Below are 56909 nucleotides of genomic sequence, written 5' to 3'. Positions count from 1 at the left end.
CGTTCCGTTGCCGTCGAAGGAGGCCCTGCGCACCGCGCTCGGCCTGCTGCGGCGGGCCCATCCGCAGGCCTTCGGCCCCTCCGATGACGAGACGCTGGCAGCCTCCCTCACGGGCGTCACCGTCACGGCGGTGGAGACCCTGTCCAAGCGCCGCGCCCATCAACGCCGGCCCATCGAGACCGCCGACCTGGTCGAGATCAAGAAGCAGATCGTGGAGCAGGAAAGCGCCGGCCTGGTCGAATTCATCGAGCCGCGCCGCACGCTCGACGATTTCGAAGGCTCGGAAGCGCTCAAGACCTGGCTGCGCCAGGACGTATCCCTGTGGCAGGCCGGCGACCTGAAGGCCCTGCCCAAGGGCTATCTCGTCTGCGGGCCGGTCGGCACCGGCAAGACCTTCCTCGTCGAATGCCTGGCGGGCGAAGCCGGCGTGCCGGTGGTGAAGCTCAAGAACTTCCGCGACCGCTGGGTCGGCTCCAGCGAGGGCAATCTCGAGAAGATCATCCGGCTGGTGCGGGCGCTCGGCCGGTGCATGGTCTTCGTCGACGAGGCCGACCAGGCGCTGGGCCGGCGCGACGCCGGCAGCGGGGACAGCGGCCTCTCGGGCCGCCTCTACGCGATGATCGCGCAGGAGATGGGCGACGCCGACACGCGCGGACGGGTGATGTGGATCCTGGCCTCCTCCCGCCCCGACCTCATCGAGATCGATCTCAAGCGCCCCGGCCGCGTCGACGTCAAGATCCCCCTCCTGCCGACGACCGCCGAGGCGGAGACGGCCTCGCTGCTCACGGCGCTGTGCCGCCGCATCGGGCTCGCGATCACCCGGGAGGATCTGCTGCGGCTCACCGGCAAGCTGCCGCTGCTGCTGACGCCGGGCGCCGCGGAGGCCATCGCGGTGAAGGCGTATCGCTTGGCGCGGACGCAGTCTCTCGGGCCGGCCGAAGCCATCGCGGCCTGCCTGGAGGGCTATCAGCCCCCCGTCCCCGAGGACGTGCTGCGCTTCCAGATGCAGCTGGCGATCCGCGAGGCGACCGACCTGGCCTTCGTGCCGCCTTCGCTACGTCACTTCGCCGACGACGGAGGCCGGAGTGCGCTGGCCTAGCTACCTATGGCGGGCCTTCAACGCCCGCCCTTTCGGCATGCCGGTGCCGCCCGCCTGGTTCGCCATCCTCGCCTCCGGCCTGCTCGGCGCCTTCATCGATCCGGCGTTCTACCTGATCGGCGGCGGGCTGACGGCGGCAGTTGCCGGGATGGTGGCCAGCAGCCCCCGCTTCCGGCGGACGGTCGATGCCGCGGATCTGCCGTCGGCGGAGGACGACCGCGATGCCGTCCTCGCCCGCCTGGACGACAAGGGCCGGGCCCGGCAGGCCGATCTGGAGGAGCAGTGCAGAGCGCTGCAGCACGTTCTCGAGAGCGCCGGCGCCGGCGGTGAGCACATCCGCGGCACCTGGCAGCTCGTGCGACTGCACCTGCAGCTTCTCGCCGCCCGCCAGGCGGCGGCCTCCGTGATCGAGACCACGACCCGGGACCAAGGGACCCGCCTCTCGCGCCAGATCGACGACATCGAGCGGCGCCTCGCCCAGCCGGAGGTCGATCACGAGCTGCGCGAGGCGCTGGAGGGCCAGGCAGCGGTGCTCAGGAACCGCCTGGCGATGCGCGGCGAGGCGGAACGCCGGCTGGAGGTGCTGGATGCCGAGCTGGAGCGCATCCGCCAGCAGATCGCGCTCATCCGCGAGCAGGCGCTGCTGGCCTCGGACGCCTCGGGGATCGCCCGATCCGTCGCAGCCTTGACCGCGTTCCTCAACGAATCGAGCCGCTGGCTGCACGACCAGCAGGAAATCTTCGCCGATCTCGACGGCATCGCCCCCGATCCGGTCGGACCGGCCGGGACGTGGCCGCATCGGCAGCAACGGACAAGCTTGCACGCAGGAGAAGGGGAATGATCGACAAAGGGCCGCATAATCGCTCCGGCGGATCGCCGCTGGGCGTGATCCTGACCCTTCTGCTCGGCCTGGCGGTCGCCGGGCTCGGCGCCTGGCTCTATCTCGGCAAGGGCGGCGGGCAAGGATCGGAAACCGGCGGCGGGCAGGCCCCGGTGGCGCAGGTCGATGCCCCTGACCCGGTCGAGCCGATCACCGGCAGCCCGGCCCTGGCCCAGCCGGCGGCCTATGTGCCGAAGAACGGCGTGGTCGAGATCGACATCAGCGAGTATGCGGGCTATGGCGGCCTGATCGTCGCCAACGGGGGGCTTGAGCCCAATCCGAACTCGTTCTTCGCCCGCCAGTACGGCTTCCAGGTGAAGCTGTCCGTCTCGGAGGAGGAGAGCTGGAGCAAGCTCAACAACGGCCGCTTCGCCGCCGCCGCGACCACCACCGACGTCCTCGCCGCGCTGGGCCGGCAGTTCGAGGTGGTCGTGCCGGCGCAGATCGCCTTCTCCCGCGGCGCCGACATGGTGGTGGTGGATCGCGGCGTCGCCTCGATCAATCAGCTCGCCGGCAGGACGCTGGCCGCCTCCCAGTTCAACGAGAGCGACTTCTTCATCCGCTATCTCGCCCGCGAGGCCGGCGTGCCGGTGCGCGTCCTCCGCGATCTCGACGCCCGGCCGGGCCCGCAGGAGATCGGCCTCGTCTATTACGAGGACGCGTTCGTCGCCTGCGACGCCTATCAGGCCGAGCTCGGCCGCAGCCAGCCCCGACTCAACGGCTGCGTCGGCTGGACGCCCCGCACCGACGAGGTGATCGAGGCGTCGCAGGGCCGTGCGAAGCTGCTCGTCTCCAACCGCAACCTGCTCGTCGTTGCCGACATCCTGACGGTCAACAAGGGGTTCGCGGACGCCAACCCGAAGATGGTGCGCGGCCTCGTCCACGGCCTGCTGGAAGGCAACCGGCAGCTGCGCGAACAGCCGGACCAGAACGTCGCCGTCGTCGCCCGCGCCTTCGGCTGGACCGAGGCGGATGCCCGGGACGAGCTGTCGCGCGTCCATCTCTCCAACCTGCCGGAGAACCTCGCCTTCTTCAAAGGCACGATCGACGCGGCCGGCTCCTTCTTCGGCATCTATCAGGCCTCGGTGCTGGCCTATGGGAGCCTGATCCGCAACCCGGTGGACGGCGAGCGCTTCGTCGACTTGACGGCGTTGCAGGGGCTCGAGAAGGACGGGACCTATGCGGGCCAGGTGGTCGCCATCGCGCCGATCCGCACCGCGACCCAGCAGCGGCTCGAGGAGAACCCGCTCCTCAGCAAGGACATCCGCTTCTTCTTCGAGCCCAACTCCGCCGCCCTGGATGGCCAGGCGAAGGAGAACGAGGGCTATCTCGACACCATCAAGTCCTTCCTGCAGGTCAGCCCCGGTTCCACCGTGCTCCTGCGCGGCCATGTCGACAACGCACGCATCCCGGAGTTCCGGCGCCAGGGCGGCGATCAGCTCGTCCAGCGCATGGCGCTGACGGCCATGGACCTGTCCAAGCAGCGGGCCGAGGCGGTGCGGGCGGCGCTGATCAAGCGCCATCCGGGGATCGACGTGAAGCGCGTGGAGATCGTGGGCCGCGGCTGGGAGGAGCCCGCGGGAGCCGACAGCGACCTGAACCGCCGGGTCGAAGTGCAATGGTTCACGATCGAATAACGTCCAGCCTGCTCCCGGCGCTCAGGCGGAGGCGCGGCGGACCAGCCGCCACGGCACGTCGAAGACCGTCGGGCCTTCGCCCTCGCGGCCGGTGACGAGGCCGATCAGATGGTCGGCGAGGCGGTCGTAGCGGGTGGTCTCGGGGCCGATCGTCGTCAGCGCCGGATGGCCGAACTCGCCCTCCTCGATGTTGCCGCAGCCGACGACCGCGATGTCGCCGGGCACGGAGAGCCCCATCGCTCCGAAGGCGTGGATGGCGGTGACGGCGGCGAGGTCGGATTCCGCGAACAGCGCCGTCGGCCGCTCCGGCAGCGACGCCAGCGCCTTGGCGTTGGCGAAGGCGGCCTTGCGCGCCTCGGCCCCGCCGACCAGCAGCTCCGGTCGCAGCGGCAGCTTCCGCGCGGCGAGGAAGCGGCGATAGGCGGCGAGCCGGCTGCCCTCCGCCGCCTTCTCGTGCTGCATATAGGCGATGCGGCGGTGACCGGCCTCGTGGAGGTGGTCGAGCGCCACCCGGACCGCCTCCGCCGTGTGCTGGCGGACGACGGAGAAACCCGCCGGCTCGACCGACGGGTGGAAGACCACCGCGGGCCGTCCCGCGGCCGCGAGACGGGCGGCGAGCTGCACCACCTCGGCTTCGGAGAGATGCTGCCAGTCGGCGATGACGCCGTCGGCCAGGCCGCTCTCGATCTCGCGCACGATCCTGTCGGTGCGGTCGGGCGTGTCGCCGGCGGCGATGATGGTGGAAAAGCCGCTCGCCGCCGCGGCGGACTGGACCTCCTGCGCGATACGATCGCTGAAGGGCACGCCGAGGCGCGGCAGCAGGAGGCAGATCCGCTCGGCCTGCCGGCGGCGGAGCTGCCGGGCCGTGCGGTTCTGGACGTAGTTGAGCTCCCTCACCGCCTCCAGGATGCGCTGGCGCGTCTCCGGGCCGACGAATCTCAGCCGCGTGCTGTCGCCGCTCAGGTAATAGGAGACGGCGGCGGTCGACACCCCGGCGCGACGGGCGACGTCGGCCATGGTCGGCGCCCTCTTCCGTTCGGAACTGCTCTCGTCCATTGCCTCGGCGGTCCGGAGCGGCTCAGCCCTCGCTCACCAGCCCTTCATGCCAATTCCTGTGCTCGACGGGAAGGATCTCGGGCGGCCTCTCGCCCGCCTCCTCCATCCGGGCGAGGAGGCGGCCCCGCAGCTCCGCCCGCGTTTCGGCATGGCCGGGCGAGGCGACGAGGTTGCGCAGCTCGTTCGGATCCTCCTCGAGATCGTAGAGCCGCGCCTCGGCGTAGAGGTCGCTGGCCGGATCGTTCCAGCCGTCCCCGCCCGGCGCCTCGACCTCGTATTTCCAGCGCCGGGTGCGCAGGGCGCGGCCGACATGGTGCTCGCTAATCTGGACGAAGATCTCCTCGCGCGGCCCCTCCCCGCCCCGGATCGCACCGAGGATCGAGCGGCCCTGCATCGTCTCCGGGACGGCGATCCCGGCCGCGTCGAGCAGGGTCGGCGGCAGGTCGATCAGGCTCACCAGCCCCTCGAAGGCGCCGACACCCGCGAAGCCGGGGCCGTGGAACAGCGTCGGCACCCGGATCGAGGCCTCGTGGCAGGAGCGCTTGTACTCGTTGTTGCGCGTCTTGAAATGGCAGCCATGGTCGGAGGTGAAGAGGATGATCGTGTCCTCCAGCAGGCCCAGGCTGTACAGCGCCTCGACCAGCCGGCCGAACGCCTCGTCGAGGCGCGCCACCATGCCGAGATAGCCGGGGAAATGCGCCTCCGTGCTGCCGCCGAGCGCCGCGAGGTCGCCGGGGACGGCGAGCTTCCGGCGGATCCGTTCCTCATAGCCGAGCGGCGCCGGGTAGTTGTCCGTCTGGTTCTGGTGGTGCGGCTCGAGAAAGGAGAGGAACAGGAAGAACGGCGCCTCCTTCGGCGCCGCGATGTAGCGGATCGCCGAGTCGGTCAGCGCGTCGACGCGATAACCGGGCAGCTTCACCGGCCGGCCGTGATTGTCGTGGACGACCGTGTCGAAAGGGCCGGAGGTGAACTCCAGGATGTTGGAGGCGAGCCAGTGGCGGTAGCCGCCGCGCTCCCCCGGCGTCACCGGCTCGGCCGAGCCGAGATGCCATTTGCCGATATAGGCGGTGTCGTAGCCGGCGGCGGCGAAGTGATGCGCCAGCGTCTTCTCGTCCTGCGGCAGCGGGATGCCGTTGCGGTAGCAGCCGGTCGCGGTCGCGTAGCGCCCGGTCTGCAGCACCGAGCGGGCGGGACCGCAGACCGGCTGGCAGGTGAAGGAGTTGGCGACGAAGGTGCCGGTCCAGGCCAGGCGGTCGAAATTGGGCGTCAGATCCAGCGGGTTGCCGTGGGCGCCGACCGTGTCCCAGCGCTGCTGATCGGTGAAGAAGACGATGACGTTCGGGCGGGTCATGGGGGCTCCGGACAGGTCATTTCATGCCCGCGAGCATGACGCTGCGGACGAAATAGCGCTGGGTGAAGAGGAACAGCAGCAGGCTGGGCACGAACAGGATCACCCCGCCCGTCGCCGTCATGTTCCACTGGGTAAAGAATTCCTGGTTGAAGAGGGTGAGCCCGGTCGTGATCGGCCGCATCTCGGTGGTGTTCACCGCCACCAGCGGCCAGAGGAACTCGTTCCACTGGAAGACGAAGGTGAGGAGCGCGAGGGTGGCCAGCGCCGGCCGCACCTGCGGCAGCACGATCCGCCAGTACACGCCGATCTCCGAGCAGCCGTCGATGCGCGCCGCGTCGATCAGCTCGCTTGGGATCGGGCGGATGAACTGGCGCATCAGGAAGATGCCGTAGGCGCTCATGGCGAAGGGCACGATCAGGCCCTGATAGGTGTTGAGCCAGCCCATCCGCGCGGTCAGCACGTAGAGCGGGATCATGCGGATGAAGAAGGGGATCATCAGCGTCGACAGCACCGCGACGAACAGGATGCGCTTCCCCGGGAAGTCCAGCTTGGCGAAGACGTAGCCGGCCAGCGGGTCGAAGACCAGGTGCAGCAGCGTGATGCCGCCGGCGATGACGACGCTGTTCAGCACGAAGCGGGCGAAGGGTGCCTTCTGCCAGATGTCGACGTAATTCGTGAGCTGCAGCGTGTCCGGAACCAGGATCGGCACGCCGCTGAAGATGTCGCTGTCGCTCTGCAGCGACAGCGACAGCATGTAGAGGAACGGAAAGATGCACAGCGCCGCCGCGAGCAGCAGCAGAAGGTAGGCGACGGCCGTCTCTCTCGATGTCATCGCGGCCCTCAATAGCTGACGTCCCGGTTGAGCAGCCGGAACTGGACGAAGGTGACCGCCAGGATCAGCAGGAACATCAGGAAAGCGAGCGCCGAGGCGTAGCCGATGTTGAGCTCGAAGAAGGCCGCCTCGAAGACGTGCAGACTGAAGAGACGCGTCGCATCCGCCGGCCCGCCCTTGGTGATCAGATAGGCCGGCGCCAGCTCCTGGAACTGGGCGATCATGCTGACGACGGCGATGAACAGCGTCGTCGGCGTCAGCAGTGGCCAGGTCACGTGCCGGAAGCGCTGGCCGGGCGTGGCGCCGTCGATCGCGGCGGCGTCGGTGAAGTCGGACGGGATCGACTGCAGCGCCGCGAGATAGATCAGCATGGCGTAGCCGACATCCTTCCAGACCGCGATGGCGATCAGCGCCGGCAGCGCGGTCGCGGGCTCGGTCAGCCAGCTCTGCGTCGGCAAACCGAGATCCGCGAGGAGGCCGTTCAGGATGCCGGTATAGGGATCGAGGATCGCCTGCCACATCAGCGCGACGATCACGAAGGAGATGATGTAGGGGAAGAAGATGATCGCCCGGAACACCGTCCGCCCGGGCAGCGGCTTGTTGAGGAGCAGCGCGAGGCCGAGGCCGATGGCGATGCTCGCGGCCGTCACCCCCACCGCGAAGACGAGGGTCACGACGATCGACTGCCGGACCCGGTCGTCCCCGAGCGCCACGGCGTAGTTGGCGAGGCCGGCGAAGCGGCTGTCGCCAATCAGCGGCTGGCCGCTGTACAGGCTGGCCCAGAATTCGAGCGCGATCGGATAGAAGAAGTAGACGGTGAAGTAGACGATCGCCGGCGACAGCAGCAGATAGGCCGCGATCGTGTGGCGCGCCCGCCGTGTCAGGCGGCGGCGCGACCGGCCGGCCGCGAGCCCGAGCGTGGCCGTGCCCCCGCTCACCGTCATCGGCCTAGTTGCCCGCCAGGATGGCGTTGGCCTCGGCCGCGAATTTCGGCATCGCCTCGGCCGCCGGCACCTGGTTGTAGACGATGTCCTCCAGCGCGCTCTGCAGCAGCTTGTCGATCCGCGCATGCTTGCCGGTGAGGCGGAGCTCGGCGGTCACGTCCTTGGCGTAGGGCAGGCATTTGGCGAAGCTGCCGATCACCGGGTCGGCCTGCACCTCCGGGTTCTCCGCCCAGGATTTGCGCGGCATGGTCATGCCGGCCTCCTTGGTGGCCGCGATCTCCGTATCGAGCGCGACCAGGCGCTTCAGCAGGTCCCAGGCCTCCTTCGGATGCTGGGCGTCCTTCGGGATCATCAGGCTGACGCCGCCGGCGAAGGTGGACTGCACCTTGTTCTTCAGCGATGGCGCGACCGCCCAGTTGAGCCGCGGGTTGCCGGAGCGGATCGGCTTCACGTCCCACGGGCCGGTGACGATCATTGCGACCCTGTTTGCGGTGAACAGCTTCTGCGGCCCCTCGTAATCCGCGCCGGCGACGGGCTTGGTCGCCGCCTTGTCCTTGTGGATCAGGTCGGCCAGGAACTGGATCGCCTCGATCGCCTCCGGGCTGTCGAGCCCGACCTTGTTCGTCTTCGGGTCGTAGTAGCGGACGCCGTTCTGCAGGAACCACGACCAGTAGTAGCCGATGCTGGGGTTGGGCGCGAAGCCGAAGCGGCCGCCGGAGCTGGTGGCCTTGGCGACGGCGCGGAACTCCTCCCAGGTCGCCGGCGGCGCGTCGAAGCCCGCCGCCTTCAGCAGGTCGACATTGTAGACCAGCGTCGCACAAGTCAGGTGGATCTGGACGCCGTAAACCTGGTCGCCGAGCTTGTTCCGCTCGACCGCATAGGGCTGCCAGTCGGCGGGAAAGCCCATCGCCTCACCATCCGCGGCGACGAAGTCGTTGAGCGGCGTGAGCAGGCCCTGCTGCCCGAATTCCTGCACCCAGCCGCCCGGCTCTGCGACCAGGTCCGGCGGGTTCTTGGCCGAGAAGTCCGCGACCAGCTTGGTGCGCATGTCCGGCCACTGGAACTTCTCCCAGCGCACCGTCCAGCCGGGGTGGTCGGTCTCGAATTTCCTGATCACGTCGGCATAGGCCTGATAGGCGTGGCCGGCGTTCCAATAGAGCGTCAGCGTCTCCGCCCCTGCCGCGGTCGCCGCCAGGGCACCCAGCCCGGCGCCGATGACGAGCGCACTCGTCCTCCACCAGCTCATCCGTCTCCTCCCCAGCCTGAGGATCCGCCTTCGTGCTCTGTGGCGGCTTTATTAATCGATTAATATGACGGAGATGGGAGCCGCGTCAAGACGCGACCGCCCGAATGGGGGCGGCCGCGCCGGGATGCTAAGGCTCGACGGTTGGAAGTCCCTGATGCGGGGAGCCGTCAAGCGGCCGCCCCGCGATCCCTCACCAGCAGACGAAGCCGCCGTCGACGATCAGGTCGATGCCGGTGCAGAAGGACGAGGCGGCGCTGGCCAGGAACACCGCCGGCCCCACCAGTTCGTCCACCGTCGCCATCCGGCCCATCGGCGTGTCGCGCTCGAAGATCTTGCGCTGCTCCGCCACCTCCGGCCGCAGGTTCATCGGCGTCAGCGTGTAGCCGGGGCTGATCGCGTTCACCCGCAGGCCGCGGTCGGCCCATTCCATCGCCAGGCTCTTGGTCAGGTGGATCACCCCGGCCTTGGAGGTGTTGTAATGCGCCTGCAGCAGCCCGCGATTGACGATCGACCCCGACATCGAGGCGATGTTGACGATCGATCCGCGGCCGCGCGGCAGCATCACCCGGGCCTCGGCCTGGGCCGAGAGGAAGACCCCGGTCAGGTTGACGTCGATGGTGCGCTGCCACTGCGCCTCCGGCAGGTCCTCCGCCGCCGTGGCATTGGCGATGCCGGCGCAGTTCACCGCGACCGACAGCGCGCCGAGTTGGGCTTCGACCGCATCCACGGCCCGCGCCAGGTCGACGGCCTGGGTCACGTCGCCGGTCAGGGTCAGCGCCCGGCGGCCCAGCGCCCGGATGCGTCCGGCGGTGTCGGCGAGGCCGGCCTCCGAGGCCGGCAGGTCGAAGCAGGCGACGTCGGCGCCGGCCTCGGCCAGGCCGACGGCGATGCGCTGGCCGATGCCGCTGCCGGCGCCGGTGACGAAGGCGATCTGATCATCGAGCCGGAAGATCTGCACGGTCGGGCGTTCCTTGGTTCAGCGGGTTGCGAGTTCCATCACAGAGACGCGGTTGGCCTGGTCGCGGTCGAGAATGCCCTGGTTGCGGCCGCGGGCCAGCACCATCACCCGGTGCGACAGGCCCAGCACCTCGTCGAGGTCGGAGCTGACGACCACCACCGCCATGCCGGTGGCGGCGAGTCCGGCGATCACGTCGTAGATCGCGGCCCGGGCGCCGACATCGATGCCGCGGGTCGGCTCGTCCAGGATGAAGACCTTGGGGTCGCGCGCGATCCATTTCGCGATCACGACCTTCTGCTGGTTGCCGCCCGACAGGTTGCCGGCGCGCTGGCCGGGCGTGCCCTTCACCCCCATCCGGGCGATGAGATCGGCGGCGAAGCCGCGCACCCGCGCGGGGCTGATCCAGCCGCCGGGGGCGATGCGGTCGAAATTGGCATAGGCGATGTTGTCGGCGATGGTGTGGTCCAGCACCACGCCCTGCAGCTTGCGGTCCTCCGGCACCAGCATGACGCCGGCGCGGATCGCATCGGACGGGCCGCGCAGGTCGACCGGCCGGCCGTCCACCGCCACCCGGCCGGACGCGACCGGATCGGCGCCGACGATGCCGCGCACCAGCTCGGTCCGTCCGGCGCCGACGATGCCGGCGATGCCGAACACCTCGCCCGCGCGCACGGTGAAGCTGATGTCGCGGAAGCCGCCATCGGCGGCGGTGAGGCCGGAGACCTCGAGCCGCGTCCGCTCCTCCGGCAAGGAGACGGTCGGGAACATCCGGTCGACGCTGCGGCCGACCATCTGCTCGACCAGCGTCTTGACCGGCACCTGCGCCGTCTCATGGGTGGCGACCAGGCGGCCGTCGCGCAGCACCGCGACGCGGTCGGCGATGCGGGCGATCTCGTCGAGGCGGTGGCTGATATAGATGAAGGAGACGCCGTCGCGCTTCAGCCGCTCGATCTGCTGGAACAGCCGCTCCGTCTCCTCGCCGCCCAGCGCCGCGGTCGGCTCGTCCAGGATCAGCAGGCGGGAGTTCAGGGTCAGGGCCTTGGCGATCTCGACCTGCTGCTGCGCCGCAACCCGCAGCTCGCGCACCAGCTTCGTCGGCGCGATGTCGAGGCCCAGGCGGTGCAGTTGCTCGCCAGCACGGCGGTTCATCTCCGCCCGGTCGATCCGGCCGCCCCTGGCCGGCAGCCGGCCGACGAAGACGTTCTCGGCGATCGTCAGGTCCGGCAGCAGCTTCATCTCCTGATGGATCAGGCCGATGCCGGCGGCGATCGCCTCCCCCGGCGAGGCCGGGGCGTAGGGCCGGCCCTGCCAGGTCATATGGCCGGTGCTGGGCGGCACCAGGCCGGAGATGACAGAGGACAGGGTCGACTTGCCGGCGCCGTTCTCGCCCAGAAGGGCCAGCACCTCGCCCGGCCGGATGTCGAGGTCGACATCCTGCAGCACGGTGATGCCGCCATAGGCCTTGCCGATGCCGCGGATGGAGAGCCCCTCGGGGCTCTCCGCCACGGCGGCGCGAACGGTCGCCGCGCCCGTCATCAGGGGTGCTTCTCGATGAAGCCGGCGACGTTGTCCTTGGTGGTCAGCGTCGCCTGCTGCAGCTGCTCGGCCGGGACTTTCTTGCCGTCCGCCAGCTCCAGCGCGGACTGCAGCGCCAGCCGGCCCATCTGCTGGGTGGTCTGGGTCATGGTCGCGTCCAGCGTGCCGGCCTGCACCGCCTTCAGCCCGGCGACGTCGCCGTCGAAGCCGAAGATCCAGGCCTTGTGGTCGAGATTGGCCACCTTCACCGCCTGGGCGGCGCCCAGCGCCAGCGCGTCGGCCCGGCCGAAGAAGACCGAGATGGTCGGGTCGCGTTGCAGCATGTCCTGGGCGATGTTGAAGCCCTCGTCCTGCATCCACATGGTGCTGGCCTGCTTGGCCACCACCTTCAGCCCCGGGCACTTCTCCAGCGCCTCGGTGAAGCCCTTGTCGCGATCCTGCTCCGGCGTGGTGCCGAGCTGGCCCTGGATGATGGCGACATTGCCCTGGCCGCCCGTCACCTTGCAGACATGCTCGCCCAGCGTCCGCGCGGCGGCGACGCTGTCGGTGGCGATGAAGGTGTCGCCCGGCGCGTCGGCCGGGTTGCGGTCGACCGCGACCACCGGGATGCCGGCGGCCTTGGCCGCCTTCACCGGGACGCTGGCGGCGGTGGCGCCGGCCGGGATGTAGATCAGCGCGTCGATCTGCTGCGTGATCAGGTCCTGGATCTGGCTGACCTGGGTGGCGGAATCGCCCTTGGCGTCGACGGTGACGACCTTGATCCCCTGTTCCTGGGCCGCGGCCTCGACCGACTGCTTGATCTGGTTGAAGAAGTCGGCCTGCAGGTTGGCGACGGCCAGGCCGATCACCTTGTCTTCGGCCCAGGCGCTGGAGCCGAGGGCGGTGCCGGCCAACAGCGCCAGCGCGGCGACGGCGAAACGGGTCTTCATGGGTCGGTCCTCTCCTGTTGCGACGGTCGTCCCGTCTTTGTGGTCCCGGTCAGCGGTTGCGCCGGCCGAGGGTGTCGAAGGTGACGGCGGCGGCGATCACGAGTCCGATCACCACCTGCTGCACGAAGGGCGAGACGCCGAGCAGGTTCAGCCCGTTGCGCAGCACGCCGATGATCAGGACGCCGACCACCGTGCCGCCGATGCTGCCGACGCCGCCGGACAAGCTGGCGCCGCCGATCACGACCGCGGCGATGGTGTCGAGCTCGTAGCCGAGGCCGGCGCTGGGCTGGGAGGAGTCGAGCCGCGCCGCCAGCGCCATGCCGGCGATGCCGGCCAGCGCCCCGGCCGCGGCATAGACCGCGATCGTCACCCGGCCGACATGGATGCCGGCGAGGCGCGCCACCTCGCGGCTGCCGCCGATGGCGTAGAGATTGCGGCCGCCGGGCCGGAAGGTCAGGTACAGCCAGCTGACCGCGACCAGCACCAGGAACAGCGCCACGGTCAGCGACAGGAAGCCGAAATGGCGGACGATGGCGAGCGAGGTGAACCAGTCGGGGTAGCCGACGATCTGGGTGCCGTCGGTCAGGATGTTGGCCAGGCCGCGCGCCACCGACATCATCGTCAGCGTGGCAATGAAGGCGGGCAGCCGCGCCAGGGTGATCAGCAGGCCCGAGGCCAGGCCGCACAGCGCGCCGGCGCCGATGCCCAGCAGCAGGGCCAGCGCCATCGGCAGCTGCATGTCGCGCGCCAGCCAGCCCATTACCATCATCGACAGCGCCAGGACCGAGCCGACCGACAGGTCGATGCCGCCGATCACGATCACCGCGGTCATGCCGATGGCGAGGATGCCCAGCACCGTGACCTGGTCGAGCACGTTGAGCGCGTTGCGGACCGACAGGAAATGGTCCGAGGCGAAGGAGAAGATCACGCACAGCAGGACCAGGCCGATCAGCGGGCCCTGGGCGCCGCTGGTCAGGCTGATCCGCGGCAGGATCGTCCTGGGGGCCGGTTGGTCGATGCGCGCTTCCATCCCTGTCGTCCTCTTGCTGTTCACGAGACGGGGCGGCTCAGCGCCCCGCCGTCTCCGGCGGCACCGCACCCGAGGCGCGCCGCACCGCCCGCCGCCAGCCATCCCGTTCGGCCCGGCGCCGGTCGGCCGGCATCGCCGGGGCGAAGCCGTGGCGCTCCCGCGGCAGCGCCGCGAGGCCGTCCCACGACCAGATCCCCGCGCCGAGCCCGGCCAGATGCGCCGCGCCGAGCGCCGATAGCTCGGCCGTGTCCGACCGCAGCACCTCGCAGCCGGCGAGATCGGCCAGCGCTTGCATCAGCACCGGGTTGCGGGTCGGGCCGCCATCGACATGCAGCGTGCGGACCTGCCCGACGCTGCGGTCGATGGCCTCGACCACGTCGGCGATCTGGTGCGGGATCGATTCCAGCGCCGCGCGGGCCACCGCGGCCCGGCCGGTGCCGAGGGTGAAGCCGGCCAGGAGGCCGACCGCGTTCAGGTCCCACCACGGCGCGCCCAGCCCGTTGAAGCCGGGCACCAGGTACACGCCGTCGCTGGAGGCATTCGCCGCTAGATCCGCCAGCTCCTGCGTCGACAGGCCCAGCAGCTCCGCCGCCCAGCGCAGCGTCGAGCCGGCGGAGCGGATATTGCCTTCGGCCGCCAGCGCCGGACCGTCTATCGACCAGGCGATGGTCAGGCACAGGCCGGGATCGAGTGCCTCGGCCCGGTCGATCAGCCCCATGACGGAGGAGCCGGTGCCCATCGTCGCCTTGATCTGGCCCGGGGCGAAGGCGCCATGGGCGAACAGCGCCGCATGGGAATCACCCAGCACCGCCGCGACTGGCACGCCATCCGGCAGCGGGTCAAGACCCCGGACGGACGGGAACGGGCCGGTCGAGGACACGACGCAGGGCAGCGCCGCCTCCGGCACGCCGAACAGCACCATCAGGTCGGGGTCCCAGGCGGCGCGGCGGACATCCAGCAGCTGGGTACGCGAGGCGTTGCCGGCCTCGGTCACCGCCTCGCCGCCGAAGCGGCTGAGCAGCCAGGCATCGACGGTGCCGAGGCAGATATCCCCGGACTTCGCCCGGACGCGGTCCGGGTCGAGCCTGTCGAGCAGCCATTTGGCCTTGGCTGCCGAAAACATCGGGTCGAGCGGCAGGCCGCTGCGCTGGCGCGCCAGCCGCTCGGCGCCCGGCGAGCGCAACGTCTCGCACAGCTCACCGGTGCGCTGGTCCTGCCAGCTGATCAGCGGCGACAGGGCCTGGCCGGTGCGGCGGTCCCACATCAGCAGGGATTCGCGCTGGGTGCTGAAGCCGACCGCGGCGACCGCCTTCGGATCCTGCCCTTCCAGGCAGGCGGCCACGGCCGTGCGGACGCTGTCCCAGATCGCCGCTGGGTCCTGCTCGACCCAGCCCGGACGGGGATGCGTCTCGCCCAAGGGGGCGGCGCCGCGCGCCACCACCGCCCCCGCGGCGTCGACCAGCAGCGCCTTGGTGGAGCTGGTGCCCTGGTCGATGGCGAGGAGGAGCGGCGCCGGCATGGGTCAGCCCACCAGTTCGCGGGCGGCGGCGGCGATGCCGGCCGGGTTCAGCCCGAAATGGTCCAGGAGGAAGGCGGCGCTGCCGGTGGGTGCGAAGCCGGTGACGCCGAGGATGCGCATCGGCACCGGATGCGCCTGCGACACGATCTCGGCCACGGCGCCGCCCAGACCGCCCTGCACCACCGCCTCCTCGACGGTGACGATGCGGCCGGTCTCGGTCGCGGCGCGCAGCAGCGGCTCGGGGTCGAGCGGCTTGAGGGTGGCGACGTTCAGCACACGGGCCTCAACCCCCTCGCCGGCCAGAAGCTCCGCGGCTTCCAGCGCCCGCGACACCATGGTCCCGGTCGCCACCAGCGTGACGTCGCCGCCGGCGCGCAGCTGCTGGGTCGCGCCCGCGCCGAACTCGGCGCCGGGCGGCGTCACCTCCGGCACCGGGAAGCGGCCGATGCGCAGGAACACCGGGCGTCCGGCGCCCGCGGCCCAGCGCACCGCCGCGCGGGTCTGGGACGGATCGGCCGGCACCATCACGGTCAGCTCCGGGATCGCCCGGGTCCAGGCCAGGTCCTCGATCGAATGGTGGGTCGGCCCCAGCTCGCCATAGGCCATGCCCGGGCTCATGCCGCACAGCACCATCGGATACTGGCTGTAGGCCGCGTCGGCCTTGATCTGTTCCAGCGCCCGGCCGGTCAGGAAGGGCGAGGCGGCGCAGACGAAGGGGATGAAGCCGCCATTGGCCAGGCCGGCGGCGACGCCGACCATGGCCTGCTCGGCGATGCCGACATTGACCAGCCGGTCGGGGAACTCGGCCGCGAAGGCCGTCAGATTGCTGGAGCCGACGGAGTCGTTGCACACGGCGACGATGCGCCGGTCGGTCCGGGCCAGCTCAGTCAGCGTCTCGGCGAAGGCCTTGCGGCAGTCGAAGGTGCCGGCCTTGGCGGCGACATCGGCGCTCATCGTGCGACCTCCGCCAGGGCCTGCTCGATCTGCGCCGGCGACGGCACCTTGTGGTGCCACTCCACGCGGTCTTCCATGAAGGACACGCCCTTCCCCTTCAGCGTGCGGGCGATGACGCAGCGCGGCCTGCCGGCCGGCGCGGCGGTGAAGGCGGCCCACAGCGCGGCGTGATCGTGGCCGTCCAGTTCGATCGCCTCCCAGCCGAAGGCGCGCCACTTGTCGGCCAGCGGCTCCAGCCGGTTGGTGTCCTCGGTGCGGGCACCCTGCTGCAGCCGGTTGCGGTCGACGATCGCCGTCAGGTTGTCGAGCCCGCGATGGCCGGCGGACATCGCGGCCTCCCAGTTGCTGCCCTCCTGCAGCTCGCCATCGCCGAGCACGACGAAGGTGCGCCAGGACGCGCCGGCCAGCCGCGCCGCGACGGCACAGCCGACGCCGATCGGCAGGCCGTGGCCGAGCGGGCCGGTGTTGGCCTCGACCCCCGGCACCTTGCGCCGGTTCGGATGGCCGTTCAGGGCGGAGAGCGGCGCCATGAAGCTGCCGAGCTGGGCCTGCGGGATGAAGCCGCGCAGCGCCAGCGTGCTGTAGAGCGCCGCGGCGCAGTGGCCCTTGCTGAGGATGAAGCGGTCGCGGTCGGGCCGCGTTGGGTTAGCGGGATCGAGGTCGAGCACGCCGAAGAACAGCGTCGCCAGGATGTCGGTCACCGACAGGTCGCCGCCGACATGGCCGAGGCCGGCCTGCCCGATCATGCGCAGTACGGAGGCGCGGATCTCCGCCGCCGCCCCGGCCAGGAGGCGCGCCCGCTCGGCCCCGTCCGTCACGGCGATGCGCGCCACGTCGGGGACCGTGTCGAGGACGAATGGGGGCTTGGGGTCGAGCACCGCTCCTCCGGTTTGAATAATTATTCATACTCAGATTTAAATTCATGCTATCGACGAGTCGAAACCGCGTCAAGCCGCTCGGCCTGACGCTCCGCCCAAAGAATGATAAGCATTCAGGATTAGGAGAAAATTCGTGGACGCGGCTGACTTGGATGTGCAGCTTCCGCTTGACCGGATGCCAGCCTGCGTCTGAATAATCAGGCCGTGATGCATAAATTTTCCAACCAGCCGAACCGGCAACCGACGATCGAGGCCGCCTGCCGATGAGCCGCATCAACGAGCTTCGCCTGATCACCCGGGTGGCGCAGATGTATTACGTCGACCGGTTGAAGCAGTCCGACATCTCGCAGCGGCTGCACATCTCGCAGGCGACGATCTCGCGCCTGCTGAAGCGGGCCGAGGAGGAATCGATCGTCCGCATCACCATCAATGCCCCGCGCGGCACTTATGTCGATCTGGAGACAGGGTTGCGCGAGCGCTTCGGCCTGACCGAGGCGATCGTCGCCGAATGCGGCGAAGACCGCGAGGAATCGATCCTGGCCGGCATCGGCGACGCCGCGGCGCATTTCCTGGAGACGACGCTGGATCAGGGCGAAGTGATCGGCATCTCGTCCTGGAGCGCGTCGCTGCTGCGCATGGTCGACGCCATCAACCCGCTGAAGCGGGTGGCGGCGGATCGGGTGGTGCAGATGCTGGGCGGCATGGGCAACCCCGCCGTTCAGGGCCACGCCACCCACCTGACCACGCGCCTGGCCCAGCTGACCGGGTCGCAGCCCCAGCTCCTCCCCGCCCCCGGCGTTGCCGGGTCGGCCTCGGCCAAGCGGGCGCTGCTGGCCGACCCCTATGTGCGGGCGACGATGGAGCAGTGGCGGCGGATCACCCTGGCGCTGGTCGGCATCGGCGCGGTCGAGCCGTCGAAGATGCTGGCCAACAGCGGCAACGTCTTCACCGGCGAAGAGCTGGAGGCGGTGGCCCGCAGCGGCGGCGTCGGCGACATCTGCCTGCGCTTCTTCGGCGCCTATGGCGCCCCGGTCCAGACCCCGCTGGACGAGCGGGTGATCTCGATGTCGCTGGACGAGATCCGCGCCGTTCCCCGAATCGTCGGCGTCGCCGGCGGCGCCCGCAAGGTGGCGGCGATCCGCGGCGCCCTTCTGGGCCGCCACATCAACATCCTGATCACCGACCGCTTCACGGCGGAGAAGCTGCTGGCCCAGTCCGACAGCGACTTCGCCCGCTGACCCCAACCAAGAGAGTTCCGGGAGAGAGCCCATGCCCCGCTTCACCGACAAGACCGTCGTCATCACCGGTGCCAGCCGCGGCATCGGCGCCGCCATCGCCCGCCGCTTCGTCGCCGAGGGCGCGTCCGTGCTGCTGGCCGCCAACGAGGCCGCCGTGGCCGAGACCGCGGCCCGGATCGCGCAGGAGGGGGGCCGCACCGCCTCCTTTGTCGCCGACGTCACCGACCCGGCCCAGGTCGCGGCCCTCTATGACGAGGCCGAGCGGCGCTTCGGCACGGTCGACATCTCGATCCAGAATGCCGGCGTCATCACCATCGCCCGGATCGAGGACATGACCGAGGCGGAATGGGACAAGGTGCTGGCGGTCAACACCAAGGGCGTGTTCCTGTGCTGCCAGGAGGCGATTCGCCGGATCCGCAAGCACGGCCGCGGCGGCCGGCTGATCAACACCGCCTCCGGCCAGGCGCGGCAGGGCTTCATCTTCACGCCGCACTACGCCGCCTCGAAATTCGGCGTGGTCGGGGTGACCCAGAGCCTGGCCAAGGAGGTGGCGAAGGAAGGCATCACCGTGAACGCCTTCTGCCCCGGCATCATCGACACCGACATGTGGGCCTACAACGACACCGCCTGGGGCAAGCTGCTGGGCGACTACAAGCCGGGCGAGCTGATGGCGGAATGGGTGCGCGGCATCCCGATGGGCCGCGCCGGCACCGGCGAGGACGTGGCCGGCCTGGTCGCCTTCCTGGCCAGCGACGACGCCGCCTACATCACCGGCCAGACCATCAATGTCGATGGCGGTCTGATCATGTCGTAGGAGAGCAGAGGAGCGGCCGGTCCGGCGGCTCGAGATCCGCCGGAAGCCCTGTCATCCGAGCCGTGTCGGTCACTGCCCGTCCTGAACGCGGACGACGTAGCGTGGATGGACATCCTCGTTCCGCAGCACCGCGAGGACGTTCCGCACCGTCTGCAGCGAGACCTCCCGACGCGCCTCCTCGGTCACCCCGCCGACATGCGGAGAGACGATCACGGTGTCGAGCCGCCACAGCGGATTGTCCGCGGCGGGCGGCTCGGGCGCGAAGGTGTCCAGCCCCGCGCCGGCAATGGCGCCGGCCTGCAGCGCCTGCACCAGGGCGGATACGTCGACCACCTCGCCTCGGGCGGTGTTGATCAGAAGCGCGGTGGGCTTCATCAGCCCCAGCTCCCGCGCCCCGATCAGGCCCCGGGTCCGGTCGGTCAGGGGACAATGCAGGCTGACCACGTCGCTCTCGCGCAGCAGCGTGTCGAGATCGGCCGCGCGCCCGACCTTGGCGCCGAAGGCTTCGTCCGGGGCGAAGGGGTCATAGGCCGTGACCTGCATGCCGACGGCATCGGCCATCCGGGCGAGGGCCTGGGCGATCAGCCCGATCCCCACCAGCCCGAGCCTGCGGCCTCGCAGCTCGTGCCCCTGATAGGCCTTCTTCTCCCAGCCGCCGCCGCGGACGAAGGCGTCCTGCCGCCGGAGGTCCTTGATCAGGGCCAGCATCAGCGCCAGCGCGTGCTCGGCGACCGAATGGGCGTTGCATCCGGTCGCGGCGAGGACCGGCAGGCCGAGGCGCCCGGCGGCCGCCACGTCGATGTCGTTGGTTCCGGCGCCGTGCTTGGCCACCACCCTGAGCCTGGGCGACGCGCGCAGCACCGCCTCGTCGATCCGGTCGACCAGGCGGACGATCACGGCATCCGCCTGATGCTCGGCGAGGGTCGTGATCATCCGCTCCCTCCCCGGATATGGCTCCGTGGCGATGGAGTTGACGCCGGCCGCGCGCAGCAGCGCCTCCGCCTCCGGCGCCACCGGCCCGCCCAGGCTGACCACCGTGAGCGTCATGCGTTCTCTCCCGCGTCGCGGATCGGTTCCACCTTGGTGAGGAGGAAGGCGTAGTTGAGGATCCCCAGCACGCCGATCGCGGCGGAGAACACGAGGGCGGCGTTGAAGGAGCCGGTGGCGGCGACGATGAAGCCGGTCACGATCGGCCCGACGATGCCGCCGAAATTCGAGACCATGTTCTGCAGCCCGGCGACCGTGGAGGTCATGTTGCGCGGCGAGACGTCGCCCGGCAGCGCCCAGACCTGCGAGGCGGCGACGGTGGTGCCGGCCTTGGCGATGCACAGCAGCAGCACGGTGACGGTCACGGAGGTGGAGAACGGCGCCGGGCCGATGCACAGCGCCATCATCAGCCCGCCGATCAGGAACAGCTTGCGGGTGGCGGTGAGCGACAGGCGCCCGCTGTGGACGATGCGGTCCGACAGCCAGCCGGCCAGGATCTCGAACACCAGCCCCGCCAGCAGCGGCAGCGAGGCGACCAGACCCATGGTCAGGAAGCCCATCCCCTGCTCCTTCACCAGATAGGTCGGCAGCCAGGTGATGAAGAAGTAGGAGATGTAGTTGATGGTGAAGAAGCCGAGGCACATCGCCCAGATGTTCCGGTAGCGCAGCAGCTGGTACCAGCGCATCGGGATCGTCTTATCGGTGCCGTGGCGCCGGGCCTGGCCGTCGCGGATGTGCCGCAGCTCCGCCGCGTTGACGCGCCCATGGGTCTCCGGTGTCTCGGCGAAGAACCACCACCAGGCGGCAGTCCAGACCAGGCCGACGGCACCGATGACAACGAAGGTCAGCCGCCAGTCGAGGATCGAGATCATCCAGGCGATCAGCGGCATCGCCACGGCGCCGCCGAATTTCGAGGCGCTGTCGAACAGGGCGGAGATCGTCGCCCGCTCCCTGTCCGGGAACCATTTCGCGGCGATGCCGGCATTGGCCGGATAGGCCCCCGCCTCGCCGGCGCCGAGCGCCACGCGCAGCCCCAGGAGAGAAGTGAAGCCGGTGGCGAGGCCGCTGGCGGAGGTCGCCAGCGACCACCAGGCGACCGCCGCCCCCAGCCCGATCTTCTGGCCGAACCGGTCGGCGAACCATCCCGCCGGGATCTGCAGCAGCGCGTAGGACCAGAAGAACGCCGACATGATGATGCCCATCATCTCGGGCGGGATGGCGAGGTCCCGCGTCAGATGCGGCGCAGCCGCCGCCAGCACCGTGCGGTCGATGTAGTTGATGGCGATGGCGAGCCACATCAGCCCGGCCACGATCCACCGCACCTTGGTCCTGCCGCGCACGGCCGCGATCGCCGCGCCGCCGTCCCGGGTCGCGCTCTCAGTCATGTCCCAGCCTTCTCTCGTCGATGGGGACGCCGCCGGCTAGCCCGCGGCCTCGACATAGGCCCTGGAGATCTCGGCGATCCGGCGATCGGCCTCCTCTCCGATCAGCACGGGGCCGCGGCTGCGGCCGACCTCCGGCATCGCGTGGCACAGCGCGCGCTTGACCATCGCCGGCGGGAAGCCCAGCGCATACAGATCCTTGCGCAGGGCGCTGAACCGGGCCTGGTGGGCCTCGGCCGCCACCAGGTCGCCACGGACGAAGGCGGCGTGAATGCCGTTGAGGGTCACCGGGCAGACATTGCCGAGGCCGGAGATGCAGCCGGCCGCGCCGTGGCGCAGCCCGTGCAGCACCAGGGAGTCGGGCCCGACCAGCACGTCGAAATCCGACCGGTCGCGGGCGATCGCCAGGAAGGCGTCGAGGCTCTCTTGCGACCCGGCGCTGTCCTTGATGCCGATGATGTTGGGATGCTCGGCCAGCGCCCGGACGGTGTCCGGCTCCAGCGTGTTCCCGGTGCGCGCCGGGATGTTGTAGAGGTAGAGCGGCACCGACAGCGCATCGGCCACGCGCCGGTAATGGTCGGTCAGCTCCGCCTGCGAGCAGGCGATGAAGGACGGCGTGATCGCCGAGACCGCCTTGACGCCCAGCCGCTCGACCCGCCGGCCGAGGGCGATGGTCTGGCCGGTGGCGATCTCGCCGATATGGGCCAGCACCGGCACCCGGCCGGCCGCTGCTTCGACGCAGGTCTCGGCCAGCCGCACCTTCTCCTCGAAGGACAGCGCATAGAACTCGCCATTGGTGCCGGCGCAGAACACGCCGTTGCCGGCCGCGGCCTGGCGGTCGACCTGGCGGCGCAGCGCCGCGAGATCGAGGGCCTCGTCCCGGTCGAACGGGGTGACGATGGCGACGAAAGGACCGGTGATCATGTTTCCTCCGTGTCTGGCGCGCCCGGCTCAGTAGGCCGCGCGATAGATCGCCAGGATGTCGTCGCGCGTCAGGTCGCGCGGATTGTTGTCGAGCAGCCGGCGGATCGCATGCGCCTCCTCCGCCATGCGCGGCAGGTCGTCCTGCGGCACGCCATAGGCCGACAGCCGCATTTCACAGCCGAGACCGGCGCACCAGCGATGGGCGGCGTCGAACACCGCGCCGGGATCGGTCGCGGCCGGCAGCCCCAGCGCGGCCAGCACGGCGGCGGTCCGCTCCGGCACCGCCGGGGCGTTGAAGGCCAGCACATGCGGGAAGATCAGGGCGTTGGCCGCGCCATGCGCCACATGGTGGCGGGTGCCCAGCGGATAGGCGACCGCATGGCCGCCGGCGGTGTTGACCGGGCCGAGGCAGAGGCCGCCGTAGAACGAGGCCAGGGCCAGGCCGGCGCGCGCCGCGCGGTCGCCGCCATCCGCGATCGCCCGCGGCAGCCAGCGGCCGACCAGCCGGGCACCTTCGAGGGCGTAGAGGTCGATCGCCGGATGCGCCTTGCGATTGGTGTAGGCCTCGACGCAATGGGCCAGGGCGTCGACGCCGGTGGCGGCGGTAACCGCGGGCGGGACGCTGATCGTCAGATCCGGGTCGATCACCGCGAGGTCGGCCAGCATGTGCAGGCTCTGCACCGCCAGCTTGCTGCGCGTCGCCGGGTCGGTGACCAGGGCGCGGGTCCCCGCCTCGCTGCCGGTGCCCGCGGTGGTCGGCACCTGGACCAGGGCCGCCCGCTTGCCGGCCACCTTCTCGACCCCGACGACATCGGCGAGGGGCTGGCCGCTGCCGGGCAGGACCGCGGCCAGCTTGGCCAGATCCATGGCGCTGCCGCCGCCGAACCCCACCACCACCTGGGCCTCCGCCGCCTCGGCGACGGCCAGAAGCGCCTCCAGGTTGGGGATGTCCGGCTCCGGCTTGATCTCGGCGAACACGGTCACGGCGCCGGCGAGGCCCAGCAGCTCCACCCGCGCGGCGTTGAAGGCGTCCGCCACCACCAGCACGCGGGTGAAGCCGCTCTCCCGGATCCAGCGCCCCGCGGCCGGGGCGGCGCCCGACCCGAACTCGATGCGGCGCGGGCGGGTCAGGTCGATCGGGCGGGTCAGGTCGCCAGTGGTCGTATCGTCGATGGTCATGGCGGGATCCGTCAGGCTGCGGTGCGGGCGGCGGCCAGCGCCTCGGCGTATTCGATCGCCTCGATCAGGCTCAGCTCGTTGGCGATGCCCTTGCCGGCGATGTCGAAGGCGGTGCCGTGGTCGACCGAGGTGCGGATGATCGGCAGGCCCAGCGTGATGTTGACGCCGCTCAGCGCGTCCCAGGCCCCGGTCTCCGGATTGACGTTGAAGCCCAGCAGCTTCACCGGGATGTGGCCCTGGTCGTGATACATGGCGACGACCGCGTCGTACTGGCCGGCGCGCAGCTTGACGAAGACGGTGTCGCCCGGAATCGGGCCGACCACGTCCAGCCCGTCGGCCACGCAGCGCGCGATCACCGGCTCGCTGACGTCGATGTCCTGCCGGCCGAACAGGCCCCCCTCTCCGGCATGCGGGTTCAGGGCGGCGACGGCGATGCGGCGGCGGGGCAGCCCGAGCCCGGCCAACGCCTGGTCGGTCAGGTCGATGACGGTGCGCAGCCGCTCGGGCGTCAGCCTGGCCGGCACGTCCTGCAGCGCGATGTGGGTGGTGACGTGGCTGACGCGCATGTTGCCGTGCGCCAGCATCATCACCGAGCCGCGGACGCCGGTCAGCTCGGCCAGCATTTCGGTGTGGCCGGCGAAATGATACCCGGCCTTGTTCAGCGCCTCCTTGTTCAAGGGCGCCGTGACCATGCCCTGGATCCGCCCGGCCTGGGCCAACCGGACCGCCCGCTCCACCGCCAGATAGGCGAAGCGCCCGCCATCCGCCGACAGCACGCCCGGCCGGATCGGCTCGCCCTCCGGCCCGGCCTGCAGACAGGCCAGCGCCGGCCAGGCGGCATCGCCCTCCTGCACCTCGGGGAAGTCCAGATCGCTGCCCAGCGCCGTCCGCGCCGCCTCCAGCGAGACCCGGCTGCCGATCACCAGCAGGCGCAGGTCCCCGGCCGCCAGCCTGTCCTTCAGCCGCGCACAGGCCTTGACGATGATCTCCGGGCCGACGCCGGCCGGATCCCCCATGGTGATGGCGAGATGAGGTGTCATGCTTGAGCTCCCTGGAGGTCTGCCCGTTCGAGGCCGAGCAGCCGGCGCAGCAGCCCGGGGTCGCCGAACGCGCCCGATTTCGAGATGACGCGGACGCCGTCGAACCGCCCGCCGCGCAGAGTCGAGCGGGGGACGCCGGGCAGAAGATGGCCGTCGAGATCCAGCCGCTCCGCCTCCAGCGCCGTGCACAGCGCCCGCAGGGTCTCGCCGCCGGCGACCAGCAGGGTGCCGGGCGGGTCGATCCGCCGCGCCAGGGCGCCCAGCTCGTCCCCGATGCGCCGGGCGGCCTCGCCGCGCGTTAGCCGGTCGGGCAGCGACACGGTGGCCAGCGCGATCCCTTGTTCGTTCATTCGCCCGGCCACGCGGGCGGCGCTGCCGTCTTCGCCGGGACGCAGGGCGGTGACGAGCGGCCGGCAGGCGGCCAGCTGCTCCGCGGTGGCGGGATGATCGGTGCCGAACAGCCCCAGCACCGGGCGCGGAGCGGCCGGCACGGCAGGATGGCGTGCGGAGGGGCGGCTGGTCCCCGCCAAGGCACCGGCCAGCCCACCGCTGCCGCACCACAGGACAGGCGCCTCGAGCGCGCGGCCGGCCGCCGCGATGGCGGCCAGGTCGGCGTCGGTCTCGGCATCCCACAGGCTGATGCCCGGCGGCACTGGATCGCCGGGCCGGCGATGCTGCACCGCCAGCCCTTCCCGCCGCAGGTCGGCGTGCAGGTCGGCCCCGACCGGCCGCCAGCCATCCGCCGTGCGCGCCAGTTGCACGCTGTCGCGGGTGACCCGGCCCTGCGCCGGAAAGGCCGGCGCGATGATGCAATGGGCCGGCGCGAGGACCTGGAGCCAGGCGGCGATCTCCGCCCCGGCATGGCCCCGCAGCAGGCTGTCCAGCTTGGCATAGGGCAGCGCGTCCGAAGCCCTCGGCAATCCGGCGACGAGCCGCGCCAGGGTCGCCCGCGCCTGGTCCCGCCCGGCCTCGCGGGTGCCGCTGTCGAGGGCGATGCCTGTCGCCGGCAAGGATTGCGGTGCTTCCGTCCAGTAGACCGGGATCGGCCCGGTCGCGCCGGCGAATGGCGCCGCCGTGTCGAGGGCACCGGTCAGGTCATCCGCGATCAGCTGGAGCCGCGTCGAGGCCTGCATCCGGATCATCCCTCCCTTCCCCGACCATGCGGAATCCGTTCGCCCGGGCGGGCGGCGTGAGCCACTCCCAGGCGGGCGCATTGAACCGCGGAGGGATATCGGTGTCAACATGTTGTAAACTTGAATGCCGATATTCGGGCGCCATTCGTGCAGATGCATGTCTGCATCTTAACAACTCCGTCACGCATCAACAGGGAGAGCAGTTGATCTGAGCCGGCAGAGGCCGCAGATAATAGGGAGATCCGTGCCGGTCCTGATCCGGGCAATCACGTGCGAGACGATGTCATGTCCGAACAGGGCGCCCTGGAAGAGAATACCCCCGTCGCCCTCGGCAGCGAGGCCGATGCGGTGATGACCGGGCGCGGACGCCAGACCCCCCTGGTCCAGAAGGTCTATCAGCACCTGCTGACCCAGATCGGCGCGGGACAGTTCCAGCCGGACCAGAAGCTGCCGGGCGAGCATGAGCTGGCCGCGCAGTTCCAGGTGTCGCGCCCGATCGTGCGGGAGGCCCTGGGTCGGCTGCGCGAAGAGGGGCTGATCTATTCGCGGCGCGGGGCGGGCAGCTTCGTCAAGCCGCAGGCCGCGCAGGCGGAGCGGCTCGCGCTGGGCTATTCCCCGGTCGAGACGATCGCCGACATCCAGCGCTGCTACGAATTCCGCCTGACCATCGAACCCGATCACGCCTACTACGCCGCGTTGCGCTGGAACGAGCCGGCCTTGGCGGCGATCGCCGCGGCGCTCGACCTGATGCGCGACGCGACGCGGGCGCATCGGCATCGCGAGGACGCCGATTTCGCCTTCCATCTCGCCGTGGCCAAAGCGGCGAACAACCACTACTACGTGTCGTCCCTGCAGGCCCTGAGGGAGCACATCGCCGTCGGCATGAAGTTCCACGGCGTCTCGCTGATGGGGCCGCGATCGGGCCTGGCAGGTGTGCTGGACGAGCACCGCGCGATCTTCGACGCGATCCGCAGCCGCGAGGCGGAACGGGCCCGGACGGCCATGCGCCGCCACCTCGAAGGGTCACGCGACCGCATCTTCGAGGGCCGGGTGCTGGACTTGGCCCTGTAATACCGACGGCCTGAAACATTGACCCGTCATGGCGAGCCCCGAAGGGGCGTGGCCATCCAGTGGTCCCGGCCCCTGGATCGCCACGGCGCTGCGCGCCTCGCGATGACGAAGAAGGGGCCGGAGAGGCCGATGGTATAAGCGCCCCGCTCAAGCCTCGTGCCCGTCGATCCAGCCGGGGGCGAGGCGCACATATTTGATCGCCCGCCGGTGATAGGTGAAGGCCAGGTGCAGGGCCCGGTCGGGCCCTTCCAGCAGGGCTGGATAGGACAGTTCGGTGTTGCGGCCGTCGAGCGAGTTGTTGGTCAGGCAGGTGCCCGGACCATCCTCGACGATCCGCCGCTGTGGAAAGGTGCGGCCGCCATCCTCCGAGACGCACAGGGCCAGCGGCGCGCGCGGCACGCCCCAGACCGGCGAACAGCCGCCTTCCGCGTCGGGGCGCGCGTCGCCTTCCCCGAGCTCATCGTAGAGCGACCGGCGCCGGGCGTGCGAGGTGGCGGCCGAGGACGGGTTGCACAGCAGCGCGACGCGGCCGTCGGACAGGCGGATGGCGGCGATCGAGGAGTTGTTGTTGGGAACGTCGGTGGGCTGCGGCGCCGACCATGTGCGTCCGCCATCCGCGCTTTCGGACCGGTGCACGGCATCGGCCTGCCGGCGCCGGTAGAAGGCCGCCAGCCGCCCGCCCCCGAGTGGCACCAGCGTCATGTGCACCGAGCCGACCGAGCCCGGCACTGCCGTGAGCTCCCAGCTCTCGCCGCGGTCGCGGCTGACGGCGAGCGCGGAGGTGTCGTGGCTGCCGGTCCAGCGCCGTCCGGGCAGCCCGACGCAGCGGAAGACCGGCATCATCCAGGCGCCGTCGTCGCGGAGCATGATCGACGCCCGCACGAAGGTGCCGCGCGGCAGGTCGAGCTCGCGCGCCGGCCCGGCGGAGACCTGCCCGCCCGCGAAGTCGAGCGCCCGCCGGCGCAGCAGGCACTCGTCCTGGTTGCCCGCGGGCTGCGCGGTGTGGACGAGGACCACGCCGCCGTCCGGGTCGACGAAGATCACCGGATTCTGCTCCGACCGCGCGGGATCGCCGCTCACCTGCCGCGGGGCGATCCATTGCGCGGCGCCGGGCGCCAGGGTCGAGACATGGATCGAGATGTCCGACGCGCCCTCGATGGTGCCGCCGAACCAGGCGCAGGCGAGCGAACCGTCCGGCAGGAAGGCGAGGAAGGCGGCGTGGTTCTGCACGACCGGCGACGGTAGGAACGCCTCGAGCCGCCCCGCAGGGCCGGGAGCGACGACACCCGTCATGCGCGCGGCGATCTCGTCGGGACTCAACGGCTCCTCCCAGGTCGTGAATTGCCTGCACGATGCGAGTCGATAGATCAGTTGTCAAGTTGTACCAGCACGGCCCTCAACCTTGTCTGGCCTCAAATATATTATTTAACAGTGACTTACACTGAACCACCGACACCAAGCGGGTCCTGAGTCGCGCCCCAGGAACCACAAGTTGACAACACACGACCGAAGACCCATAGTCCGGAGCAACAGGATAGTGGACATGCGCGGGTTCCCCGGCGGCATCGCTGCCCGCCATGCCCGGGTTCCGGAACGAACATTGTCAGGGAGGCCAAGGGTGTTGCTCAGATTTCCGCTGATCGGCGCCGCGCTCGCGGCACTGTCCGTCGGCCCGGCGCTCGCGCAGACCAAGACCGACGTCACCATCGTGCTGGGCGAGGATGTCGACCTGGTCGAGCCCTGCATGGCGACGCGCTCCAATATCGGCCGCATCATCCTCGAGAACGTCTCGGAGACGCTGACCGAGCTGGATGTCCGCGGTGGCAAGGGCCTGGCGCCGCGGCTGGCGGAGAGGTGGGAGGCCGTCGGCGACAAGACCTGGCGCTTCCATCTGCGCCAGGGCGTGACATTCTCCGACGGCTCCGCCTTCGACGCCAATGACGTCAAGCACTCGATCGAGCGCACGATGAGCGACAAGATCAGCTGCGAGACGCCGCGCTATTTCGGCGGCATGACGGTCTCGGCCCAGGTGGTGGACGACCACACCATCGACATCACCGCCGACCCCGCCCAGCCGATCCTGCCGCTGCTGATGTCGCTGGTGACCATCGTGCCGTCGGAGACGCCGGTCGAGTTCACGCGCAAGCCGGTCGGCACCGGCCCTTATGTGCTGTCGGAATGGACGCCCGGGCAGCGGATCGTCCTCGAACGCCGCGACGGCTATTGGGGCCAGACGCCGGCCGTGACCAAGGCGACCTATGTGTTCCGGCCGGATTCCGCCGTCCGCGCGGCGATGGTGGAGACCGGCGAGGCCGACATCGCCCCTTCGATCTCGGAGCAGGACGCAACCAACACGGCGACCGACTTCTCCTATCTGAACTCCGAGACCTTCTACCTGCGCCTCGACCATTCCATGGCGCCGCTCAACGACAAGCGCGTGCGCCAGGCCTTGAACATGGCGGTGGACCGCGAAGCCTTCATCGGCACGATCCTGCCGAAGGGGACGGAGCTGGCGACCGCCATCGTCCCGCCGACCACGCTGGGCTGGAACAAGGACGTCAAGGTGCCGGCCTATGATCCGGAGGGGGCGAAGGCCCTGCTGGACCAGGCGCGCGCCGACGGCGTGCCGGTCGACACCAGGCTGGAGCTGGTCGGCCGCACCAACAACTTCCCGAACGTGACGGAGGTGATGGAGGCGCTGCTCGACATGCTGAAGAGCGCGGGCTTCACCGTCGACCTGAAGATGTACGAGGTGGCGGAGTTCGAAGGCCTCTACTCCAAACCCTATCCCGAAGGCCGCGCGCCGCAGCTGGTCGCCGCCCAGCACGACAACGCCAAGGGCGATCCGGTCTTCTCCATGTACTTCAAGTACCACTCGCAGGGCCGCCAGTCGGGCATGAGCGACCCGAAGGCCGACGAGTTGATCGAGAAGGCCAGCGCGGCCTCGGGTGAGGAGCGCGCGAAGCTCTGGTCCGAGCTCTTCGCCTATCTTCACGACGATGTGGCGGCGGATGTGCTGCTGTTCCACATGGTCAGCTTCGCCCGCGTGAACGAGCGGATCGACTTCAAGCCGACCATCGCCACGAACTCGCAGCTGCAGCTGTCCGAGATCGGTTTCAAGTAGGCGTCCGCATGCGGAGGGCGGATCGGGCATGTTGAGACTCGTGAGGCAGCGCACGCTGGCGAGCCTGATTTCGCTGGTCGGCCTGATCGTGCTGGTCTTCTTCCTGTCGCGGCTGACCGGCGACCCGACCTCGCTGTTCCTGCCGATCGACGCGACGCAGGAGATGCGCGACCAGTTCCGCCAGATCCACGGCCTGGACGACCCGCTGCTGGTCCAGTTCGGCCGCTATCTCGGCGACCTCGTGCATCTCGACTTCGGCGAATCCATCCGCAAGGCGCGGCCGGCCATCGACGTGGTGCTGGAGGCCTTCGTCTGGACCCTGCAGCTCGCCCTCATCACCATGGCGCTGGTGATGGCGGCGGCGGTGGTGGTCGGGTCGCTCGCGGCTTTCCGCATCGGCGGCTTCTTCGACCGCCTCGCCTCCACCATCTCCCTCGTCGCCGCGGCCGCGCCGGACTTCTGGATCGCGATCGTCGCCATCGTCCTGTTCTCGATCAATCTCGGCTGGCTGCCGACCTCGGGAACCGGCACCCCGTGGCACTGGCTCCTCCCCATCGCCGTGCTCTTCATCCGGCCCTTCGGCCTGCTGGTGCAGGTGGTGCGCGGCTCGATGCTGTCCGCCCTCACCTCCGCCTATGTGAAGACGGCACGCGCCAAGGGCGTGCGGACGGCATCGATCATCTTCGTCCACGCGCTGCGGAACGCCGTGCTGCCGGTCATTACGGTGATGGGCGACCAGGCGGCGGCCCTGCTCAACGGCGCCGTCGTGGTCGAGACCATCTTCGGCTTTCCCGGTGTCGGCAAGCTGATGATCGACGCCATCCTGCAGCGCGACTTCAACGTCATCCTGGCCGCCATCACGGTGACGGCGGTGGCCATCTTCGTCATGAATCTCCTGATCGATCTCGCCTATGCCGTCTTCGATCCCCGCATCCGGCAGTAGCCCCGTGGCCGACGCGGCTGCAGCTCCGGACGCCTGGTCGTTCGGGCGCGTCCTGCGCATGCTGTGGCGGGACAAGCTGGCCTGTGCCGCGGCGGTCATCCTCCTCGCGGTCGTCCTCTGCGCGATCCTGGGGCCGCATTTCCTGGCCGAGGCCGCCTCCCAGCAGAATCTGCGCGGCCGGAACGCGCCGCCCTTCTCGCTCGACCGCGGCTGGCTCTTCGTGCTCGGGGCCGATGCGCTCGGCCGGCCGCTTCTCGCGCGCATCGTCGTGGCGGCGCAGAACACCCTGGCGGTCGCCGCGGGCGCGGTGCTCTGCTCGGCCGTGGCGGGCGCGGCCCTGGGGCTGATCGCCGGCACTGCGGGCCGGCGCACCAGTCAGGTGATCATGCGGCTGGCCGACGTGATCATGGCCTTCCCGTCCCTCCTCCTGGCCGTGGTTGTGCTCTATGTGCTGGCGCCCTCGATCGCCAATCTCGTCATCGTGCTCGCGATCACCCGCATCCCGGTCTATCTCCGCACCACGCGGGCCGAGGTGCTGGAGATCCGCGAGCGCATGTTCGTGCAGGCGGCGAAGGTCATGGGCGCCTCTCCCCGGCGCATCGTCCTGCGCCATATCCTGCCGATCGTGCTGCCGACGCTGCTGACCATCGCGACGCTCGACTTCGCCTTCGTGATGCTGGCGGAATCCTCCCTTTCCTTCCTCGGCATCGGCATCCAGCCGCCGGAGATCACCTGGGGGCTGATGGTGAGCCAGGGGCGGGAGTACCTCCGCAACGCGTGGTGGCTCGCCTTCTGGCCGGGCTTGGCGATCATCCTCACCACGCTGTCCCTGAACCTGCTGTCGAACTGGCTGCGCGTGGCCCTCGACCCCGTCCAGCGCTGGCGGCTCGAAGCGAGGGCAGGGAAGAATGGCTGACCATCTGCTCGAGGTCCGCGACCTCGCCGTCCGCTTCCACACCGCGGGCGGTGTCGTGGATGCCGTCAAGGGCATCAGCTGGCATCTCGACCGCGGCGAAACGCTGGCCATCCTGGGCGAGAGCGGCTCCGGAAAGTCGGTCTCGGCGGCGGCGATCCTCGATCTGATCGACCGGCCGCCGGGGGAGATCACCAGCGGCGAGGTGCTGTTCGACGGCCGCGACCTGCTCAGGCTCCCGGCCGAGGAGCGGCGCCGGATCAACGGCCGGCGCATCGCCATGATCTTCCAGGACCCGCTGAGTCATCTCAATCCCGTCTACAGCGTCGGCTGGCAGATCGTGGAGGCGATGACGGCCCATGGCGAGGCGAAGGAGGCGGCGCATCGCCGGGCGCTGGAACTGGTGCGCCGGGTCGGGATCCCCGATCCGGAAGGCGCCATGCGCAAATACCCGCACCAGTTCTCCGGCGGCCAGCGCCAGCGGCTGATGATCGCGATGGCGCTGGCGCTGAAGCCCGACGTGCTGATCGCCGACGAGCCCACCACCGCGCTCGACGTCACCGTGCAGGCGGAGGTGCTGGCGCTGCTGGAGGAACTGCAGCAGGAGACCGGCATGGGCCTGCTCCTGATCACCCACGACCTCGGCGTCGTCGCCGAGGTGGCCGACCGCGTCGTGGTGATGAATGCGGGCGAGATCGTCGAGGCCGGCAGCGCAATGGAGGTCTACCACGACCCGCGTCACCCCTATACCCGCCGCCTGATCGCAGCCGCGCCCGGCAAGGGCCGGATGCATGACGAGCCGGCGGCCGGGACGCCGCTGCTGGCGGTGGACGGCGTCGCCAAATCCTACGGCAGCTATCGGGCGCTCGACGGCGTGTCCTTCCAGCTGCATCGCGGCGAGACCCTGGCCATCGTCGGCGAAAGCGGCTCCGGTAAATCGACCCTCGCCCGCGTGCTGCTGCAGCTCGACACGCCCAACGACGGACGGGCCCTGTGGAAGGGCCGGGATCTCTTCGCCATGCCGGCGAAGGAACTGTTCGGCCTGCGGCGCCAGATGCAGATGGTGTTCCAGGACCCGACCCAGTCGCTGAACCCGCGCATGACGGTCCACGACCTGATCGCCGAGGCCTGGGCGATCCATCCCGACATCCTGCCGAAGGCGCGATGGCGCGATCGGGTGGCGGAGCTTCTGGCCCAGGTCGGCCTCTCTCCCGACCACGCCCGGCGCTATCCGCACCAGTTCTCCGGCGGCCAGCGGCAGCGCATCGCCATCGCCCGCGCGCTGGCCCTGGAGCCGGAGCTGATCGTGTGCGACGAGGCCGTCTCCGCGCTCGACGTCTCGGTCCAGGCGCAGGTGATCGCGCTGCTCGACCGGCTGCGGAAGGAGCTGGGCATCGCCTTCATCTTCATCGCCCACGACCTGCCTGTGGTGCGGGACTTCGCCGACCGCGTCATCGTCATGCGCGCGGGCCGCATCGTCGAAAGCGGCACCGTACGCCAGATCTTCGAGACGCCGCGCGAGCCCTATACCAGGGCGCTGCTGGCGGCGGGGCTCGACCCCGATCCCAGGGTGCAGGCCGCCCGGCGGGAGGAGCGGCAACGGCTTCTGGCATCGTAGCGGGTCAGGGCCCCGAGCCGCCACCCTCCTTGATCCGAAGGAAATAGTCGGGCGCGCCCATCTGGCCGCCCTTCAGCGCGATCTCCAGCCCGGCCAGGGCCGGGTCGTCGCCATGCGCCCGGAACAGCGCCGCCCCCGGGACGGTCGGTGCCAGCGCCGTCAGGGCGTGGATGCCGAGGACGCCCGCGCCGTAGCCCGAGGTATCGCCGCCGGCGATGATGCCGCGCTTCAGCTTCGCCTTCCGCAGCACCTCCTTGAGCGCGGTGCCGAGGCCGGTGCCGATGCGCTCGTTGACCGCGGCCGGATCGGCGCCGGAGGCGACCAGCGCCTGGTTCAGCGCCGCAACCGCCGGGTCGTCCGGGCCGCGCGCGGTGAAGAGCAGAGGGTCGCGCCCGGCGCCGATGGCGGCGAGCGCCGCGTCCACAGCCCGCCCGACCTCGCCGGCCCAGGATTCGGCGTCGACGGCGCGGCGGGCATCGACCGGGACCGGCTGGAAGCCGCGCTCCAGCGCATGCGCGATCTGGGCGGCGGTCTGCGGCGCGCAGGAGCCGGAGACGACGGCGATCCGCCCGACCGCCCCGGCGCTCGGCGCCGGCGGGGATGGCGCGATCAGCCCCGACCGGCGCCAATAGGCCAGCAGCGCGTATTCCAGCCCCTGCGAGCCGATCGCGAACAGCCTCTTTCCGCGGTTCCGCCAGATCAGGCCGCCGACCGCGGCGAGATCGGCATCGTCCACCACGTCGAAGGCGACGATCTCGGCGCCCGCCGCGATCTCCCGTTCCAGCGCCCCCTCGCCGCGGCCGGAGCGAAGCGCCGTCACGTCGACGAGGCCGAAGGCCCTGTCGGTCTGCCGCGCCAGATGCCGCCGGACATCGGCCTCGTGCATCGGCGTCACCGGATGGCGGCTCATCGTCGGGTGGCGGTCGAGGCGGTGGACCGCGCCCCCGAAGGCGGCGAAAAGGTTGCCGAAGCACTGCCAGCGCCCGATCGCCGGCGCCGCGACCACGAAGGGATGCCAGGCGCCGCCGAGCACCGGCACGGCAAGGTCGACCGCCTTGCCGATCGAGCCGACCTCGGGCGCGGAATCGAGGGTCGAGCAGATCTTGTATTGCGCGATCGGCGCGCCGAGTCCGGCCAGGGCTGCGAAGGCCGGCGGCAGGTGCCGCTCCATCCAGGCCGGGTCCTTCGACCGCGCCACGCCGGCGATGCCAATGCCGCGATAGCCGGCGAAGGCGGCAAGGCGCTGCGGCGTCGGGATGTCGAGGAACAGCACGGACGGCACACCGCCGAAGGTCAGCGCCTCCATGACCGCGGCGGCGCCGGTGAAGTCGTCGCCGTACCAGGAGACGAGCGGGCCTGCGGGCAGGGAGGAGGTCATGCGGACGCTCCCTGGCCCGTCGGATGCAGACACCGCGAAGGGCTGAAACGAGATCTAAGGGAAAGCAAATGAGTCCCCCCTCCCCTCGCGGGAGGGGGGTAGGGGGAGGGGGTTCTCGCGGCCAGATCCGGCCCTGGAATGCGGCGAACCGATATGGAAGCGAGGCGGGTCGAAAGCGCGTCCGCGCGCGGACGCGCGCAGACCCCTCCCCCTGCCCCCCTCCCGCAAGGGGAGGAGGGACTAAAATGGAAATGGGCCAGTCCGAAAGGATCTCTCATCCCTTATACGCCTCCAGCGCCTTGGCCAGGGCCGGTCGGGCGCGGGCGTGGTCGGCCAGCGGCACCCCTTCGACCGCCGCCTCCCAGGCCTCGCGCAGGGCGGCGACGCCGGCGGCCGGACCGTCGGGATGGGCCATGATCCCGCCGCCGGCGGCGAAGATCAGGTCGGTCGAACCCAGCGCCCGCCAGGTGCCCGGCGCCTGCCGCACCGTCTGGCCGGAGGAGAAGACCGGCATGATCGGGCAGGGCTTGTCCGGGAACAGCGGCGCCAGGCAGGCCCGGGCCGAGGCGACGACGCTGTCGTCCTCCTCCGAGAACTTGTTGGCCAGGCCGTTGACATGGATGTGGTCGGCCCCGGCCAGCCGCCAGACCTTGTGCCAGGCGGTGAAGCTGAAGCCCAGCAGCGGGTGGCGGGAGAGATAGCCCCAGCCGTTGCGATGGGCATGGATCGGCAGCGCGCTGTGGCGGCCGAGCGCGATCATGCCGGCGAGCCCGACCGAGTTGACGCTGGCCATGACGCAGGTGCCGCCGAGCTGATGCACCAGGTCGTGCCGGCGCCGCATCTCGTCGAGGTCGCCGGTCAGGTTGAAGGCGAACATCACCTTCCGGCCCTTGCGCTCGGCGACGTCGTTGACCACCCGCATCACGGCACGGGCGCGCGCCTCGAACGGGCAGGAAGGGCCGTCGGCCTGCAGCTCGTCATCCTTAATGAAGTCGATGTCGGCCTCGGCCAGCGTGCGCACCAGCGCCGCCGTCTCCTCCGGCCCCAGGCCGACGCTGGGCTTGACGATGGTGCCGATCAGCGGCCGGTCCTCGACGCCCGCCAGGCGCCGCGTGCCGGCGATGCCGAAGCGCGGCCCCGCATAGGCCGCGGCGAAGGCCGGCGGCAGGCGGATATCAAGCAGCCTGAGCCCGGAGAACTGCTTCAGCTCGAACAGGTTGCCGGCCACCGTCGCCATCAGGTTCGGCAGCGACGGCCCGAAATTGGCGAGCGGCCAGGACAGCGTCACTTGCGCCCTGACGATCGGCCCCGTCCCGCCTGCGCCGGGCAGCGACGGCGCCGGGGCCTCGCCGACGACCTCCAGCCGCTCAACCCGCGCCGCCGACCGCTCCTTCAGCGCCGGCGTCTCGCCCGGCACCGCCACGAAGGTGCCGGAGGACTGCTCGCCCGCCATCGCCTCGACCGCCGCCCTTGGGTCGTAGGCGGTCTCGATCAGGTAGTCGGCTTCGACGCGCTCCATCCCCTGCCCTTTCGGCTCGATCAGCGATGGATCATGCTGATTGACTCATCATACCAGCTGTCATACTCGTCTCGGCAAGGAACTGACAAGAGAGGACGCCCCATGACGTCGATCGCGCTGTTCGGGGCTGGCGGCAAGATGGGCTTCCGGCTGTCCAGCAACCTGAAGCGGTCGTCCTTCGACGTCCGCCATGTCGAGGTCGGCGAAGCCGGGCGGGCCCAGCTGAAATCCGCGCTCGGCATCGACTGCATCCCGGCCGAAGCGGCGCTGGACGGCGCCGATGTCGTCATCCTCGCCGTCCCGGACACGCTGATCGGCAAGGTCGCCGCCGCGATCGAATCCCGGCTCAAGCCCGGCACCATGGTGGTCGCGCTGGACGCCGCCGCCCCCTTCGCCGGCCACCTGCCGAAGCGCGACGACCTGACCTACTTCATCACCCATCCCTGCCATCCGCCGATCTTCAACGACGAGACGGAGATGGCGGCGAAGACCGACTATTTCGGCGGCATCGCGGCCAAGCAGCACATCGTCTCCGCCCTGATGCAGGGGCCAGAGGAGGCCTATGCACTGGGCGAGGAGATCGCCAAGGTGATCTGGGCGCCGGTCATGCGCTCGCACCGGGTGACGGTCGAGCAGATGGCGCTGCTGGAGCCCGGCCTGTCCGAGACCGTCTGCGCCACCCTCCTGGTGGTGATGCGCGAGGCGATGGACGAGGTGGTGGCGCGCGGCGTGACCTACGACGCGGCCCGCGACTTCCTGCTGGGCCATCTCAACGTCCTGGCCTCCGCCATCTTCGACGAGCGGCAGGGCGTGTTCTCCGACGCCTGCAACAAGGCGATCGAGTTCGGCAAGCCGGCGCTGATGCGGCCGGACTGGAAGCGGGTGTTCGAGCCGGAGGAGATCGCCGCCAGCATCCAACGCATCACCTGAGGCCGGGCGCCGCGGACGAACCGCGGGCCCGTCGGAACAACGACATCATCGGGGAGGAAAAGACCATGCGTTTCACCAAGGCGCTTCTCGCGGCCGGCATCGCCGGCACCCTGGCCCTCGGCTTCAGCGTCGCCGCCCAGGCGGCGGACCTGATCGCCATCATCACCCCGTCGCACGACAACCCCTTCTTCAAGGCCGAGGCCGAGGGCGCCCAGAAGCGGGCCCAGGCGCTGGGCTACGACACCATCGTCCTGGTGCATGACGACGACGCCAACAAGCAGATGGAGCGGATCGACACCGCCATCGCCCGCGGCGCCAAGGCGATCATCCTCGACAATGCCGGGGCCGACGCCACGGTGGCGGCGGTGCAGAAGGCGAAGGACGCGGGCATCCCGTCCTTCCTGATCGACCGCGAGATCAACGTCACCGGCGTCGCCGTCTCGCAGATCGTGTCGAACAACTACCAGGGCGCCCAGCTGGGCGCGCAGGAGTTCGTGCGGCTGATGGGCGAGAAGGGCAAATATGCCGAGCTGGTCGGGCGCGAGGCCGACACCAATGCCGGCATCCGCTCGCAGGGCTATCACGACGTGATCGACGACTATCCCGAGATGGAGATGGTCGCCCGCCAGTCGGCGAATTGGAGCCAGACCGAGGCCTTCGCGAAGATGGAGTCGATCCTGCAGGCCCATCCCGACATCAAGGGCGTGATCTCCGGCAACGACACCATGGCGATGGGCGCCTGGGCGGCGCTGACCGCCGCCGGCCGCACCGACGTCATCCTGGTCGGCTTCGACGGCAGCAACGACGTGCGGGATTCGATCCGGCAGGGCGGGATCAAGGCCACCGTGCTGCAGCCGGCCTACCGCCAAGCGGAGCTGGCAGTCGAGCAGGCCGACCAGTACCTCAAGACGGGCAAGACCGGACAACCCGAGAAGCAGCTGATGGACTGCCTGCTGATCACGCCGGAGAACGCCGGCAAGCTGGAAACCTTCGCGATGAAATAGGGGCCGTCGAGGCAGGAGCCCCGATATGGCGCTTCCAAAATCGTCATGGCGAGGAGCGAAGCGACGTGGCCATCCAGAGGACCGTGCCGCTGGATGGCCACGCCCCTGCGGGGCTCGCCATGACGGGTTCATATCTCGTGCCCTCGGCGTGACGGTCGCGATCCTGGCCGCCGGCCTGCCGCTGGCCGCCTGCAAGCTCGTCAAGAACGAGCCGCCGCAGGTGGCCTCGGCGGCCGCGACCGGCAGCGTCGCGACCTCCTTCGACAATCCGGCCTTCGACCCGGAGAAGATGGTCGAGGAGATCTGGCAGCCGAAGCTGCTGCCGTATCTCAAGGCCAAGGCCGGGCCCTTCGCCGAGGCGCGGCAGGCGCTGCAGAGGAACCCGGACGAGGCCGGGAAGCGCTTCGGCTACCGGGCGGTGGAGAGCATGCCCTGGACCGTGGCAGCGTCGATCGAAGGCAAGATCACGGCGGCCAACACCGGCACCCGTGCGGCCACGATCGATGTCGATGCGGATGGCGACGGCACGGCCGACCTGACGGTCCAGATCGGCCCGGTGTTCAAGGGCACGGCGCTGCGCGACAGCCTCGACTTCATCTCCTTCAACAGCTTCGCCAACCAGATCGAATACGCCAAGTTCGGCAAGGCGCTGAACGCCCATATCTACGATGCCACGCTGGCCGCCCTGCCGCGGGACAAGCTGGTGGGGCAGATGGTGACGCTGCTGGGCGTCTTCACCCTCGACGACCCGAAGGCGAGGCCCCTGGTCACCCCGGCCGAGCTGAGCCTGGAGACGGCGCCGTGACCGAGGCCCCTGCCCTCCAGGTCGAGGGGGTGACCAAGGTCTATCCCGGCACGGTGGCGCTGAAGGGCGTCGACTTCACCGTCCATCGCGGCGCGGTCAACGTCCTGGTCGGCGAGAACGGCGCCGGCAAGTCGACGCTGATGAAGATCATCGCCGGCGTCGAGCAGCCGACCGAGGGCCGCATCCTGGTCGACGGCCGGCCGGTCGTGCTGCACAGCCCCAAGGACGCGGTGCGGCACGGCATCGGCATCGTGTTCCAGGAGCTGAACCTCTGCGCCAACCTGTCGGTGGCGGAGAACATCTTCATGGCGCGCGAGCTCACGAGCGGGCTGCGCGGCATCGACCATCGCGGCCAGAACCGGCGGGCGGCGACGCTGCTGCGGCGCCTCGAGCACGACATCGACCCGCGCGCCGAGGTGGGCGACCTCGGCATCGGCCAGCAGCAGATCGTCGAGATCGCCAAGGCCCTGGCGCAGGACGCCCGCATCCTGATCATGGACGAGCCGACCTCGGCCCTCAGCGCCGCCGAGGTCGAGATCCTGTTCCGGGTGATCGCCGAGCTGAAGGCCCAGGGCGTCGCCATCGTCTACATCTCGCACCGGCTGGAGGAGCTGGTGCGGATCGGCGACTTCATCACCGTGCTGCGCGACGGCCGCATCACCGGCCATGAGCGCATGGGGCAGATCGACGTGCCCTGGATCGTGCGGCAGATGGTGGGCTCCGCCATGAAGGACTTCGCCGCGCCGGGCGACCGGCCGCCGGGGCCGGAGGTGTTCCGGGCCGAGGCGATCTGCCTGCCGCGGGAGTCCGGCGGCTATGCCGTCGACCATGTCTCGCTGTCGCTGCGGGCGGGCGAGATCCTCGGCCTTTACGGGCTGATGGGCGCCGGGCGGACCGAGCTGTTCGACTGCATCATGGGGCGCCATCCCTATGCGCGCGGCGCGATCTATCTGGACGGCGAGCGGGTGACGGCGCGCGACGTCACCGGCCGGATCCGCCGCGGCCTCGCCATCATCCCGGAGGACCGGCAGCGCGACGGGCTGGTGCCGATCCTGTCGGTGGCCGAGAACCTGACGCTGTCCAGCCTGCGACGCTTCCTGCGCGGCTTCCACATCCGGCGGTCGGCCGAGGCCGAGGCGGCGCGGCGGTCGATCCGCGAGCTGGCGATCAAGGTCTCGGACCCGGGGATCGAGGTCAGCGCGCTGTCCGGCGGCAACCAGCAGAAGGTGGTGATCGGCAAGGCACTGATGACCGGTCCCCGGGTGCTGCTGATGGACGAGCCCAGCCGCGGCATCGATGTCGGCGCCAAGGCCGAGATCTTCCGGGTGATGCGCGACCTCGCCGCCCAGGGACTCGGCGTCCTGTTCGCGACCTCTGACCTCGAGGAGGTGATGGCGCTGTCGGACCGGATCGCGGTGATGAGCAACGGAAGGCTGGTCGAGATCCTCGACCGCGCCGAGGCGACCGAGGACCGCGTCGTCGCGGCCTCCGCCGCCGGGCACGGGCCGGACAAGATCCTCAGGGAGGAGGCGCACGCATGATGGCAGCGGACAAGGCCGCCGGGCGGGAGGGCTGGAGCGGCGACGCCATCGCCCTGCATCTGATGAAGCTGCGCACCTTTATCGCGCTGTTTGCGGTGGTGATCGTGTTCTCCGCCGTCGCGCCGAACTTCCTCAGCACCGCCAACCTGATCCTGATGTCGAAGCATGTCGCGCTGAACGCCTTCCTGGCGATCGGCATGACCTTCGTCATCATCACTGGCGGCATCGACCTGTCGGTCGGGTCGATCGTCGGGCTGTGCGGCATGGTGGCGGGCGGGCTGATCCTGCACGGGATCGACCTCTCCGCCCTCGGCTTCGGCTACACGCTCTACTTCAATGTGCCGGAGATCATGCTGATCACCCTTGCCCTCGGGGTGCTGATCGGCGCCATCAACGGCCTCCTGATCACCCGGCTGAAGGTGGCACCCTTCATCGCCACGCTGGGCACGCTCTACGTCGCCCGCGGTACCGCGATGCTGCTGTCCGACGGGGCCACCTTCCCCAACCTGATGGGAAAGGAGGAGCACGGCACCACCGGCTTCGCGACGCTGGGCGCCGGCACGCTGCTGGGCCTGCCGCTGACCATCTGGCTCCTGATCCTGGTGGCCGCCGGGGCGGCCTATCTCGCCGCCCGCACGCCGCTGGGCCGGCACATCTTCGCCGTCGGGGGCAACGAACGCGCCTCCGGCCTGTCGGGCGTCCGGGTCAACCGGGTGAAGATGTTCGTCTATATGTTCTCCGGGTTCTGCGCCGCGCTGGTCGGCCTCATCATCTCCTCGCAGCTGATGGCCTCGCACCCGGCGACAGGCGAGACCTTCGAGCTGAACGCCATCGCCGCCGCGGTGCTTGGCGGCACCTCGATGTCCGGCGGCCGCGGCACGATCGGCGGCACCATCATCGGCGCCTTTGTCATCGGCATCCTGTCGGACGGGCTGGTGATGATGGGCGTCAGCTCGTTCTGGCAGACCGTGATCAAGGGGCTGGTGATCATCGCCGCCGTGGTGGTCGACCAGGCGCAGCGCCGGCTGCAGCAGCGCGTGGTGCTGCGCCGCATGGCGCGGGAGGGCTGAGGCGATGCTGCGCGGGGCCCTGATCGGCTGCGGCTTCTTCGCGGTGAACCAGCTGCACGCCTGGCGCGATGTGGAAGGCGCGGAGATCACGGCGCTGTGCGACCGCGATCCGGGCCGGCTGGAGAAGGCGGGCCACGACTTCGGCATCGGCCGCCTTTATGCCGATGCCGAGGAGATGCTGGCGCGCGAGACGCCCGACTTCGTCGACATCGCCACCACGGTGCCGAGCCACCGGCCGCTGGTCGAGCTCGCCGCCCGGCACCGGGTGCCGGTGATCTGCCAGAAGCCCTTCGCCGCCACTCTGGACGATGCCCGCGCCATGATCGCGGCCTGCGCGGCCGCCGGCGTACCGCTGATGGTGCATGAGAACTTCCGCTGGCAGTCGCCGATCCAGGCGGTGCGCCGGGCGATCGAGTCCGGCCGGATCGGCGAGGTGTTCTGGGGCCGCGTGTCGTTCCGCTCGGCCTATGACGTCTTCTCCGGCCAGCCCTACCTCGCCACCGGCGAGCGCTTCATCATCGAGGACCTCGGCATCCACAGCCTCGACATCGCCCGCTTCCTGTTCGGCGACGCGACGCGGCTGACCGCCCGGACCAGGCGGGTCAACCCGGCAATCCGCGGCGAGGATGTCGCGACGATGCTGCTGGACCATGAGAGCGGCATCACCTCCGTCGTCGACTGCTCCTACGCCACGCGGCTGGCGGCCGAGCCCTTCCCAGAGACGCTGGTCGAGGTCGACGGCAGCGACGGCACCATCCGCCTGGGCCAGGGCTACCGCATGGCGGTGACCGGCCGCGACGGCAGCGAGACGCTCGATGTCTCGCCCAGGCTGCTGCCCTGGGCCAGCCGCCCCTGGCACAACATCCAGGAGAGCGTGGCGGCGATCCAGCAGCACTGGGTCGACTGCCTGCGCGCCGGCCGAGAGCCCGCGACCTCCGGCCGCGACAACCTGAAGACCCTCGCCCTGGTCGAGGCCGCCTATCGCAGCGCCGGAACCGGACAGGCCATCGACCCCGCGGATCTGGCATGACCGGCCGTGCCGCCCTCCTCGCCCGATACGGGACCGACGAGCCGGTGCCGGAGCCGCGGCTGCTGACCGTCGGCCGGCTGAGCGCGGAGCTGGTCGACGGCAATCTCCGCGCCATCCGCTGGGACGGGCACGAGGTGCTGCGCGCCGTCGCCTATGTCGTACGCGACAAGGACTGGGGCACCTATACCCCCGCGATCACGGAGCTGACCTTCGCCGAGACGTCGGAGGGCTTCGCGGTCACCTATCGCGCCCGGTGCGAGGGTCCCGGCGGCGAGCGCCTGGTCTACGACGCCTCGATCGCCGGCCGGGCGGACGGGGTCCTGATCTTCGACGTCACCGCGGTGCCGGAGACGGATTTCCTGACCAACCGTTCAGGCTTTGCCGTCCTGCACCCGATCACGGGCCTGGCCGGCAGCCCGGTCGAGGTCGAGCATGTCGACGGCTCCATCGAGCATTCCGTCCTGCCCGACCTGATCGACCCGTACCAGCCCTTCAAGGACATGCGGGCGATCACCCACCGGGTGGCGCCGGGGATCCGGGCGACCTGCCGGATGGAGGGCGACACCTTCGAGATGGAGGACCAGCGCAACTGGTCCGACGCCTCCTACAAGACCTATATCCGCCCCCTCGCCCTGCCCTGGCCCTATGTCCTGCCGGCCGGGGTACCGCAGCGCCAGACCGTGACGTTGCGGATCGAGGCCTCACCCGAGGCCAGGCCGGCATCTTCGGCTGGAGACGAGGCGATCGCGATCCGGTTCGGCGAACCGGCGGGCATCCTGCCGAGGCTCGGCCTCGTCCTCGCGCCCGAAGAGACGCCGGCGACGCTGGCCGCCGTCAGCGCCCTGCGCCGGATCGCGCCGCAGACCCTGCTCTGCCATTTCGACCCGACCGCGGGCCATGGCCGCGAGGCCCTGGCCGGCTTCGCCGAGATCGCGCGGCACTGCCCGGCCGAGACCGTGCTGGAATGCGTGGTTCCGTGCGAAGTCGACCTCGACCGCGAACTCTCGGCGGTGGCGGCGCTGATGCGGGAGGCGGGGCTGCGGCTCGACGCCGTGGCCGTGAGCCCTTCGGTCGACCGGCGGTCGACGCCGCCCGGCAGCGCCTGGCCCGACTGCCCGCCGCTCGAAGACGTCTATGCCGCGGCCCGCCGGGCCTTTCCGGGCCTGCGCCTCGGCGGCGGCATGTTCAGCTATTTCACCGAGCTGAACCGCAAGCGCCCGCCGGCCGATCGGCTCGACTTCGTCAGCCACTGCACCTGCCCGATCGTCCATGCCGCGGACGACCGCAGCGTCATGCAGTCGCTGGAGGCGCTGCCTTTCATCACCCGCTCCGCCCGCGCCATCATCGGGCCGGACAAGCCATACCGGATCGGCCCGTCGACCATCGGCATGCGGCAGAATCCCTACGGCTCGCGCACCATGCCGAACCCGGAGCGGCGCCGCATCCCGATGGCGGCGGAGGACCCGCGCCAGGCCGGCCTGTTCGCCGCGGCCTGGATGATCGGCTACGCCGCCCGCGCGGCCGGCGCCGGGCTGGAGGCGTTGACGGTCGGCGCCCCGACCGGCCCGTTCGGGCTGATCCGGGGCGACGGGACGGTGGTCCCCGCCTTCCATGCCGCCCGCATGCTCGCCGGGATCGCAGGCCAACGACAGATCACTTGCGGCGTGGAGGACGATCAGCAGGTCGCCGCCCTCGCCGCCCGGTTGCTCGAGGGCACCGCCCTGCTCCTCGCCAACCTGACCGGCCGGCCGCTGCGGGTCCGGGCGCCGGACGGTCCCTGGCGGATGATGGTTCTGGACGAGACCACGCCGGAGGCCTGGCGCCCCGATGCCCCGCCGGACCGCGCCGCCCCTGCGGATGGCGTCGTCCTGCTCCGGCCCTATGCGGTTGCGCGGCTGGACGGCCGCTAGAGACGCAGCCTCCCCTCACCGTCATCGCGAGGCGCGCAGCGCCGTGGCGATCCAGGGGCCGGGACCACTGGGATCGCCACGCCCCTTCCGGGCTCGCAATAGCGGCTTTGGTGAGCGCGCGGCTCAGCGGATCGATGCCGAGGGGCTAGGCGTGGAACAGCTCGCTTACGGACTCGCCCGCATGGATCCGGCGCATCGCCTCGGCCAGGGCGGGTGCGATGGAGAGGACGACGAGCTTGGGATGGCGCTCGGCGCGGTCCACCGGAATGGTGTTGGTGCAGACGACCTCCAGCACGTCGTCCTGGCCGCCCAGCCGTTCCAGCGCGCCGCCGCAGAAGAGGCCGTGCGTGCAGGCCACGCGGATCGACCGCGCGCCCTGGCGGCGGAGATGGCCCAGCAGCTCCAGCACCGTGCTGCCCTTGGCGATCTCGTCGTCGATGACGATGACGTCCTTGCCGCGCACTTCGCCGATGACTGTGCTGATCTCGACGCGGTCGTTCTCGTAGCGCTGCTTGGCGCCCATGGCGACGCCGGCGCCCAGCAGGCGCGCGAAGGCGGAGGCCTCCTTCGCATAGCCGAGGTCTGGCGAAACCACGACGGCGTTGGAGAGGTCGTAACGGCGGAAATGGCCGGCGAGCTCGCCAAGGGCGTGGAGATGGTCCACCGGCACGCTGAAGAAGCCATGGACCTGGGGCGAGTGCAGGGCGACCGTGAGGACCCGGTCGGCCCCCGCCGCGGTCAGCAGATCCGCCACCAGCCGGCCGCCGATCGAGATGCGCGGCGCGTCCTTCTTGTCCGATCGGGCATAGGCGTAGTGCGGCATGACCACGGTGATCCGCGAGGCCGAAGCGCCCCGGGCCGCGTTGATCATCAGGAGCAGCTCGACCAGATGCTCCTGCACCGGAGGATTGAGCGGCTGGACCAGGAAGACGTCGCGTTCGCGGCAATTCGCCTGCAGCTGGACCTGGAGGCAATCATTGGCGAAGCGCTGCACCCTGGACGGCAGGAGCGGAACGCCCAGCGCGGCGCAGATCTCCGCCGCCAGGCCGGGATGCGCGGTTCCGGAGAAGACAGCTAGATCCGCCATTGGTCCCCCCCTGGACGCCCGGGTCTTCGGAGCGGCGCCAAGCTAGAGGCGGCGAATGGCCTTGTCCACGGCCGGACCTTGCCTCCGGACGCGCATCGGCGATGCTGGAAAAGCGCAGGCTCCGAGCGGCTCATGACGCTATCCATCAGATCTTGTCGACCGGCCGACCTGGACACCCCTCATCGCGATCTTTCTTCACCTCAGGGCGGCCTCGAGGGCATCGCGGTTGCGGAACAGCCAGGCGACGCTGCGCGTCTGCCAGGCGATGCCCCAGACGCGCGGCGCATGCTCGGTCTCGGGCGTGATCCGCTGTTCGATCGCCTCGTTCGCGGCGCTCCGGGCGGCGAATTCGATGATCCTGTCGCCGAGCCGATGCCGGTCCCACGCCGGCAGGCCGTAGCCGTCCGTGAAGTGGCGCACCTGCCGCATCCGGCGCGCGGCCTCCGGCAGGCCGTTCATCTCGGCGACATCGTCGTCATAGAGCTGGGCGTTGTTCCAGGCGGCCATCGCGATCTCGGTCAGCCGGTCGACAGGGCCTGCCGCCTCCCAGTCGATCAGCGCGACGGGCATGCCGTTCCGTGAGACGATGTTCCAGGGCGCGGCATCGCAATGCCCGATGATGTCGGGCGAGCCGACCTCGCGGCCGAACCAGGGGCGCCAGACCGCATCCTGCGGCGGATCGAACGATGCCGTCGCGTCATGCAGTCGCCGGATCAGGCGGCCGAGCTCGTGGATGGCGTCGTCCGACCAGGGCGCCGGGTTGATGATGTCGCCTTCGAGGTAGCTCAGGGTCTCCCGGCCCTGCTCGTCGAAGCCGTCTCCCACCACGCGGGGTGCCCCCGTGAACCCCACCTCATGGAGATGGCGCAGCAGGGAGTGGACCGAGCGGCTCCACGGGCCTGCGTCCCGGATGATCAACCCGCCGCGTCGGACGACGGCGGTTCTCTCGCCGCCGGTGAGCGGTGTTGCCTCGGTGTCTTCGGTCATGGGCGAGCAATGGCCGCCGCGCTGGTCCTAGGGCGCAGCATCAGTGTCGGTCGCCGGTACGGGTCTGCGCCTCGGCCTCATGATGTCGGTCGGGCGTGCTCGGAAACAGCACCATCAGTCGCTGCTCGGCGGTCGTCCAGGCCCGAACGTGATAACGTCGCAGGAGGGCGACGTTTACCGCGAAGATCGTGATGCCCAGAACCACGGGGGCAGTGGCGGTCGAGCCGGCGACCGCCTTCACGACCACCCCTGTGAAGACGCCGGCGATGGCGCCGGCGATGACGCTCACCAAGCCGGCCGTGCTCATGAATGATTGCCAGCGCGAGGGCTCGAGGGACTTGTCGGTCAGGACCGCCTGGTCGTCATCATGCGTGGAATGGATCAGATACGTTTCCATCAATGGCGCGATCTCGACGTAATAGTGGCGGATCCGCGCGATGCCGCGCGCGTGCACCATGTCTTCGATCGCGACCTGGACCGCCCGCACGAAGGTGACGATGCCGATGAAATAGAGACAGGGCAGCAGGATCAGGCTGAACAAGACGAATGGCTGGCCCATCTGCGTGACCTGCGCCACGAAAGCGAGGGCGATCGTCGCGCTCGAGACCGATGTCAGGAACAGGTTGGCGCGCTGGTTCGCCTCCTGGATCGTGGCTGCCCGGGCAGTCTGCAGCGCGAAGTGCTCGGTCGTCATGAACTGCAGCATGCGCTGCCCGGTCTCTCCTTGTCCCGGCTCCGGCATGACAGCCTCCTTGGCGCGCCGATCTGTCATCGCTCTGCTGCAGCGTGCTGCATGGCAGCAGAATGCGGGTGCCCTACGCTCCGAGGCGGATCGTCAACCTCTGGTTGGAAACGGCCCGTGCCCTTGCCAGTTCCATGGCCATGGCACACCGGGGGGCGGGGTGGGTTCGCGTGCCGTGGAACCCAAGCCAGGAACCGGAATCAGGGGATCTCGTAAAGCGTCACCTCGTTCTCGATGCCGCGCAGCGTGTGGCGTTGCGCGACCGGCTCGATCCCGCTGGTCCGCAGCAGCTTTGCGGTGTCGGAATCCCTCACCACCGGCTCCGTCACGAAGATGGCGCGGGAATTCACCAAAGTCTGCACGCGGGCGGCGATGTTGACGGTCTGGCCGAAATAGTCCTGCCGCTCGTTGAGCGTGACCGCGAGGCACGGCCCTTCATGGATGCCGATCTTGAGCACCAGATCCTCGCCTGCGTGTGCGTCATTGAGCCGACCCATGGCGTCGCGCATGCGCAGCGCGGCAGCCACGGCCCGATCGGGGGTCGGGAAGGTGGCCATTACGGCGTCGCCGATGGTCTTGACCACGGCGCCGGCCTCGGCCGCGACGATCTCGTGCAGCACGCGGAAATGCGCGCGCACCAGGTCGAACGCAGCCAGGTCGCCGACGCGCTCGTAGAGCGCCGTCGACCCTTTGAGATCGGTGAACAGGAAGGTCATGCTCGTGATCTTGAGCCGCTGGTCGACGTCCAGCGTGTCGGTCCGGTAGATGTCGCGGAACGTCTGGTTCGTGAGGAGGCGCTTGGCCGTCAGGAACGGCTTGCGCCGGCCGAGCAACTCGTGCAGGGCGTGCCCGGCGATCCAGACCCCGGCCAGCACCCGGCGATTGGTGCGGTTCTCGACGGAGAGGCGCAGCGGCCCGGGCCGCAGCGGGATGGTCTCGTTCGGCCGGTGCACCGGATCGATGATGAAGGAGAGCGTCTGGCGGTCGCGCGTGGGCTCGCCCTTCACGTCGAGGAACTGCGTCGCATGGCTCACGGGATCGAAGACGATGAGGAACTCCGCCGGGAGCTGCAGCGACAGGATCGCCTTCTCGCCGGCCGGCAGCTCGACGAAGTCGAGCGTGATGTCCTCGACCAGCTGCTCGAAATTCGGCGGCAGATCGACGCCGGATCCCCAGAACACCTGGCGGCAATACTCCACCGGCGGCAGCGTGTCGGGGTCGTGCGCGCCGATCCGGCGCACCCGAGGGCTGACGGTGAAGGCCACCTCCACCATCTCGTCGAGCGTCGGCTCGTAGCCCGCGGCGCAGAGAGCGCAGTGGTATTCGTCGTGGTCCAGGGTCTTCAGCGTGGCCCCGGCGTCGAGGACGCCGCCGCAGCCGGGGCAGAGCACGTTCCAGGACAGCTCGAACAGCCCGAGCCGCGCGGCGTGCAGGAACACCGCGATGACGCGTTCGACATCGATCCCGGTCTGGGCCGCGAAGTCGAAGACGTTGACGCGGCAGAGCGCACGGTCCGGCCCATCCTGCACCAGCCGCTCCACCGCTGCCGCAGCTTCCCCGTCGGCAGCTTGCCGAAGGGCCGCGAACAGGGCCTGAACTTCGCTCATGCCTCGATTTTACGCCGAAATCGACGCAAAGGCCAAAGCAGTGTGCCGCCCTCTCACCCGTGATGCGTGTACAGCACCGCTGACCGGTCGAGGTGGCGGACCATTGCCGCCTCGGCCGCGTCCGGGTCGTGGCGGCGGATGTGGTCGAGGATCTCCCGGTGCTCGGCCAGGGTGACGTTCTCCTTCCCGGTCCAGATCAGCATCTCGGTGTGGTATTCGCGCAGCCAGCTCAGCATCGCCTCGCTGACCGCCTCGAAGATCGGGTTGCCGGAGATCGCCGCGATCCGGGTGTGGAAGCGCATGTCGGCGGCGATGAAGGCGGCCGGGTCGTCGAGCTTGACGCTCTGGTCCCGCAGCGTCTCCTCCAGCCGGGCGACGTCCTCTTCCGTCGCCTTTTCCGCCGCCTCACGCACCATGCCGCGCTCGAAGAAGCGGCGCGCCTGCTTCAGATGCTCGAGGCTGTCCGGCGAGGCGGAGAGCAGGAACTGGGCGGAGAGGTCGACCTGCTGGATGATCGACTTGGCCGTCAGCTGCCGCACGCGGGCGCGCTCGCCGTGGCTGATGGTGATCAGCCCCATATTGGCCAGCGCCTGCATCGCCTCGCGGATCGCCGGCCGCCCGACCCCGAACCGGTCCATCAGGTCGCGCTCCGACGGCATGGCGTCGCCCGGCGCCAGCTCGCCGCGGGTGATCATGGTCCTGAGGCGATCGAAGACCTCGTGCCACAGCTTCCGGCGGACGATGGGTTCGGCCGATTCCCGCACCTGATGAGACCTCCTGCGTCAGCCGCGCGCCGCGCGGCCCGGATCCGATTTGGTGCGCTCACTATACCACCCGGACCGCTCGCCTTCACTGCGGTCAGCCGAAGTCGGCGAGTTCCTGCTCGCCGCGGGCGAAGCGGGCGAGCTTGGCGAAGAAGTCCTCGAGGATCCAGCGGCCGTCGATCGAGTGGTACAGCTTGATCGGCCGATGCGCGCCGGTGTGGACGTAGTGCATCCGGTCGCTGAACTCCGGCGCCGGCACCCATTCCGAGATCCCGCCGTTCGGGTTGAGGATCACCGAGAGGGCGGGCGTATCGCCGAGCGATCGGTGCTCGATCGGGCCGGGATGGACCTTCAGGTTCCATTCCACCAGCTGGTCGACCAGGTACTTGCCGATCCGCCCCTTGTCGTAGACCCGCTCATAGAGCTCGGCATAGCCGACCGCCATCATGCGGTAGACGGTCATCGGGATCTGCCAGAGCTGGACCTTCGAGCGCATGACCACATTGGCGGCATGGATGTCGTTGGACAGGTTGTATTCCCGGCCGCCCGTCGGCCACGGCCCGCCGCCGATCCAGACCACGACGACGTTGCGCTCGTTCAGCTTCGGCTCCATCAGCAGCGCCGCGGCCATGTCGGTCAGCGGCCCGAGGAAGGCGACGTAGAGCGGCCGCGGATCGTCCTTCATCGCCTCCTCGACGATAAGATGGGCGCCGGCGGAGGGCATCGCCGTCCGCTCGTCCGGCATGGCACCTTCGGCGCCGTCGGCGACCCGGACGCGGCCGGAGAGATCCATCAGCTCCAGCAGCTTGATCACCTCGTCATGGCTGTCCTTGAGGCTGGTCTTCGACTTCAGCGCGCCGAAATGCGCCGGGACGATGCCGTGGAAATCGAAGCTCGGCGTCAGCAGCGCATGGACGATGGCGTATTGGTCGTCCGCCTCGTTCTTGGCGTCGGTGTTCAGGATCAGGCGGGCCTTCTTTTCCGGGGGCAGCAATTGTCGGTTCCCTTTCGCTGGCGCGCTCACTTCACCGCCCCGGCCATGCCGTGGACGAAGTAGCGCTGGAAGAACAGGTAGAGCAGGAGCAGGGGCGCGATCGTGATCAGCTGGCCGGCCGCCAGCAGGTCGTAGGCGGTCGAGAATTCGGTGCTGAACTGCACCACCCCGAGCGGCAGGGTGCGCTGCGCCTCGGTGCGGATGAAGATCTGGGCCAGGATGAACTCGTTCCAGGTGGCGATGCCGTCGAGGATCAGCAGCGAGACGACGGCCGGGGTGGCGAGCGGCATGACCACCCGCCGGTACACGCCCCACCAGGAGCAGCCGTCGATCCGCGCCGCCTCGATCATCTCCGCCGGGATCGAGCGGAAGAAGCCGCGCAGCACCAGGATGCCGAGCGGCAGGCCGAAGCCGAGATAGAGGAAGAACAGACCGGGCAGGCTGTCGATCAGGTTCAGCCGCTGGTACAGCAGGGTCAGCGGCACCAGCGTCATCTGCATCGGCACGATCAGGCCGAGCACGAACACGGTGAAGACGACGCCGCCGCCGCGCATCTTCATCTTGGTGAGGGCGAAGGCGGCAAGCGAGCAGATGAAGACCCCGGCCGGGACCTTGAGCACGATCAGCACCAGCGAGTTCCAGAAATAGGTCTCGATCCCGATCGCCCAGGCCTTGGCGAAGTTGCCGAACTCCAGCGACTGCGGCAGGGCGAAGGCGCCGTTCTGGGCGAAGTCCCCCGCGCTCTTCAGCGCGGTGAAGACGAGGATGATCAGCGGCGCGGTCCAGACGATCCCGCCGATCGCGAGGGCGGCGTAGAAGCCGAAGGACCCGAAGCGCAGGCGGAAGGGCCGGACTGCCGTGCCGGCAAGGGAAACGGCGGCGTCCGTCATCGGCTGCGCACCATATGGCGGGTGTAGGGCACGGCGAAGATCAGGGTCAGCAGGAACAGGATGACGGCGATGGCGGTGCCGAGCCCGACCTCGTTGTGGTTGTAGGTCAGGAAATACATCCAGCTGCCCAGCACCTGGGTACGGTTCGCCGGGCCGCCATAGGTCATGACATAGATGATGTCGTAGACCTTGAGCGAGTTGATCGCGGTGATCGCGACCACCACCATGGTGGTCTCTCGCAGCAGCGGAAAGGTCACGTACCAGAAGCGCTGGAACCGGCCGGCGCCGTCGATGCGGGCGGCGTCCAGCACCTCCTTGGGGATGGTCTGCAGCCCGGCCAGGAACAGCAGCATCGGCAGGCCGGCATTGTGCCAGGCGGCGGCGACGAAGACGGAGTAGAGCGCGATCTTCGGGTCGGACAGCCAGTTGCGCTCCAGACCCGTGAGGCCGAGCGTCTCGAGCAGCTGGTTCAGGAGGCCGAGGCTGGGGTGGTACATCCAGCTCCAGATCAGCCCGACGATGCTCATCGACAGGATCGCCGGGAAGTAGAAGACGCTGCGGAAGAAGGCGCTGCCCCGGAACCGCCCGTCGAGGGCCAGCGCCAGGGCCAGGCCGATCCCGGTCGGGACGACGAGCGACAGCAGGCTCCAGGCCACGTTGTTCTTGAGCGCGATCCAGAACACCCGGTTGCGCGTGAACAGCTCGACATAGTTGCCGAGCCCCGCCCAGGTCTTGTCCGGCGAGACGCCGTCCCAGCGGAAGAGGCTGAGCCAGGTCGAATAGGTCATCGGATAGACCAGCACGACCGTGAAGATCAGCGCGGCCGGAGCCAGGAACAGCCAGGGCGCCGCCACCTCGTCCACGAATTTGCGCGACAGCCGTCTCGTCTGCAGGCCGGCCTCTGCCATGCCGCGGTCTCCTGCTGGTGCGGGTCAGTTGCTGGCGCGGGTCTTGCTGCGCTCAATCGCCTCCTGCACCTGGGCCGCCGCCTCCTCGGGCGTCATCAGGTCCAGCAGCACCGAATCCTGCGCCTCGAAATAGGCGGCGACGACATCCTGCGGCAGGCCCTGGTCGGTCAGCCGGTAGAAGCCGATCTCGCCCTGGGTCCATTGCGACCATTGCCGCTGGATCGGCAGGTCCTCGGCGGGCAGGATGTCCTTGGTCGCGCTCGGGAACCCGACCGCCTGCGCCGTCACCGGCGCGATCTCCGGCCGCACGACATAGCTGGCGAACAGCAGCGCGGCCTTGCGCACATCCTCGGGCGACTTCGCATTGACCTGGATCTGCGACGGCGACCCCGGCACCCGCTTCGGGCTCCGGTCGGTCGGCAGCGGGAAGGTGCCGTAATCGGCCGGCGACTTGCCCTCGCGCATGATCCGGCTGAGCTCGAGGCTCGGCGTGTCGAACACCATCGCCGCCTGGTCGTTGTAGAGCAGCGGCATGTTGGTGGCGGGGTCGACATTGAGGAACCCGTCCGGGAAATAGCCCTTGTCGGCCCATTCCTTCAGCTTGGCGAAGGACTGGATGACCGGCTCGGACTCCCAGGATTCCCTCATGTCCAGCAGCGCGTCGTGCCCCTCCGCCCCGGCGTAATGCTCCAGGAAGAAGTCGAAGAAGCGCATCGTCATCCAGCTGAACTTGCCGCCGATCGAGAACGGCGTGACACCGTTCGCCTTCAACGTCTCCGCCACCTTCTCCAGCTCGGCGAAGCTCTGCGGCGGCTGCAGTCCGTATTTGTCGAACAGCGCTTTCTTGTAGATGAAGCCGAAAGGCCCGATCTTGTTCGGGATGCCGTAGAGGTCGGCGCCGTCGCGGGTGATGTCGAGCGCCGCCGTGGTCACATTGGCCTCGACCCCGAGAGCGGTCAGCAATTCCGGCGTCAGCTTCAGCGCGTGGCCGGCCCGGTTGTAGGGCGAGGCCAACGACCCGCCCCAGTTCCACCAGGCATCCGGCAACTTGCCCGAGGCGGCGGCCACGCGCAGGGCCTGCTTCAGCTCGTCGGTGCCGAATTTGGTTAAGTGCACCGTGACGGTCGGGTAGTCGGCCTGGAAGCGTTCGATCACCAGCGGCCAGTTGTGCGAGGCGAGCCCGAAGAACTCAATCGTGACCGGCTTCGAAGGCGCTTCCTGGCCCCAACCGGGACCGGCGGCGAACGCCGCGGTCAGCATCGCTGCGCCCGCGACCATGGATCGACGCGTCAGAGCCTGCATGTCGCCCTCCCCGGCGATGAAGACGTTGCGGTCGTCGTCTATGTCCGGCGGTTCGGCTCCGCCCGTTGGTTACCGGTATTATGGTGTGCTGGTATGATGAGTCAACCAGCCATTCTATTGCAGCCGATCGATTCCGAATGCCTCCCCCGGAGAACGGAGAAGCCCGCGGGCGGCAACCCGCGGGGCTTCGGCTCGGATGCGGCTCAGAGGAAGACCGGTGCGCTGCGAAGGCGCTGCCGGCGCCGCCTCACTGCGCGGCCGGCGCCACGTTTCGGATGGCGTAGACCTCGGGAAACAGGCGGTCCTTGAGGTGCGGCGCCGCCGGCGCCGTGTCCTCCAGCAGCCTGTCCACGGTCGCGTAGTTCTTGTCGTAAACCCAGGGCCGGCGGGGAAGCTCGCGGTCGTTCAGCCAGTACGGGCTCCAATCCGCGGTCGTCTCGATCAGCTCGCGGGCGTAGTCGGGGCCGTATTCCAGGGCGCCGTCGATGACCCATCGACATAGGACTGCAGCAGCGGATAGTCGGCCGAAGGCGGCTCCAACCCCTCGCCGGGCGTGCCGTCCTTGCCGACCGAGACATAGACCCAGATCTTGCCCTCGGGGGGCGCCTGCTCCCAGGACACCGCCTCTATCGCGTCGCGCGGCACCTCCATGCGTTTGTAGCCGGCCTCGCGCGCATCGAAGGCGCCCATGTCGTCGCCTTCGACCGGGTAGAGCACCCCGTTGATCGTCATCGCCTGCTCGCCGGCCTTCGGCTTGCGCAGCCCGAGGGCGGTGAAACCGGATTTCGCGCGGTCGACCCAGGCCCGGACATAGCCGAAGGAGGCCGAAACCCGCACCGGGATCGCGTCGATCGGCTTGCTGGCGGTGGAGTTGCGGGACGCGGTGTTGATCAGCGAGCCGTAGCCGAAGATGAAGTTCTGCGGCTGGCCGGGCAGCTTCTTCCCCCACCACTCCGCCGCGCCGGCTCCAGGTGCCGCCGAAGCCAGCACGAGCACGGCGAGCCCGGAGGTCATCAAGTCTCTTCGCTTCATCGCGAATCACCCCTCTTTCGGATTGTCCTGAAGTCAGCTTCCATCGAGGACCCGATCAACGGAACCTTCGAAATCTATAAAGACCCAACCAAACCGGCAGCAAGGTGATTCTATTCATTCAGAATTGCAACTCGCCTTCGATGATTGGGAGAATAAAATAGAAAATCGATTCAATATTTTCAGAAACTCGCTCGATAGACGATTTTGACTGGACGATAGCCGCATCCATGCCCATGAATCGTCAATCGCGGCGGCACTTGCGCCCCGCCGGACAGGCGTCCGCAGCGCCCGTGCCTTGGGCGCTTCGTTGACATCACCAGGGTTTGGCCGCCGGTGACCTGCGACTTCGCTGTCGCCCCGGCTGATTCTCTCTAGAGGCCTGTCGCCGGCCGAGAGACGTATCGTTCCGATGTCCGGGCCGGCTCGGAGGGCAAGGGCTGCGCGCGCCGCGCGGCGCAGGCGATCCTGGCGACCAGCTGGCGCTTCATCTCGTCGATCCTCAACCCGCAAAGGTCTTCGGGGCTGAGATTGTCGTTGGCCTGAGGCCGAGGCTGGGTCATGGCGTCATCGTAATTCGATCAAAGAATAACGCCAGCTTGGCACCGGAGAGGCCAATCCTCCAGCAAAAAAGCAGCACTCGCCGCAAAGTACCAGCCGTGCTGGATGATTCCTGTCAGGCTTCCGTCGCGAAGTGATCCACGATCTTCCAGAACAAGACGGCGCCGCGAATCATCCGACGGCGCCGTCTCCGCCCATTGCGCGAACGGTGACGACCGGCCGACTGCCGGCAGCCGCCGTCAGTTCTGCCACCCGGCGTACCAGAACTCAGGATAGGTCTGGGCCACGGCGGCGGGCTCCAGAGCCGGGACATAGGGCCGGCCGTGCTTGCGGGTGATGGATGCGAGCTCCGCCAGCCGTCCGGCCGCATCCTTCTGCGCCGCCGCCTTCTTGGCGGGATCATGGGTCGAGGCGGCGTCGCGCCAGATCGAGCGGCCGGCCAGGAAGCCGGAGGCGCCGGCCTTACAGGCGATCTCGACCTGGGTGCGGAAATCGGCATAGCCGACGCCGGCCGACAGGATCACCCAGGGCACCGAGATGCCGCCGTCGAGCCGCCGGCAGGCATCGAGGGCGGCGGCCCTCCCCTCCTCGGTGCCGACATCGCCGGGGAACTCCACCTTCAGCATGTCGACGCCATAGCCGTTCGCCTCATGCGCCGAGGCGACGATGCCCTCGATCCGCTTCGCCTTCCAGGCGGCGCTCGACGCATCCTCGCCCGGCAGCGGATACCAGATCGGCTCCACCACCAGCGGCAGCGACAGGCTGGCGCATTCGGCGGCGAGATCGCGCACCACCTGCCGCTGATGCTCGGCCACCGCGCTCTCCGGCCGGTAGAACCAGAGCAGCTTGCAGGTGTCGACACCCATCGCCTTCATCTTGCGGGTGCCCCAGCCGGCGCGGAACCGGGTCTCGCGCGCCGCGGCGGCGCCGTTGTAGCCCTCGTCCTCGATGCTCGCCATCAGCCCGACCGACCCCGGCAGGGCGCGCGACGCCAGCGCCGGGGCCAGGCCGTAGCGCGGGTCGAGCAGGAAGGCGCTGACCTCAGGCGACAGCGCCCGCACCAGCTCGATCTTCGCCGCGACCGTCATGGCGTAGTCGACCTTATCCGGATCCGGCGCCAGCAGCTCCTGGAAATCCGACAGGTGGTCGAGCGCGCAGATCAGGAAGAAGCCGTCGGCCGAGGTGACGCGCTGCAGGCTGCGGATCTTGCCGGGGTCGCGGGCGGCGGGCAGGGAAACCATCGTTCAGTCCTCTTCTACGGATGTCAGGGTGGACAGGGTTTCGGGCGGCTGGCCGAGCACGAGCAGGCAGCCGGCCAGGAAAGTGTCGCCGAGGCCGATCGTGGCCGCGGGGCGTTCGAGATAGGGGGCGGCGCAGGCGACCATGGTCCAGCCGTCGCGGCGGTCCCAGACCGGGACGGGCAGCGGGGGGAACACGGCGCCGGGCGGGATGCCGTCCGGATTGGTCGGGGTGCCGAAGGCGGCGCGGGTGGCGGCCAACAGGCAGCCGGCCATCAGCGCCTCCAGCTCCGCCTGCGGATCGCCGCGGGTCGCCGCCAGCGCCCAGCCGTCGGCATGGACGCAGACCCGGTTCAGGCCGAAGCGGTCGCCGAGGGCGCGGGCCTTGGCGCCGGGGT

At 69.7% G+C, this 56909-nt stretch carries 50 protein-coding genes (2 of these 50 cut by a window edge); 17 read left to right on the top strand and 33 right to left on the bottom strand.

Going from position 1 to position 56909, the window contains the following annotated elements:
* The 3 genes in view from G537_RS0110220 to G537_RS0110210 are tightly spaced (each overlapping or abutting the next) and all read left to right on the top strand, a layout consistent with a single transcriptional unit that may run on beyond the window.
* Positions 1–1099, top strand: the 3' portion of a protein-coding gene (locus G537_RS0110220; RefSeq protein WP_026870042.1) for an ATP-binding protein. Its footprint begins 569 nt before the window's first position; 1099 of the gene's 1668 nt are visible here — the last part of the coding sequence; its start codon lies beyond the left edge, outside the window; its stop codon occupies positions 1097–1099.
* Positions 1086–1940, top strand: coding sequence for a hypothetical protein (locus G537_RS0110215; protein WP_026870041.1), 855 nt, complete (start codon positions 1086–1088; stop codon positions 1938–1940). Before G537_RS0110220 ends, G537_RS0110215 begins: the two co-directional genes overlap by 14 nt.
* Positions 1937–3616 carry a phosphate ABC transporter substrate-binding/OmpA family protein gene (locus G537_RS0110210; RefSeq protein ID WP_026870040.1) on the top strand — a complete coding sequence of 560 codons (1680 nt, stop codon included), beginning with the start codon at positions 1937–1939 and terminating at the stop codon, positions 3614–3616. Before G537_RS0110215 ends, G537_RS0110210 begins: the two co-directional genes overlap by 4 nt.
* A 21-nt stretch (positions 3617–3637) precedes the next feature.
* Here G537_RS0110210 and G537_RS37280 read toward each other — a convergent pair whose 3' ends face one another.
* From G537_RS37280 to G537_RS0110150, 12 genes are all read right to left on the bottom strand, one after another.
* Entirely contained in the window at positions 3638–4633 is a 996-nt protein-coding gene (locus G537_RS37280) for a LacI family DNA-binding transcriptional regulator (protein WP_051248265.1), read from the bottom strand.
* 61 nt (positions 4634–4694) lie between these two features.
* A complete protein-coding gene (locus tag G537_RS37275) occupies positions 4695–6023 on the bottom strand; it encodes a sulfatase family protein (protein WP_034851218.1) in 1329 nt (442 codons plus the stop codon).
* Between the two features lie 16 nt (positions 6024–6039).
* Positions 6040–6855, bottom strand: coding sequence for a carbohydrate ABC transporter permease (locus G537_RS0110195; RefSeq protein ID WP_034851216.1), 816 nt, complete (start codon positions 6853–6855; stop codon positions 6040–6042).
* An 8-nt stretch (positions 6856–6863) separates the two neighbouring features.
* Positions 6864–7799, bottom strand: a complete 936-nt coding sequence (locus G537_RS0110190; protein WP_081688726.1) for a carbohydrate ABC transporter permease — start codon at positions 7797–7799, stop codon at positions 6864–6866.
* A gap of 4 nt (positions 7800–7803) precedes the next feature.
* Positions 7804–9045 carry an ABC transporter substrate-binding protein gene (locus tag G537_RS0110185; protein ID WP_081688725.1) on the bottom strand — a complete coding sequence of 414 codons (1242 nt, stop codon included), beginning with the start codon at positions 9043–9045 and terminating at the stop codon, positions 7804–7806.
* Between the two features lie 190 nt (positions 9046–9235).
* Positions 9236–10003 carry an SDR family oxidoreductase gene (locus G537_RS0110180; protein WP_026870036.1) on the bottom strand — a complete coding sequence of 256 codons (768 nt, stop codon included), beginning with the start codon at positions 10001–10003 and terminating at the stop codon, positions 9236–9238.
* An 18-nt stretch (positions 10004–10021) separates the two neighbouring features.
* Entirely contained in the window at positions 10022–11539 is a 1518-nt protein-coding gene (locus tag G537_RS0110175) for a sugar ABC transporter ATP-binding protein (protein ID WP_026870035.1), read from the bottom strand.
* Entirely contained in the window at positions 11539–12468 is a 930-nt protein-coding gene (locus tag G537_RS0110170) for a sugar ABC transporter substrate-binding protein (RefSeq protein WP_026870034.1), read from the bottom strand. Before G537_RS0110170 ends, G537_RS0110175 begins: the two co-directional genes overlap by 1 nt.
* Before the next feature lie 49 nt (positions 12469–12517).
* Positions 12518–13498, bottom strand: a complete 981-nt coding sequence (locus G537_RS0110165) for an ABC transporter permease (RefSeq protein ID WP_026870033.1) — start codon at positions 13496–13498, stop codon at positions 12518–12520.
* 37 nt (positions 13499–13535) lie between these two features.
* On the bottom strand, positions 13536–15017 hold the full coding sequence (locus tag G537_RS0110160; RefSeq protein WP_026870032.1) for an FGGY-family carbohydrate kinase: 1482 nt from the start codon (positions 15015–15017) through the stop codon (positions 13536–13538).
* A gap of 3 nt (positions 15018–15020) precedes the next feature.
* Positions 15021–15971 carry a transketolase family protein gene (locus G537_RS0110155; protein ID WP_026870031.1) on the bottom strand — a complete coding sequence of 317 codons (951 nt, stop codon included), beginning with the start codon at positions 15969–15971 and terminating at the stop codon, positions 15021–15023.
* Positions 15968–16849 (bottom strand): transketolase, encoded by an 882-nt coding sequence (locus G537_RS0110150; protein ID WP_169516725.1) that lies wholly within the window; start codon positions 16847–16849, stop codon positions 15968–15970. The genes G537_RS0110155 and G537_RS0110150 overlap by 4 nt, the downstream gene beginning before the upstream one ends.
* A 263-nt stretch (positions 16850–17112) precedes the next feature.
* On the opposite strand from G537_RS0110150, the gene G537_RS0110145 reads away from it, so the two are divergent.
* Both G537_RS0110145 and G537_RS0110140 read left to right on the top strand, forming a co-directional pair.
* Positions 17113–18087 (top strand): sugar-binding transcriptional regulator, encoded by a 975-nt coding sequence (locus G537_RS0110145; protein WP_026870029.1) that lies wholly within the window; start codon positions 17113–17115, stop codon positions 18085–18087.
* A gap of 31 nt (positions 18088–18118) precedes the next feature.
* A complete protein-coding gene (locus G537_RS0110140; protein WP_026870028.1) occupies positions 18119–18901 on the top strand; it encodes an SDR family oxidoreductase in 783 nt (260 codons plus the stop codon).
* A gap of 69 nt (positions 18902–18970) precedes the next feature.
* Here G537_RS0110140 and G537_RS0110135 read toward each other — a convergent pair whose 3' ends face one another.
* From G537_RS0110135 to G537_RS0110110, 6 genes are read right to left on the bottom strand one after another with little or no spacing between them, the layout of a single operon-like run.
* Positions 18971–19948 carry a hydroxyacid dehydrogenase gene (locus G537_RS0110135; RefSeq protein ID WP_026870027.1) on the bottom strand — a complete coding sequence of 326 codons (978 nt, stop codon included), beginning with the start codon at positions 19946–19948 and terminating at the stop codon, positions 18971–18973.
* Positions 19945–21273: an MFS transporter gene (locus G537_RS0110130; protein WP_155888566.1), complete on the bottom strand. Its 1329-nt coding sequence runs from the start codon at positions 21271–21273 to the stop codon at positions 19945–19947. The genes G537_RS0110135 and G537_RS0110130 overlap by 4 nt, the downstream gene beginning before the upstream one ends.
* Before the next feature lie 36 nt (positions 21274–21309).
* Entirely contained in the window at positions 21310–22194 is an 885-nt protein-coding gene (locus tag G537_RS0110125; RefSeq protein WP_026870025.1) for a dihydrodipicolinate synthase family protein, read from the bottom strand.
* 27 nt (positions 22195–22221) lie between these two features.
* Positions 22222–23373, bottom strand: coding sequence for an iron-containing alcohol dehydrogenase (locus G537_RS0110120; protein ID WP_026870024.1), 1152 nt, complete (start codon positions 23371–23373; stop codon positions 22222–22224).
* An 11-nt stretch (positions 23374–23384) separates the two neighbouring features.
* Positions 23385–24413 carry a 4-hydroxythreonine-4-phosphate dehydrogenase PdxA gene (pdxA, locus tag G537_RS0110115; RefSeq protein WP_026870023.1) on the bottom strand — a complete coding sequence of 343 codons (1029 nt, stop codon included), beginning with the start codon at positions 24411–24413 and terminating at the stop codon, positions 23385–23387.
* Entirely contained in the window at positions 24410–25555 is a 1146-nt protein-coding gene (locus G537_RS0110110) for a four-carbon acid sugar kinase family protein (protein WP_026870022.1), read from the bottom strand. Before G537_RS0110110 ends, pdxA begins: the two co-directional genes overlap by 4 nt.
* 276 nt (positions 25556–25831) lie before the next feature.
* Between G537_RS0110110 and G537_RS0110105 the strand changes: the two genes are divergently transcribed.
* Positions 25832–26617, top strand: a complete 786-nt coding sequence (locus tag G537_RS0110105) for a FadR/GntR family transcriptional regulator (RefSeq protein WP_081688724.1) — start codon at positions 25832–25834, stop codon at positions 26615–26617.
* A 147-nt stretch (positions 26618–26764) separates the two neighbouring features.
* On the opposite strand, the gene G537_RS0110100 is transcribed toward G537_RS0110105, so the two are convergent.
* A complete protein-coding gene (locus G537_RS0110100; protein ID WP_026870020.1) occupies positions 26765–27937 on the bottom strand; it encodes a sialidase family protein in 1173 nt (390 codons plus the stop codon).
* A gap of 298 nt (positions 27938–28235) precedes the next feature.
* Here G537_RS0110100 and G537_RS0110095 point away from each other — a divergent pair, with 298 nt between their 5' ends.
* The 4 genes from G537_RS0110095 to G537_RS0110080 are packed head-to-tail and all read left to right on the top strand — an operon-like array spanning position 28236 to position 33215.
* Positions 28236–29741 (top strand): ABC transporter substrate-binding protein, encoded by a 1506-nt coding sequence (locus G537_RS0110095; RefSeq protein ID WP_211230349.1) that lies wholly within the window; start codon positions 28236–28238, stop codon positions 29739–29741.
* Between the two features lie 28 nt (positions 29742–29769).
* Complete coding sequence (locus tag G537_RS0110090; protein WP_026870018.1) at positions 29770–30684, top strand: ABC transporter permease; 915 nt, start codon at positions 29770–29772, stop codon at positions 30682–30684.
* Between the two features lie 4 nt (positions 30685–30688).
* Entirely contained in the window at positions 30689–31600 is a 912-nt protein-coding gene (locus tag G537_RS37270; protein ID WP_034851214.1) for an ABC transporter permease, read from the top strand.
* Positions 31593–33215: an ABC transporter ATP-binding protein gene (locus G537_RS0110080; RefSeq protein WP_026870017.1), complete on the top strand. Its 1623-nt coding sequence runs from the start codon at positions 31593–31595 to the stop codon at positions 33213–33215. The genes G537_RS37270 and G537_RS0110080 overlap by 8 nt, the downstream gene beginning before the upstream one ends.
* Positions 33216–33219: 4 nt before the next feature.
* Here G537_RS0110080 and G537_RS0110075 read toward each other — a convergent pair whose 3' ends face one another.
* Positions 33220–34593 carry a four-carbon acid sugar kinase family protein gene (locus G537_RS0110075; RefSeq protein ID WP_026870016.1) on the bottom strand — a complete coding sequence of 458 codons (1374 nt, stop codon included), beginning with the start codon at positions 34591–34593 and terminating at the stop codon, positions 33220–33222.
* A gap of 274 nt (positions 34594–34867) precedes the next feature.
* Positions 34868–36112, bottom strand: coding sequence for a ribulose-bisphosphate carboxylase large subunit family protein (locus G537_RS0110070; protein ID WP_034851212.1), 1245 nt, complete (start codon positions 36110–36112; stop codon positions 34868–34870).
* Positions 36113–36214: 102 nt separating this feature from the next.
* Here G537_RS0110070 and G537_RS0110065 point away from each other — a divergent pair, with 102 nt between their 5' ends.
* The 7 genes from G537_RS0110065 (at position 36215) to apnL (ending at position 44402) form a co-directional block, all read left to right on the top strand.
* On the top strand, positions 36215–37042 hold the full coding sequence (locus G537_RS0110065; protein WP_026870014.1) for a phosphogluconate dehydrogenase C-terminal domain-containing protein: 828 nt from the start codon (positions 36215–36217) through the stop codon (positions 37040–37042).
* Positions 37043–37107: 65 nt separating this feature from the next.
* Positions 37108–38046, top strand: a complete 939-nt coding sequence (locus G537_RS0110060) for a D-ribose ABC transporter substrate-binding protein (protein ID WP_026870013.1) — start codon at positions 37108–37110, stop codon at positions 38044–38046.
* A gap of 148 nt (positions 38047–38194) precedes the next feature.
* Positions 38195–38851 carry a DUF2291 family protein gene (locus G537_RS37265; RefSeq protein WP_211230348.1) on the top strand — a complete coding sequence of 219 codons (657 nt, stop codon included), beginning with the start codon at positions 38195–38197 and terminating at the stop codon, positions 38849–38851.
* Positions 38848–40392, top strand: coding sequence for a sugar ABC transporter ATP-binding protein (locus G537_RS0110050; protein ID WP_026870012.1), 1545 nt, complete (start codon positions 38848–38850; stop codon positions 40390–40392). Before G537_RS37265 ends, G537_RS0110050 begins: the two co-directional genes overlap by 4 nt.
* Positions 40389–41462 carry an ABC transporter permease gene (locus G537_RS0110045; protein ID WP_026870011.1) on the top strand — a complete coding sequence of 358 codons (1074 nt, stop codon included), beginning with the start codon at positions 40389–40391 and terminating at the stop codon, positions 41460–41462. The genes G537_RS0110050 and G537_RS0110045 overlap by 4 nt, the downstream gene beginning before the upstream one ends.
* A 4-nt stretch (positions 41463–41466) precedes the next feature.
* Positions 41467–42492 (top strand): Gfo/Idh/MocA family protein, encoded by a 1026-nt coding sequence (locus G537_RS0110040; protein WP_026870010.1) that lies wholly within the window; start codon positions 41467–41469, stop codon positions 42490–42492.
* Entirely contained in the window at positions 42489–44402 is a 1914-nt protein-coding gene (gene apnL, locus G537_RS0110035; RefSeq protein WP_026870009.1) for a D-apionate lactonase, read from the top strand. Before G537_RS0110040 ends, apnL begins: the two co-directional genes overlap by 4 nt.
* A gap of 145 nt (positions 44403–44547) precedes the next feature.
* Here the strand turns inward: apnL and G537_RS0110030 are convergent, their stop codons facing one another.
* The 12 genes from G537_RS0110030 to G537_RS37250 all read right to left on the bottom strand — a co-directional run.
* Positions 44548–45489 (bottom strand): ribose-phosphate diphosphokinase, encoded by a 942-nt coding sequence (locus G537_RS0110030; protein WP_026870008.1) that lies wholly within the window; start codon positions 45487–45489, stop codon positions 44548–44550.
* A gap of 195 nt (positions 45490–45684) precedes the next feature.
* The gene (locus G537_RS0110025) at positions 45685–46317 is read right to left on the bottom strand and encodes a phosphotransferase (RefSeq protein ID WP_211230347.1); all 633 of its coding nucleotides are present in this window, start codon (positions 46315–46317) and stop codon (positions 45685–45687) included.
* A gap of 199 nt (positions 46318–46516) precedes the next feature.
* Positions 46517–47218: a hypothetical protein gene (locus tag G537_RS0110020; protein WP_026870006.1), complete on the bottom strand. Its 702-nt coding sequence runs from the start codon at positions 47216–47218 to the stop codon at positions 46517–46519.
* A gap of 200 nt (positions 47219–47418) precedes the next feature.
* The gene (locus G537_RS0110015) at positions 47419–48825 is read right to left on the bottom strand and encodes an adenylate/guanylate cyclase domain-containing protein (RefSeq protein WP_026870005.1); all 1407 of its coding nucleotides are present in this window, start codon (positions 48823–48825) and stop codon (positions 47419–47421) included.
* Between the two features lie 53 nt (positions 48826–48878).
* Complete coding sequence (locus tag G537_RS0110010; protein ID WP_026870004.1) at positions 48879–49589, bottom strand: transcriptional regulator NanR; 711 nt, start codon at positions 49587–49589, stop codon at positions 48879–48881.
* A 94-nt stretch (positions 49590–49683) separates the two neighbouring features.
* Positions 49684–50583 carry a nucleoside hydrolase gene (locus G537_RS0110005; protein ID WP_026870003.1) on the bottom strand — a complete coding sequence of 300 codons (900 nt, stop codon included), beginning with the start codon at positions 50581–50583 and terminating at the stop codon, positions 49684–49686.
* A gap of 26 nt (positions 50584–50609) precedes the next feature.
* On the bottom strand, positions 50610–51473 hold the full coding sequence (locus tag G537_RS0110000) for a carbohydrate ABC transporter permease (protein WP_051248264.1): 864 nt from the start codon (positions 51471–51473) through the stop codon (positions 50610–50612).
* Positions 51470–52381 carry a carbohydrate ABC transporter permease gene (locus G537_RS0109995; RefSeq protein ID WP_081688720.1) on the bottom strand — a complete coding sequence of 304 codons (912 nt, stop codon included), beginning with the start codon at positions 52379–52381 and terminating at the stop codon, positions 51470–51472. The genes G537_RS0110000 and G537_RS0109995 overlap by 4 nt, the downstream gene beginning before the upstream one ends.
* A 24-nt stretch (positions 52382–52405) precedes the next feature.
* Positions 52406–53683, bottom strand: a complete 1278-nt coding sequence (locus G537_RS41990) for an ABC transporter substrate-binding protein (protein WP_081688719.1) — start codon at positions 53681–53683, stop codon at positions 52406–52408.
* 441 nt (positions 53684–54124) lie between these two features.
* Positions 54125–54697, bottom strand: coding sequence for a gamma-glutamylcyclotransferase family protein (locus tag G537_RS37255; RefSeq protein ID WP_051248262.1), 573 nt, complete (start codon positions 54695–54697; stop codon positions 54125–54127).
* Positions 54698–55512: 815 nt separating this feature from the next.
* Positions 55513–56514, bottom strand: coding sequence for a tagatose 1,6-diphosphate aldolase (locus tag G537_RS0109975; RefSeq protein ID WP_026869999.1), 1002 nt, complete (start codon positions 56512–56514; stop codon positions 55513–55515).
* 3 nt (positions 56515–56517) lie between these two features.
* Positions 56518–56909, bottom strand: the end of a protein-coding gene (locus G537_RS37250; protein WP_051248261.1) for an ADP-dependent glucokinase/phosphofructokinase. The gene runs 847 nt beyond the window's last position; 392 of the gene's 1239 nt are visible here — the last part of the coding sequence; its start codon lies off the right edge, out of view; the stop codon is at positions 56518–56520.

Origin of the sequence: Inquilinus limosus DSM 16000 (genome assembly GCF_000423185.1) — a bacterium.
GTDB classification, from domain to species: domain Bacteria; phylum Pseudomonadota; class Alphaproteobacteria; order DSM-16000; family Inquilinaceae; genus Inquilinus; species Inquilinus limosus.
This window is presented reverse-complemented; position numbering and strand designations above follow the sequence as displayed.

What these genes read in the sequence shown, in the direction of transcription:
- G537_RS0110210 (WP_026870040.1), top strand. Translation starts at nt 1,937, where the DNA reads ATGATCGACAAAGGGCCGCATAATCGCTCCGGCGGATCGCCGCTGGGC.
- G537_RS37280 (WP_051248265.1), bottom strand. Translation starts at nt 4,633, where the DNA reads ATGGCCGACGTCGCCCGTCGCGCCGGGGTGTCGACCGCCGCCGTCTCC.
- G537_RS37275 (WP_034851218.1), bottom strand. Translation starts at nt 6,023, where the DNA reads ATGACCCGCCCGAACGTCATCGTCTTCTTCACCGATCAGCAGCGCTGG.
- G537_RS0110195 (WP_034851216.1), bottom strand. Translation starts at nt 6,855, where the DNA reads ATGACATCGAGAGAGACGGCCGTCGCCTACCTTCTGCTGCTGCTCGCG.
- G537_RS0110190 (WP_081688726.1), bottom strand. Translation starts at nt 7,799, where the DNA reads ATGACGGTGAGCGGGGGCACGGCCACGCTCGGGCTCGCGGCCGGCCGG.
- G537_RS0110185 (WP_081688725.1), bottom strand. Translation starts at nt 9,045, where the DNA reads ATGAGCTGGTGGAGGACGAGTGCGCTCGTCATCGGCGCCGGGCTGGGT.
- G537_RS0110175 (WP_026870035.1), bottom strand. Translation starts at nt 11,539, where the DNA reads ATGACGGGCGCGGCGACCGTTCGCGCCGCCGTGGCGGAGAGCCCCGAG.
- G537_RS0110170 (WP_026870034.1), bottom strand. Translation starts at nt 12,468, where the DNA reads ATGAAGACCCGTTTCGCCGTCGCCGCGCTGGCGCTGTTGGCCGGCACC.
- G537_RS0110165 (WP_026870033.1), bottom strand. Translation starts at nt 13,498, where the DNA reads ATGGAAGCGCGCATCGACCAACCGGCCCCCAGGACGATCCTGCCGCGG.
- G537_RS0110160 (WP_026870032.1), bottom strand. Translation starts at nt 15,017, where the DNA reads ATGCCGGCGCCGCTCCTCCTCGCCATCGACCAGGGCACCAGCTCCACC.
- G537_RS0110155 (WP_026870031.1), bottom strand. Translation starts at nt 15,971, where the DNA reads ATGAGCGCCGATGTCGCCGCCAAGGCCGGCACCTTCGACTGCCGCAAG.
- G537_RS0110145 (WP_026870029.1), top strand. Translation starts at nt 17,113, where the DNA reads ATGAGCCGCATCAACGAGCTTCGCCTGATCACCCGGGTGGCGCAGATG.
- G537_RS0110140 (WP_026870028.1), top strand. Translation starts at nt 18,119, where the DNA reads ATGCCCCGCTTCACCGACAAGACCGTCGTCATCACCGGTGCCAGCCGC.
- G537_RS0110135 (WP_026870027.1), bottom strand. Translation starts at nt 19,948, where the DNA reads ATGACGCTCACGGTGGTCAGCCTGGGCGGGCCGGTGGCGCCGGAGGCG.
- G537_RS0110130 (WP_155888566.1), bottom strand. Translation starts at nt 21,273, where the DNA reads ATGACTGAGAGCGCGACCCGGGACGGCGGCGCGGCGATCGCGGCCGTG.
- G537_RS0110125 (WP_026870025.1), bottom strand. Translation starts at nt 22,194, where the DNA reads ATGATCACCGGTCCTTTCGTCGCCATCGTCACCCCGTTCGACCGGGAC.
- G537_RS0110120 (WP_026870024.1), bottom strand. Translation starts at nt 23,373, where the DNA reads ATGACCATCGACGATACGACCACTGGCGACCTGACCCGCCCGATCGAC.
- pdxA (WP_026870023.1), bottom strand. Translation starts at nt 24,413, where the DNA reads ATGACACCTCATCTCGCCATCACCATGGGGGATCCGGCCGGCGTCGGC.
- G537_RS0110110 (WP_026870022.1), bottom strand. Translation starts at nt 25,555, where the DNA reads ATGATCCGGATGCAGGCCTCGACGCGGCTCCAGCTGATCGCGGATGAC.
- G537_RS0110105 (WP_081688724.1), top strand. Translation starts at nt 25,832, where the DNA reads ATGTCCGAACAGGGCGCCCTGGAAGAGAATACCCCCGTCGCCCTCGGC.
- G537_RS0110090 (WP_026870018.1), top strand. Translation starts at nt 29,770, where the DNA reads ATGTTGAGACTCGTGAGGCAGCGCACGCTGGCGAGCCTGATTTCGCTG.
- G537_RS0110080 (WP_026870017.1), top strand. Translation starts at nt 31,593, where the DNA reads ATGGCTGACCATCTGCTCGAGGTCCGCGACCTCGCCGTCCGCTTCCAC.
- G537_RS0110075 (WP_026870016.1), bottom strand. Translation starts at nt 34,593, where the DNA reads ATGACCTCCTCCCTGCCCGCAGGCCCGCTCGTCTCCTGGTACGGCGAC.
- G537_RS0110070 (WP_034851212.1), bottom strand. Translation starts at nt 36,112, where the DNA reads ATGGAGCGCGTCGAAGCCGACTACCTGATCGAGACCGCCTACGACCCA.
- G537_RS0110065 (WP_026870014.1), top strand. Translation starts at nt 36,215, where the DNA reads ATGACGTCGATCGCGCTGTTCGGGGCTGGCGGCAAGATGGGCTTCCGG.
- G537_RS0110060 (WP_026870013.1), top strand. Translation starts at nt 37,108, where the DNA reads ATGCGTTTCACCAAGGCGCTTCTCGCGGCCGGCATCGCCGGCACCCTG.
- G537_RS0110045 (WP_026870011.1), top strand. Translation starts at nt 40,389, where the DNA reads ATGATGGCAGCGGACAAGGCCGCCGGGCGGGAGGGCTGGAGCGGCGAC.
- G537_RS0110040 (WP_026870010.1), top strand. Translation starts at nt 41,467, where the DNA reads ATGCTGCGCGGGGCCCTGATCGGCTGCGGCTTCTTCGCGGTGAACCAG.
- apnL (WP_026870009.1), top strand. Translation starts at nt 42,489, where the DNA reads ATGACCGGCCGTGCCGCCCTCCTCGCCCGATACGGGACCGACGAGCCG.
- G537_RS0110030 (WP_026870008.1), bottom strand. Translation starts at nt 45,489, where the DNA reads ATGGCGGATCTAGCTGTCTTCTCCGGAACCGCGCATCCCGGCCTGGCG.
- G537_RS0110020 (WP_026870006.1), bottom strand. Translation starts at nt 47,218, where the DNA reads ATGCCGGAGCCGGGACAAGGAGAGACCGGGCAGCGCATGCTGCAGTTC.
- G537_RS0110015 (WP_026870005.1), bottom strand. Translation starts at nt 48,825, where the DNA reads ATGAGCGAAGTTCAGGCCCTGTTCGCGGCCCTTCGGCAAGCTGCCGAC.
- G537_RS0110000 (WP_051248264.1), bottom strand. Translation starts at nt 51,473, where the DNA reads ATGACGGACGCCGCCGTTTCCCTTGCCGGCACGGCAGTCCGGCCCTTC.
- G537_RS0109995 (WP_081688720.1), bottom strand. Translation starts at nt 52,381, where the DNA reads ATGGCAGAGGCCGGCCTGCAGACGAGACGGCTGTCGCGCAAATTCGTG.
- G537_RS41990 (WP_081688719.1), bottom strand. Translation starts at nt 53,683, where the DNA reads ATGCAGGCTCTGACGCGTCGATCCATGGTCGCGGGCGCAGCGATGCTG.
- G537_RS37255 (WP_051248262.1), bottom strand. Translation starts at nt 54,697, where the DNA reads ATGACCTCCGGGCTCGCCGTGCTCGTGCTGGCTTCGGCGGCACCTGGA.
- G537_RS0109975 (WP_026869999.1), bottom strand. Translation starts at nt 56,514, where the DNA reads ATGGTTTCCCTGCCCGCCGCCCGCGACCCCGGCAAGATCCGCAGCCTG.